This is a genomic window from Planctomonas deserti (assembly GCF_003067705.1).
Taxonomy (GTDB): domain Bacteria; phylum Actinomycetota; class Actinomycetes; order Actinomycetales; family Microbacteriaceae; genus Planctomonas; species Planctomonas deserti.
In genome coordinates this window covers 1-55,906 of record NZ_QANL01000003.1, presented here as the reverse complement: position 1 = coordinate 55,906, position 55,906 = coordinate 1, and the positions used below count along the sequence as shown (strand labels likewise).

The following is a 55,906-nucleotide window of genomic DNA, read 5'->3' as shown; positions in this document are numbered from 1 at the left end:
CACTCGAGCAGCAGGCGGGCGCGGCTCGCCTTCTGCGTTCCGTCGAGGCGAGCCGATCGCGAGCCGAAGAAGTCCGCGTAGCCGGGGATGTCGGCGACGACGTCGTCCGTCATCGCGCGGAAGCCCATGGTCCACTCGGGGAACTGCCGCTCAGTGATCTGGCTCTCCAGCAGCTTGTGGACGCTGCTGTGCCGGCCGTCCGCCGCGATCACCTCGTAGCGCTCGCGCACGACCTCGTCCGGACCCTCCAGCACCTGCAGGAACTGACCATCCCGGTACAGGAGCATGCCGGTCAGGCCGAGCCGCCCGTTGTTCGCGCGGCTGCGCAGCAGCAGGTCGGCGAGGTCCTCGTCTGAGTAGGGGACGCTCGCCGAGCTCAGGTAGGCCATCGAAAGCATGCGGGTTCCCCTCAATCGGTATCCCTCACAACGATCGTCGATTGCGGCCGACAGGGGCAGTCCCCGTTCTGGGTGCACGAGCTGCCGGCGCTCATCGCCCGCACCCAGCACCGTCAGGGGCCCCCACGACCGCGACCGCGCCGCGCGTCAGGCATGCGGATGAGAGGCGTCGAGGGCCGCATCGAGGGCACGCAGGTGAAGGGCGACCGGCCCGACCGTCAGCATTCCGCTGCCCGCACCCGCGATCTCGCCGGACGCCGGCTCGAGGGCCGCTCGGGCCCGTCGCATCATCGGCTGGTCGTTCAGGTCGATGGCCGCGCGGGCGAGCAGACACCACAGCGCCTCGAGCAGCAGGTCGGGCGGCGGCTCCGGGGCACGGCGCAGCGCGACGGCGGCCTCCGTTCGCCGCCCGGCTTCGATCAGGAGGAGCGGCCGCACCCACGGCTCGTACGGTCCCCACTCGGTGTCGGCGGCAAACGACAGCGGCCGTCCCCGCCACACCCGGAGGCACAGAATCGCGAGCGGAAGGATCCCGCGCTCCAGGCCCGGCATCCCGGCGCCCTCAAGCCCTCGGGCCGCGGCCCGGTAAGCCGCCTCCGCGTCCTGACCCGCATCCTCAGGACTCGCACCCGCGTCCCCACTCGCCGCATCCGCGCCCGTCGCGGTGAGCCGCATCGCCCGGTACCACGAGGTGAAGACGTGCACCAACGGCCGCTCGTGTCGCTCGGCGAGCGTGTCCGCGGCGAGCGCGTGCTCGTCCGCCGCGGCGAAGTCGCCGAGGGCGCCCCGCGCCTGCATCCGCACCAGGCGGCCGAGGATCTCGGACGTGGCCAGGCCGTGCCTCTGGGACAGGGCGATCAGCTCGGCGCCGACGGCTTCCCGTCGTTCGGCCAGTCCGGCGCGGGAGAAGTTCTGCAGGAACACGCCCCCGAGCGCGAAGGCGAGCAGCGCCGGATCGTCCAGCCGCCGGGCCAGGCGCTCCGCCTCGACCGCCGCCTCTCCCCCTCGGGCGTCGGCCACACCGCGGGACTCCACCGCGATGGTCGCGAGCAACCGCGCCCGCAGCGCCAGGTGCCCCTGGCCCGGGGTGCCGGCCAGGCCCGCCAGCGCGCGTTCGGCCGCCGTGACCACCTCGCCGGCCTGCCGCTGTTCGTCCGACCGGGTCCACACGCCGGGTACGTCGAAGCTCCCGACGACCCGTGCCGTCAGCTCGGGGTCGCCCACCTGCTCGGCCGCGTGGATGGTGCCAAGCCGCTGTTCGCGCGCCGCCTCGAGGCCGGCGCCGCCGGTCACGGCGAGAGTGCGCAGCAGGCCGACCGTGGACTCCAGGCGCGCCCGCGCCCCCAAGCCCAGGGTGCGGTCGTAGGCGGCGGTCGCCCGCGCCCACACGTCGTCCGGTCCGCTCGGTGCGGGAGGGAGGGCGAGGTGCGCGGCCTGGCGCAGGATGTCCGTCTCGAGCTCGGCGAGCGCCGGGCCCGGGTCGATGCCCAACTCCCTCGCGAGCCGGTCCCGGGCGCGCCGGAGCACGGCGAGCGCGTCGCCCTGCCGCCCCGCGCGATAGAGGACGAGGGCGAGGAGTCGCCAGGCGTCCTCCCGCCACGGGTGGTCGGTCACGTGCGCGTCCAGGTCGGGTACGGCATCCGCCGCCCGCCCCATCGCCATTCGCGCCTCGGCGAGCCGCTCCACGGCTGTCAGCCGCAGCTCGAGGAGCCGCGACCGCTCGGCGCGCGCCCACGGCTCGTCCGCGAAGTCCGCGTACGCGGGACCCCGCCACCAGGAGAGCGCGTCCTCGATTGCAGCAGCGGTGACTGCGGGGAGACCCGCCGGCCGGCTCAGCACGCGCTCGAAGCGCCACGCGTCGACATCCTCGGGTTCGGGCCGCAGGGCGTAGCCGGGACCGTCTGTGACGAGCAGGCGCGGAGCGGCGCGCGGCGGCCGCTCCGGCTCGAGGGCCCGACGGAGGTCGCCGACGAAGGTGCGGATGGCGCCCGCGGCGGACGCGGGCGGCTCCTCCCACAGGTCGTCGATCAGCAGGTCGAGCGGCACGACGCGGCCACGCGCAGCGAGGAGCCGGCCGAGCACCGCCCGATGCCGCGGGCCCTTCAACTCGAGGGGTGCGCCGGATCCGCTCCATGCCGCAACCGGGCCGAGCACGCCGAAGGTGGTGGTCACGCCGCAGTCCCGCTGTGCCTCATCCCGACCACTGTATAGCGCCGCCGACAGCATCTATCCGCGCGGACGACAGCACCGAGAGCACGACCGCCGTCGTCACTGATCGGCTGCTGATCGGCCCCGGGGAGAGTGGTGCCGTTCGCCACCCCGATTCGAAGGACACCACCGATGCAGACCCCCACCCTCCCCGGATTCACGTACCAGCAGGTTCCCGTCGCCGACGGCGTGCGGCTGAGCACCGCGGTCGGCGGCTCGGGCAGCCCGCTCGTGCTGCTGCACGGCTTCCCGCAGACGAACCTGATGTGGCGCCACGTCGCCGCGGAGCTCGCGGCGGACCACACGGTCATCTGCCCGGACCTCCGCGGATACGGCGCCAGCGACAAGCCCGTGGCGACCGGCCCGGAGACCTACTCGAAGCGGACCATGGCCGCGGACGTCGTGGCGCTGGCCGCGCACCTCGGGCACGACCGGTTCGCCCTGGCCGGCCACGACCGCGGAGCCCTCGTGGCGGTGCGGGCCGGGCTGGACCACCCCGATGTCGTCACCCACCTCGCGGCCTTCGACGTGCTGCCGACACTCGACATGTGGCAGATCCTGCAGGGCAGGAACGCCGCCGTCGCGTGGCACCTCTACCTCATGGCGCAGCCGGAGGGGCTCCCCGAGCGGATGATCGAGGGGGTTGCGGACGAGTTCTTCGGCCACTTCCTGGACGCCTGGACCCGACACCCCGACGCGATCCCGGCCGACGTGCGGGCGGAGTACCTGCGCGCGTCCCGAGCGGCGATCCCCTCGATCGTCGCGGACTACCGCGCCTCCGCCGGCATCGACGTCGACCACGACGAGGCGGACCGTGCGGCCGGGCGACGGCTCGGCATGCCCGTGACCGTGGTCCAGCAGGACTGGGGCGCCGCCCTCGGCTACGACGCCGCGGCGCTGTGGGGCGCCTGGGCGGACGACCTCGTGCACCGCACGCTCGACGCCGGACACTTCATGGCGGAGGAGGCCCCGGGAGAGATCGTCGCGACGCTCCGAGCGCTGCTCGCGCGCTGAGGAACGCGGGGTGACGATCGCGCGGTGACGATCGCGCGGAATGCCCCGGTCAGTGCCCGAGCACGGCTCGTTCCGCGTTGATGAGACCGTAGCCGTCGAGCGGCGTCCAGCCCGAGCCGAGCCGGTTGGTCATGGCGCCCCAGAGCGGATACCCGCCCGGACGCTCCGCCGTGAAGGCCATGCCGAACGGAACGGGGATGCCGGAGGGCAGGAACGTCGCACCGCCCAGCTCGTCCGCGCCGTTGCCCTCCTCCGCGCCGCCGAGGCCCGACACGGCGAGGTCCCGGTCGACGCCGAAGGACACGCTTTGCCCGGGCTGCAGACCGTCCGCGAAGGACACCGTCATCCGCCGGTACTGCCCCTCGACGGCGGGCGCCGCAGCGGGCTCCGAGAACGACGCGGTGACGGAGTCCGCCGCGAGACCGCCCGAGGTCGAACCGACCGTGAAGGGGAAGCCGTCGTTGCGGAACGGGGCCACACCGTCGAAGGGGCGCGGGTCGAACACCATCCCGTCGGTGAGGAACCCGAACCGCTCGCCGAGGGCGGTCGGGCTGCCGCTCTCGCCGTAGAAGGTGATGGAGGAGAGCGGCTCCGTCCCCGTGTTGGTGGCGGTGAAGAAGTTCGGGTCCGTCATCGAGCCCGGGACCGGGCTGTTCTCGTTGCCCTGCGGCCCGCCCGCCGTGATGGTCAGGCCGTGCGCGGTTCCCTCGGAGTGATGCGGGTCGAGGTCGTGCGCGAACGCGCTCCGCTCGAGCCGGCGGCGCAGGTCGTCCGGGCTCAGCGACCCGGGGCCGCCCGACCGCTGCAGGGCGAGCGCCGCGATGGCGGCGGCGTGCGGCGCGGCAGCGCTCGTGCCGAAGAAGTTCGGCTGGGTGTCCTCGTCCCTCACGGTGTCCTGCGCGAAGAACGTCGTGTTTCCGCCGTCCGCGGCGGTCACCTGGGGCACCCGCCTCGTCTCCGGGGTGGGCAGGCGGTTGCCCGCCGAGTCGAAGAGGATCTGCAGGTCGCCGCCCGGGGAGGTGAAGTACTCCGGGAGGTAGGGGCGGAACGGGTCGAACGCGCCGACCGCCGTGGCACCGCGAGCCGTGGCGTGGCCGAACACGGCAGGTGCGAGCGATACCGAGTACTCCGTGAAGTAGGCGTCGTTGAAGAGCACGTTGCGGAGCCTCGTGGCGCCGAGCGGCCCCGTCCCGGCACGGGAGATGGCGAGCTGGAACTCCGGCAGGCCCGCGAGGGAGACGAGCTCCGAGGGGCGTCCCGTGACCGTGTTGATGTCCGCCACCGCGCCCAGGAAGTTCCCCTCCATGTCGAACAGGAGGAGATTGAAGTCGGTGCTCACCTGCGAGGGCGCGACCACCGGCAGCACCTCGACGGTGAAGTCGCCCTGAGCACCCATGAAGCCGCTTATCGTGATCGTGTAGTCGCCGGCCTGGGGCAGGACGGTCGAGTACAGCTCCGGGGAGGATCCGGTGTCGATCTCGGCGAGCACCGTGCCGTCCGGCGCGGTCACGGTGAGGATCAGGTCCGTCGTGCCGGAGGGGATCGCGTCCGTGCGGAACAGCACCAGGTCGCCCACGTCCTCCGACGTCGCGGTGAAGGTGAAGCTGGGCTCCGGGTCCGCGGCGGTGATTTCGCCCGTCGCGGTGAAGAGCGGCTCGCCGAGCGTCGGCCCGTCCAGGTCGACGGGGTCGTCCCACTGCACGTTCAGCAGTCCGCCTGCTTCGGAGAGAGTGATCGTCTGGGCGGCGTCCGTGCCGTCCCCCGGGTCCATGTCCTGCAGCCCGCCCGAGTACAGGGCGGGGTCGACGTCGGCGAGGTCGAGGTTGGCCCCCGCCGCCGCCTCCTCGGCGGGCAGGAGGCGCACGGGCGCGTCCCAGGAGTGCTGATGGCCCTGGTTCCCGGCCGACGAGAAGTAGTGCACGCCCTCCGCCGCGACGTCGTCGATCGCGTCACTAAGGGCCGAGTCGGAGAAGAACGGCTCGGAGAAGTAGATGACGTCGTCGACGACCACGTCCGCCGCGCACGGGCCGGAGTCGTCCGCCAGATCCCGCACGTGCTGAGCGAAGGTCAGGAGCCCGCCGAACGCCGTCGCGAAGCAGAGCTTCGCGGCGGGTGCGACGTCATGGGCGATCTGCAGCATCGCCCGCCCCTCGTCGCTCCCCTCCTCCTCCTCGGTCGGCTCCGCGAGCACCACCACCGGCTCGGGATTCACCGGGTTCCCGGCGCCGGGCAGGTCACCGGACGCGACGTCATCGGCCGCGCGGATGCCGAGCGGCTCGCCCGTCACGGTCGTGGTCGCGATGTCGTAGGAGTCCGAGAGCGCGCCGATGGTGATGCCCTCGCCGTCGATGCCGGCCTGCTGAACGCGGTCGATCCTCTCGAGGGCGACGCCCTGCGAGGTCGCCGCGCCCACGGTCGCGTGCGGTCGCAGCGACTGGGCGATCGTGCCCGTGTCGCGCAGGGCGGCGACCTGCCGGACGGCGGCGAGCGGAAGGAAGCCCTCGAGGGTTCCGGCGTCGGGGTCGGACGCCTGCACGATGAACCCGAGCGCCTCGAGCTCCGCCCGATAGGCGGTGCGGTCGGCGCCCTCCCTCGGCGTGACCTCGACCAGCACGCGGCCTTCGCCGTCGCGGATCGCGAGCGCCTCCTGGTCGATGCGCAGCCCGGACGCCGAGCGCCGTTCGACGGAGCCCTCCGCCTCGGCGAGCAGCCGGCCGAGGCCGTTGCCGAGGGCACCGCCGCCCTCGGCGCGGCCCACTCCGGACGCGCCTCGCACGCCCGGGGCGGACGCCTGCGCCACCGAGATGCCGGCGGGCGTCAGCAGTGCGGTCACCAGTATCGCCGCGGTTGCGGCCCCCATCACACGACGATTCGACTTCACGATCAGCTCCGATCCTGAATCAGCGGATTCTCGGCACCGTAGTCGCGCGTCCTCCCCGGCCGTAAGTCCGGTGGAGGGAACTCGGCATTCCCGGCGCACGCCCCCGGTAGGGGGCGCGGGCCCGCGGCCTCAGACCGTGCCCGCCGGCTCGTCGCGATGCCAGCTCGGCAGCTCCTCGACGTCCCTCGTGCGCCGCAGCACCAGGATGAGGGGCAGCGGCGACAGCACGATGATGGCGCCCGCGACCCAGAGCGTCGACCGCGCGCCGATGAGCTCGCCGAGCACCCCGCCGAGTAGTGCACCGAGCGGGAACAGGCCCATGATGAGGAACCGCATGGTCGCCGTGACCCGGCCGAGCATCCGGTCGGGGCAGAGCCGCTGGCGCAGGCTCACGTTCGTGATGGCGTAGATGATCTGGCCGAACTCCCCCGCGGCCATGCCCACGAAGATCAGGACGACCGTCCAGCCGGGCTGCGCGAGGGGGCTGAGCAGGGTGAGGGGGCCGGTGATCGCGAGCGACAGCCAGATGATGCGGGCCGAGCCGAACCGCCGCGACAGGCGCGGGGTGAGGGCCGCGCCCAGCATCACGGTCACGGATCCGGCGGCCACGACGATCCCGATGACCGCGGGTGACAGGTCCAGGGTGCGAGCCAGGAAGATGAACGAGACCGCGGAGGCGACCGCGAACGAGAAGTTGCTCGCCGCGCTCGTGATGGCCGTCGCGCGGAGGATGCGGTTGCCGCCGACGAACACGAGGCCCTCGCGGATCTGCGACCGGAGCCGCTGCCGCACCGCGGGCCGCACGACGGGCGACTCCGTCCGCCGGATGCCGGCGAGGGACGCCGCGGAGACCGCGAAGGTGACCGCCTGGATCAGCACGACGCTCGCCGCGCCGACGAGGGTCACGAGCACGCCGCCGACGCCGGGACCCACCACGTGACCGGAGGCGCGGATCATCTCCATCGCGGAGTTGCCGGCCAGCACCCGGTCCCTGCCGATCACCGACGGCACGTAGCTCTGGTACGCGACGTCGAAGAAGACGCGGGCGAAGCCGGCGAGCAGGGAGACCACGACGAGCTGGGCGATCGAGAGCACCCCGAGCAGCGCGGCGAGCGGGATCGTCGCGAGCAGCACCATGCGGGCGAGGTCGCTCGAGATGAGGATCGGGCGACGGCGCCAGGTGTCGACCCAGGCGCCGGCGGGCAGCCCGATCACGGCGAACGCCACGGTCGACGACGCGCCGATGAGGCCGACCTCGAAGGCTGTCGCGTTCAGCTCGAGGACGGCGAGGAGCGGGATCGCGACGCCGCTGATCTGCGCACCGAGCTGGCTCGTGGTCTGGCCGACGAGGAGCAGGCGGAAGTCGCGGCTGCGGAGAAGGGACGTCTCGACTGGAGGAGGGCGCCGCCCGGGGTCCGGCGAGAGGTCCTGCTCGTCGGGATCCGGCACGCCCCCATTCTGTCCCACCGGGCCTCTGCCGCCGGGATCAGCCCCTTGGCGACTCCGCTTCAGCAGCGGATCGCGGGGCGCGGGTGGGGCTAGCGGCCGCGCCGCGCCCTCCGGCGCTCGCGCCACGACATCGCGGCGTACGCCGTCTCCTCCTGCTCGCGGGCCTCCCGCGCCTCCCGCAGCCGGACGGCCTGGCGTTCGCGCCAGCGGGCGACCTCCTCCTCGACGTCCCGGGTGGGCGTCACGACCGGCGGGCCGCCCTGCAGCTGCCGTCGCGCCTCCACGATGCGGGCGTTGAAGTCGTCGAGGATCTCGCGCACCACCCGTTCGGACCCGGTCGCGTCGAGGCGCGCGTCGAGCTCCCGGTTCTCCTGACGGAGGGTCAGCGCGGGCGGCCCGAGCCCGGTCAGGTTCTCCCGCTCGATCTTCTGCCGGATCCACCAGTTGGGGTCGTACGGCTGGCGGAGGCTCGCGAGCGGCTTGCCCGCGCCGGGGAGGTCGTCGAAGTCGCCCCGGCGCTGCGCCTGCTGGATGGCGATCTCCACGAACTGGGCCCGCTGGTCCATCGTCGCCTGACCCGCGTTGTCGCCCTCCTCCTCGGCGGCGGCGGCAGAGGCTTCACCAGAGGTCTCCTCCGTCAGCCGGTCCACCTGGTATCGGGCGACACTGAGTCGGGCGTCCCCTCGGTCCTTCCTGTGAGCCATACCGTCAAGCCTAGGTTTCTCCCTCGAGCCGCGTCGAGCGGCGCCGAGTCGGGGGCGTGGCGGGGGCGTGGCGGGGGCGAGGCGCGGCGTGATTGAGGCGCAGCGCTACGCAGCGGGCCCTACTCGTTGACGAGCACGGGCACACCGACGGCTGCGGACACGGCCTCGCCGGCGAACGACGGCGGCACGGGGACGGTGAACCCGTGCACCTCCTCGGGCGGACCCGAGTGCGTGTGGGCGTGGCCGCTCTCCTCCTCGTCCGCGTGGAGCACGAACGAGTTCTCACCGAGCAGGGCGCCGTCCGCCCCGTAGAACCCGGCGATCACCTCGAGTTCGATGACCTCGCTGACGTCGCTCGTGACCTCGACGGATCCGGTGACGCCGGACTCGCCGAACGCGAGATCCTGCAGCACGAACCGGTCGTCGAAGGGTCCGGCGGCCTGGATCACCGTGCCCGCTTGGGGCCCGGCCGAGGCGAGGCTCGCCAGGGTTGGCGTGTCGGAGTCGGCCGTGGCCAGGCCCGGGAAGGACGTCACCGCCGTCGGTGCGGGTGCGGGCTCGGCCGACGCCGACGCCGAGGCGGTGCCGGAGGCGGCGCCCGAACCGGAGGCGGCGCCCGAGGCCGCCCCGATGCCGGTGCCGACCGCGACGGCCACGACCACGGCCGAGACGGCGACCGCGGAGCCGATGAGCAGGGGACGGGAGGGGTGCTTCATGGTGATTTCCTTCACTGAGGATGGGCCGGGATCGCTCCCGGCCCATCCCCGTTGGTGTTCGGATCAATCAGTTCAGGCGCATCGCGTCGGCCATGACGCCGAAGAGATCCGTGTTGTCGATGGAGCCGTCCAGCTGTTCGGCACCGCGGCCGTAGGCGTAGATAGGGACATCGGCGCCGGTGTGGTTGCCCGAGAGGTAGGTCAGCCACAGGCTGGCCTCCGGCGACCCGTCGGAGACGCCTTCGGCGTCGTCCGGCGTGCGGAAGGTGGCGGGCGCGAAGTTCGTCGCGTCCGTGGATCCGGAGCCGTTCACGATCCCGCTGGAGCGCTCCGGGTCGAGGGTCGAGCTCGTCGCGCGGCTGGGGGTCGAGTTGTTGGCCGGGTTTCCGCTGTCCACGTTGCCGGGAGGCGTCGCCGCCTCGGCGTTCGTGAAGGTGCCCTTCTCGATGATGTTGAAGCCGGCGCACTCGTGGTCGGCGGTGACGATGACCAGAGTGTGCTTGTCCTTCTTCGCGAAGTCGAGGGCCACCTTCACCGCGTCGTCGAACGCCTTGATCTCCTCGAGCGTCTGGGCCGCGTCGTTGGCGTGCGAGCGCTTGTCGATGAGCGCACCCTCGACCTGCAGGTAGAACCCGCGTCCCGGCTTCTTCTTCACGTCGAGCAGGCTGATGGCCTTGCTCGTCATCTCGGGCAGGGTCGGCTCCTCAGCCTGCACCGACTGCGGGTTGTCCTGCTTCGCCTTCTCGATGGTCAGATTGCCCCGGTTGAACAGGCCGAAGACCTTCGAACCGGACGCGCTGGTGAGGTCGGCGCGCGTCGCGACGGTCTGGGTGGTCGGGGAGCCGAGCACCTGGTAGCCCTGGTCCTTCAGCGCCTGCTCGTCCGCCGCGTCGAAGCGGCTGAGGCCACCGCCGAGGATGACGTCCGCCGTGCCGTTGCGGGCGATCTGGTCCGCGATCGGCACGACGCGCACGTCGTCGGTCGGCAGCGGCGTGCCGGTGATGCTGGTGTCCTGGCAGGAGGCAGCCGAGTAGACCGGGCCCTGGCAGCCGCGGGCGAGCGCGTGGCTCATCTGGCCGGCCGGAGTGGCATCCGTGATCTCCGCGGTGGAGACGTTGCCGGTGAGGTACTTCGCCTGCTTGGCCATTTCCATGAGGGTGGGCGTGACGGCACCCTTCGCGTCGACGCCGAGCGCCGCGTTGTAGGTCTTGACGCCGGAGGCCCAGGCCGTGGCGGCCGACGCCGAGTCCGTGACGAGGTTCGGCACGAAGTCCGCCTCGCCCGGCTGGCCGGAGTTCTTCTGCACCGCGTAGGTGCTGACGTAACCCTGGGACGGCAGCGTCTCCATCGTCAGCTTGCCGTCGGCGCCGTAGAAGCGCTCGCGGCCGGCGGTCACGTGCGTGCGGCCCATGCCGTCGCCCACGAGGTAGATGACGTTCTTGATGCTGCCGCCATCTCTGCCGCTGTGCCGCGGCTCGGCCACGGCGGCGTTGGCGCCCAGCCCGGCGGCGGTCCCGCCCGCGGCGAGCATCAGCGCGAGCACCCCCGCCGCGAATCCCACTCTGGTTCGTTGCATTGCAGTCTCCTGACCCCTACCCGAAGGGCGCATACCCACGCCCCTCGGGACGTTAGGAGGGCGCCGTGGCCATCGCCCGGCGCTTCGGTGACCGGAGGTGAATGCGCAGGTGAACAACGGGCGTCGGACGGCCAGGTCGTGGCAAGGTTGCGGCGTGACCCCGCGGCCAGATCAAGGCGAGGTTACGGCCGGAGGAGATAGCCGTCCGCGCGATTGGCGCCGTCGGCCGCGCCGCCCCAGAGGAGCGCCGCGCCCTCGTTGGCGACCAGGGTGGCCTCGGTCCGGAACGGGCCGGGCAGGGCCGGCACGGGGAGCCAATCCTCGGTGACCGGATCCAGCAGGTGACCGGCCACGAGTGCCCGATCGCCGATCCGCAGGGACGTGCGCGTGTGGATCGCGTACCGCTCCAGGCCCGGACCGGTGGGCGGCTCCGGCAGCGGGCGCCAGGACAGCGTCGCCGGATCGAGGATGCCGCCGAAGTCGACGCTCCTCCCCCAGCCGTCGACCGCGCCGCCGTCGGCCGAGCCCACGTCGGGAAAGACCACGCGCCCGGCCACCGCCGTCGGGTCGAAGCCGATGATGTCGCTGTCGGGGAGGACCCGCCAGCGGAGCGATTCGGGCGAGGCCGGCGACCCCTCGAGCACGGCCAGCCGAGAGAGGGACGGTTCGGTCGTGCCCGGGTTCTCCACCAGATCCTTCGCCGTCAGCAGGAGGCGGTCGCCGAGCCAGACCGCCTGGCGGTCGTAGCTCGGCCCGAGCGGGTCGTCCGGGAGCTCGCGCCACGCCCGGGTGGACGGGTCGAAGACGGCGTCGATCGCGGGCATGTTCTCGTCGGAGGCCGCGATGGACAGGATGCGGTCCCCGGCCGTCACGAGCGCTCCCCACACCGGCGGAGCCGGACGCAGCTGCTCCCACGTGTCGTCCCGCGGGTCGTAGGCGAGGAACGACCGCGTCTCGGCGCCACCCGGCCCCGACACGACCGTCTGGACGAACATCCGGTCGCCGACGACGGAAACCTGCCCGGCGACCGGGGCCGGCGCGTCCGCGATCCGGGTCCAGACGCCGGACTTGGGATCGAACGCGGCCCCGTCGGAGCGCGGGAAGGCGGTGATCTCGCAGTCCGCGGTGTCCGCGCAGGGCTCGCTCGTCATGCCGCCGACGACCACGAAGCGGTGCCCCAGCCAGGCCCCGACCGCCGAGTGGCGTGCCGTCAGCGGCCCCTCGGGCACCGGCAGCCAGGCGGCCTCCGGGGTTCGCTCGATCCCGGGAGCGGTCGGGGAGGGCGCCGGCGCTGTCGCTGTCGCCGGGGCGCCCGGGGTGGCGCATCCGGCGAGCGCGGCCACGAACACGAGCACCGCGACCGACGCCCGCACCGCGCGGACCCGCATCGATCGGCGGGAGCACGGTGTATCGGTCATGCCCGAAGCCTGACCGCTCGCCGTCGCCATGTCGATCCCAACGAATCCGCGGCGCCGGACGTCACGCCCTGCCCCTCCACCCCACTCGCGGCCAGGATGGGGGCATGACCGAGAGGCCGTTGCTGAAGAAGGTGGACGCCGTCACGATCCCGGTGCCGGACATCGACGCCGGACTGCGCTTCTACTGTGACGCGCTCGGGCAGGAGCTCCTGTGGCGGAACGATGAGGTGGGGCAGGCGGGCCTCGCGCTGCCCGGCTCCGACACGGAACTCGTGCTCACGACCCGGCAGCCGTACGAGCCGAACTGGCTCGTCGACTCCGCCGACGCGGCCGCCGTGGCCGTCGAGCGCGCGGGCGGGCGGATCCTGTCGGGGCCGCTCGACATCCCGGTCGGCCGTCTCGCGGTGGTAGCGGATCCGTTCGGCACGGTGCTCGTGCTGCTCGACCTGTCGGCGGGCACCTACCGGGCGGCTGACGGCACAGTGACCGGCGTCGATCCGCCACTCGCGTCCGGGATCTGACGCTGTGCCCCTTGTGCCCGTGCTGACGCAGGCGTAATGTACAACCACATGGTTGTACATCTGAGCGAGACCGAGATCGACCGCATCTTCCACGCGCTGGCGGATGCGACCCGGCGCGACATCGTGGCCCGGGCGAATCAGCAGTCCCAGTCGGTGTCCGCGCTCGCTCAGCACTACGCCATGAGCTTCGCCGCCGTCCAGAAGCACGTCGCCGTGCTCGAACGGGCGTCGCTCGTGACGAAGGAGCGTTCCGGCCGGGAGCAGATCGTGCACAGCAATCTCGACACCCTCCGCACCGCGGCACGCCTGCTCGACCAGTTCGAGCGGGTCTGGCTGGAGCGCGCGCATCGCATCGAGGGTCTGCTCGCCGAGCAGCCCGACGCGGGACGAGCGCACCCGGACGACCTACACCGAGAGATCGACACCGAGACAGATAGAGACAAGGAGTAAGCAGATGACCGTAGTCAGCTCGGACAGAGACGTCGAAGCGCTGACCCTGACCTTCGTGACCGAGTTCGACGCACCCGTCGAGCGCGTGTGGCAGATCTGGGAGGACCCCCGGCTGCTGGAGCGCTGGTGGGGGCCGCCGACCTATCCGGCGACCTTCGAGCGGCACGACCTCACGCCGGGGGGTCAGTGCCGGTACTACATGACCGGCCCCGAGGGGGATAGAGCGCGCGGCTGGTGGACGATCGTCTCGGTCGACGCGCCGCGGCGGCTCGAGTTCGACGACGGCTTCGCCGGCGAGGACGGCGAGCCGGACCCGTCGATGGAGCCGACCCGGGCGGTCGTCACGCTCGAGCCGGTCGGCGACGGCACCCGCATGACGATCACCAGCACCTTCGTGAGCACGGAGCAGCTCGAGCAGATGCTCGAGATGGGCATGGAGGAGGGGATGCGCGAGGCCGTCGGGCAGATCGACGGCATCCTGGCCGACGCCCACTGAGGCAAGGCGCCGGGCAGCGTCGGGGCGTGCACCGATGGCTTGGCGCAGCGAAGGCGCGGCGCCGGGCGGTCGTGCATGAGTGCGTGCCGTCGTGACGTGAGTCGCGACGGCACGCACTCACTGGATCAGTACGAGTCCCACTCCTCGGCCGTGAACATGCTGCGCGTCCAGCTGCTCGCTTCAGGCTGCGCCGGGGCGTCCGGCCGCTCCTCGAAGTAGACCGGCAGCCCGGGCGACACGAGCACAGCGCACTCGGTCGTGCCGACCGTGGGGATGGCGACGACGTCGCCTCCGTGCCGCACAGCGTCCACGAGGCGGTCCTGGAGCTGCACTACGTCGGTGTCCGCCGGCAGATAGTAGGTGTGCCCGGCGACCGACAGGGTGAATAACGACATGCGGTGCCCCCCTCCGGTTGATTCCACCGTACGCGCGGCACGAAGTCGCGGTGCGGGGGTTGCTATCGGAGGAGCGGGGTGCTGCACTACGCCGCGCTCCCCCTCGGGGGCAGGTCGGTCACGCCGTCGAACCGCGATTTCGGCGACGCGGCACAGGGGCCGCGGCCGCAGGCGGGAGTTGCGGGCTCAGGAGTCCCCGTGACCGGATGCGCTGTCATCCTCGACGTCATCGGAGTCCGTGTTGGTCCCGGATCCGTCGGGGATGCCGTCGGCCGACGGTCCCGTGACCTCCGCGTTCTCCATGCCGTCGTCGGCCGAGGCCGTCTCGTCGTTCCGGGTGGGGTCGGTGTCGTTGCTCATGGGACGAACCTAACCCTGCCGCCTTCCCCGCGCGCCAACACCTCGTCGACCGTCTCGTGCCCGAGCCGGGCCATCTCCGGGTCGTCGAGACTGTTGCCGCACAGTGCCGTCGCCAGAACGACGGCCCATCCCCTCGCCCGGGCCCACAGCGAGGAGTCGTCGTCCCCGTACGCGGCGCGGAATGCGCGCCGGCCCGCGGGGTCGAAGCACAGCCACGCGGCGGCGAGGTCCGTTGCCGGGTCGCCCGCGGTGACGTCGCCGAAGTCGACGACGGCCGCGAGCGCCGGCCCGGGTGCACGATGCCCGGCGCCGTGCTCGGGTCCGGTTACGACGATGTTGCCCGGATGCAGGTCACCGTGGATCCAGACCGGCTCGCCGTCGAAGAGCGGTGCGGTGAGCGCCTCCTCCCAGACCGGTCGCAGCTCGTTGGAGCGCGGGACGAGGCCGCCGGCGAAGCGCTCCTCCACGGCGACGGAACGCGCGGCAAGCGGCACGCCTCGCACGGGGTTCGGGGGCGCATCCGAGGGGGCGGGTGCGTGGACGGCTCGGAGGAAGGCGGCCAGGGGCGCGGCCACGCCGCCGCGCGCCGATCGCGGCACGGCGAGGAGTGCACGGCCGGGGAACCAGGGCACGACGCTCCACGGCCACGGCATCGGTCCTCGCGGGGCGCCGACGTGGAGCGGAAGCGGCACGGCGACGGTCGTCCGCGCCGCAAGCAGGGGAAGGGCCCGCTGCTCGTGCCGGATGAGCTCCGCGGCCACCGCGCGACGGGGCAGCCGCACCGCGAGCTCGTCACCGAGGCGCCAGACGGCGTTGTCCCATCCCTCCGCCACGAGGCGCAACGGGAGGTGGGCGTATTCGCGGCAGTCGGCGACCAGCAGCTCGCGCACCTGGCTCTCGCTCAGCGAGATCTCGGCCGGTGGCTTCAGCACGCCATCACGGTAGCGGAGGGAAGCCTGCGCCGCTGCCCGTGGTGCCGGGGTGCGCTGCCGGTGCCGGTGTGCGGTGCCGGTGGGCTCTGCCTGTGCGCCCTCCGGTCTGCTGTCCCGCGGGGTGGCGCAGGGGGTCGCCGCCCGGTTCTGCGGGCGATCAGCGGTTGAGTCCCCAGCCGCGCCGCCACACGAGGACGCCGACGGCCATCAGGGCAGCCGCGAGGGCGGTCCAGGCGACCGCGTGGGCACCGAACAGCACCAGGAAGATGCACCCCTCCGCGGAGATCATGAGGACGGCACCGATGATGCGCAACGTCATCGACTCCCGCCTCCGCTTCCCCGTATCGGTCACGCGCACCTCCCTGTCGCCCTGCCGGGCCACGCTAGGGACGCGAGCTTGTAAGAACCTTGCTCGCACCCGTGCCGTTGGCAGGCGGCGCAGAGTGGGTCCCACCGCATGGCGCGACCGACGAGGGTACGCTCGTCGATCGTGCCCGCGCCCGTGCGGTGCACGGGCAACAGAACACCACAGGGAGACCCCACACATGATCGGATTCATCGTCGCCGGACTCGTCATCGGCGCGCTCGCCCGCCTGATCAAGCCGGGCCGTCAGAACCTCGGCGTGCTCGCCACGCTTCTGCTCGGACTCGCCGGTTCCGTGATCGGTGGCGTCATCGCGAACCTCCTCGGCACGGGAGACATCTTCGAGCTCAACGTGCTCGGCTTCATCGTCAGCGTCATCGCGGCCGTCCTGCTGATCGGCGTCGCGGAGGGCCTCGCCGGCCGCCGCAAGGTCAGCCGCCGCTAGATCCAGCCCAGCACCACCGCGGAAGCGGCGTCCCGAGGGGGGCGCCGCTTTCGTGTTTCAGTGAGGCCGGTCCCTGAGCGTGTCGATGGGACACGGCTGCCCGGCACAGGGAGCCCCACGGTCCCTGAGCTTGTCGAAGGGACAGTGGCGACTGCGCTCGTGGAAGTTCTTCACAGGACAAAAGTTCTTCGTCGAAGATACTTTCGACATGGTAGAATGTGTGCTATGAGAACCCCGGCAGCGACGCTCCTCCGCACAGCGAACGCGGTCGCGCGCTTGGGCTCCTCCCCCGCTGCTTTTGTCACGCTCCCCAAGCAGGATCTGCTCGACGCGCTGCACGCTATCGCCGACCTGCGACAGGCCTGCGACACCTTCTCCGCCTGGATCGCGGGCGAGCTGAACCGGCGTTCCAGCACCGACCTCGGTTCAGCAGGGTTGGCGCAGCAGGAGGGCTACCGGACGCCGCAGGCCATGGTCGAGGCCATCACCGGAACCACCAGGGGCGGCGCCGTCTCGATCGTCGAGGTCGGCAAGATGCTCGCCGAGACCGACGCCGTGGAGACCCTGCAACGCGAGCACCCGGAGCTTCCCGCGCCGCCCACCCCGTGGCAGGCGCCGATCGCGCATGCCGTCACCGACGGACGGGTTTCGATTGCGCAGGCGGACGCGATTCGTGCCGGGCTGGGACTGCCGACGGACGCGGTACCGGCCGAGGCCCTGTCGGAAGCAGCGCGGGAACTCCTAGAAGACGCGGCCACACTCACGGCGGCGCAGCTGCACCGCCGGGCACGCCAACTACGCGACGACCTCGGCGACACCGAGGTCGCGGATCGCGAGAAGGCGCAGCTGGAACAGCAGCACCTGAAGGCATGGAAGCGACCGGACGGGATGGTGGAGGGCAAGTTCCTCTACGCACCCGAACCGGGCGCCTTCCTCCTCTCGGTCCTCGACGAGCTGACCAACCCCCGTCGAGGCGGGCCGCGGTTCGTCAAGGAGGAGGACCGGGCCCGGATTGATGCGATCGTCAATGACCCGCGGCCGACCGAGCGCCTCGCCGCTGACGGGTTCCTCGAGCTGTTGCGCATCGGCGCGGACGCAGACCCAGGCCAGGTGTACGGATCGCGGCGGCCTGCGGTGAGGGTGATCGTGACGAAGGAGTCGCTCGACTCCGGCGACGGCCACGGCTCGATACAAGACACGGGTGAGGCCGTGAGCATCGGCACCATCCGCCGCGAGGTGTGCTCGACGGGAACGGTGGCCGTGGTGCTCGATGACGACGGGCAGTGCGTGAACGTGGGTCGCGAGCAGCGCCTGTTCACCGCGCGTCAGCGCATCGGGCTCGCGGTAAGGGATGGCGGGTGCATGTGGCCTGGGTGCGACCGGCCACCCTCGTGGTGCGAGGCGCATCACATCAACCAGTGGAAACGCGACCACGGCAAGACGGACATCGCCGACGGGATCCTGCTCTGCAAGCACCACCACTTGCTCCTCCACAACAACGGCTGGGATATTCGCAGAACCGGCGGGCAGTACCTGTTGCTTCCACCGAGGTCGATCAGCCCGACCCGGGAAGCGCGCCACCTGGCGACGAAGAGCAGAGCGGTCCAGGACTGGAACGCCCGCCGGCACCGCCTCCGGCCCCGCGACTCTGTTCCCCCATCCGGGCCGGCATCACCGAAAGATTGATCGTGGTCGCGGCGGTGACCACTCAGCGGACTGCTGACCATACGGTCCCTGAGCCCGTCGAAGGGACGCAACAGTCGCGACGCGCCTTGCGTCGCTTCGACAAGCTCAGCGACCGTGTACGGAACGCAGGTACGCCTCAATGGCCGCACCACCCGCATGCCGTCGCTGCCCGCGAAGCTCTCGGGAACAACCAGGGCAGACCGACGGCACCACCTCGGTCCCTAAACCTGCCAAAGAGACGCACCCGTGTGAGCGCACCTTGCGTCGCTTCGACAAGCTCAGCGACCGTGTACGGAACGCACGTACGCCTCAGTGGCCGCACCGCCTGCATTCCGTCGCTGCCCGCGAAGCTCTCGGGAACAACCAGCGCAGACCGGCGGAACCACGTCGGTCCCTGAGCCCATCGAAGGGACGCACCCGTGTCAGCGCACCTTGCGTCGCTTCGACAAGCTCAGCGACCGTGTACGGAACGCTCCCCGATACCGACGGCGACACCGTCCATGTGCCGTCCTTGCTGGCGAAGCTCTCGAAAACGACCAGGGCCCGCTGACGGCACCACCTCGGCCCCTGAGCCCGTCGAAGGGACGGGACCCGACACACCGCGGCACCTTCAGGGGCTGTGCGGTGTCTGTGTCGGGCGCGCGAAGCGGGCATCACGGGCGCGGCTTCAATACGCTGGCCATGACGGCGGCAATCGCGCCGGTTTCTCACGGGAGGTTGACACATGGGCAGAGCGATCGCGTTCATGATGGGGGTGCTGCTCGGCAGCCACGGATTCCTCGGGCTGTTCGTCGAAGGCGAGCATCTGCTCGGACTCTTCAACGTCGACATCCTCCTCGACATCGTGTACCTGTTCTGCGCCCTCGTCCTGCTCGTCGTCGGCGGCACCCGCAGCCCGGCCGGCCTCCTGCGCGGCGGCCTGCTGTTCGTCGCGGCCGTCTTCCTCCTGATCGCCGTGCTCGGCCTCCTGGACGACTCGCTCGCCGGCCTCCTGCCGACCACCCTCACCAAGGTCGACATCGGCTTCCTGTTCGTGGTGGGCGGCATCGCCGCCGTCACGGCGCTGCTCCCGCGCGTGTCAGAGCCGCTCCAGACCGGCGGCGTGGCGCTTAACTGACGCAATTCCTCCGCGGACGGGCGCGACCGAGTGCGGATCAGCACGGACCGGCCGGCCCGAGCGACACGCCCACCGCACCGCTAAACTTGACTCGTTCAAGTTCTCCCGGTTGAGTGGACACATGACCGCACACGTGCACGAGGCCGCTCCGGCAGCCGAGAGCGCCTCCGCCGGTCGTCTCCGTTCGGCGGGCATCCGCGTCACCAAGCCGCGCATCGCCGTGCTCGACGTGCTCGAGGAGGCGCGCCCGCGCCACGAGCACCTGAGCGCCGCAACCGTCGAGGAGCGCGTGCGCGCCCGCATCGGCGCGATCTCCACCCAGGGCGTCTACGACTGCCTCGAGGCGCTCGAGGCGGCGCATCTGCTGCGCACCCTCGAGCCGGCCGGTCAGCCCGCGCTCTACGAGTCGCGGGTGAACGACAACCACCACCACCTGGTCTGCCGCTCGTGCAACCTGGTCACCGACATCGACTGCGTCGTGGGCGAGTCCGCCTGCCTCACGCCGTCGAGCACCAACGGCTTCGTCGTCGACGAGGCCGAAGTCACGTTCTGGGGGCTGTGCCCGTCGTGCGCGGCATCGTCCGCGCCGGTCGCGCGCCCCTGATCCCGCGGTCGCCGCACACCGCGGCGCCCGCACCTGCCCCACGAAAGGACATCCATGACCGACGTCGCGTCACAGAGCCCGGACGAGGGTGACACCCGCGAGGTGCTCACCAACCGCCAGGGTCACCCGGTCTACGACAACCAGAACCAGCGCACCGTCGGCGCGCGGGGACCCGCAACGCTCGAGAACTACCAGTTCCTCGAGAAGATCAGCCACTTCGACCGCGAGCGCATCCCGGAGCGGGTCGTGCACGCGCGCGGCGCCGTTGCCTTCGGCTACTTCGAGGCCACCGGCACCTGGGGCGACGAGCCCATCGCGAAGTACACCCGCGCGAAGCTCTTCCAGGAGGCCGGCAAGCGCACCGACCTGGCGATCCGCTTCTCCACCGTCATCGGCGGCCGCGACTCCTCCGAGGCCGCGCGCGACCCCCGCGGATTCGCGGTCAAGTTCTACACCGAGGACGGCAACTGGGACCTTGTCGGCAACAACCTCGGCGTGTTCTTCATCCGTGACGCGATCAAGTTCCCTGACGTCATCCACTCGCTGAAGCCGGACCCCATCACCTTCCGCCAGGAGCCCGGGCGGATCTTCGACTTCATGTCGCAGACCCCCGAGTCGATGCACATGCTGATGAACCTCTTCAGCCCCCGTGGCATCCCCGCGAACTACCGCACCCAGCAGGGCTTCGGCGTCAACACCTACAAGTGGGTCAACGCCGAGGGCCTCACGCACCTCGTGAAGTACCACTGGATCCCGAAGGCCGGCGTGCAGAGCCTCACCGAGGCCGACGCCGCCGCCCTCCAGGCCGGCGACCTCGGCCACGCCTCGAAGGACCTCTACGAGGCCATCGAGCGCGGCGACTTCCCCGAGTGGGAGCTTCGCGTGCAGCTCATGAGCGACGACGAGCACCTCGAGCTCGACTTCGACCCGCTGGACGACACGAAGGTGTGGCCGGAGAACGAGTTTTCACCGAAGAAGGTCGGCACGATGGTGCTGACCAGCAACGTGCGCAACTTCTTCGCCGAGAACGAGCAGCTCTCCTTCGGCACCGGCGTGCTCGTCGACGGGCTGGACTTCTCCGACGACAAGATGCTCGTCGGCCGTACGTTCTCCTACAGCGACGCCCAGCGCTACCGCGTGGGGCCGAACTACCTGCAGCTGCCGGTCAACTCGGCCAAGAACGCGAAGGTCCGCACCAACCAGCAGGGCGGCCAGATGACCTACCACGTGGACCAGGTCGGCGAGAACCCGCACGTCAACTACGAGCCGTCCATCACCGGCGGGCTCCGTGAGGCGACGTACCCGACCCACGACGACCAGGGCCCGGAGATCGTCGGCCGGCTCACGCGCAAGCGCATCCCCCGCACCAACGACTACACGCAGGCCGGCCAGCGCTACCTGCTGCTCGAGAAGTGGGAGCAGGACGACCTCGTCGCGAACTTCGTGACGCTCATCGGCCAGGCCGCCCGCGAGGTGCAGGAGCGCATGGTGTGGCACTTCTACATGGTCGAGGATGAGCTGGGCGCGCGAGTCGGCGCGGGCCTCGGCATCACGCTCGACGAGATCAAGGACCTCCCGCCGCTGCAGAGCCAGACCCTCAACGAGGACGAGCTGGCGCGTCTCGCGAACCTCGGGCACAACGGCCCGCGGAACGTCGAGGGCCTGATGATGACCCACTGCGTGCCGAACGAGCGCGTGGTGCTCGCCAAGTAGCACCCGGTCTCACCGCGGCGGCCCCGCCACTCCCCCTCGGGTGGAGCGGCGGGGCCGTCGCCGCGTTGCAGCCGGGCTTCGGTCAGCCCGGCTCCGTCGAGGTGAATCGCGGCGCGAGCGCGAGCGAGAAGGTGCCCGCCGGAGCGCCCTGCCAGAACATCAGGCGCTCGTGCCTCCCCCAGCCGAGCGCGCGCACCGCGTTGATGATCTGCGAGATGTTCTCCGCCGCGTAAGGCGGTCCGCCGAGACCGACCGCGGCATCGAACTCCTGCCTGCGCTCCTCGTAAAAGCGCTGGGACGCCTCGCGGCGCTGCTCCTCCTCCTCGCGGTCCAGGCGCCGCTGCATCGACGACGCCCGCACCCGGCCGGTCGCCCCGCCGGCGTCGAGCTCCAGCACGCGACGCACGGGCAGACGCCCGACCTCGTCGATGATTGCACCGCGCAGGGAGAGCGCCGGAACGTCGAGCATGAGGGCCTCGCCGAAGTCCTCGACGAGCGGATCGAGGGACCCGGGCAGCAGCTGCGGGTCCCCGCCGACTGTGCGCTCCGCCCACGTCACCAGGTCGGCCGCGTGGCGGTGGCTCACCATCTGCTCGACGACCCACCACATCCACTGGCGCCCGCGGTCGAGGTCCAGGTGCTGCCCGAGCTCGGTGTCGAAGAGGTTGACGGCGGACTCGCCGGTGGAGGCGACGACCGTGCCCTCCAGGGTGACCCGGTCGAGCGGCCCCCGGGCGTGCAGATGGTCGGCGACGTAGGCGACGGCGTCGGTGAACAGGCGGGCCCGGACCGCCTTGACCGACCAGTCCCACAACTCGTACGCGATTCCGGTGGCCGACTCGAGCAGTTCGTCGTCGGGCGGGTAGCTGTCCGTCATTCGCGGGCCTTTCCACGCATGTTGGGACTCACCGTAGTCGGGGAAGTCTCAGTTATGCGCGGGACAGAAAGCCCCAATCGCTCACGCCATGCGCAGCACGTTTCCCGTGACCCGCCGCCCGGCGTCCGACACGAGGAACGCCACGAGCTCGGCGACCTCGTCCGGCTCGGCGACGCTGAAGAAGTGGTCGTCCTTCTCGATCGCCTCGCGCACCGCATCCGTGACCCAGCCGGTGTCGGTGATCGGCGGATGCACGGCGTTCGCGGTCACCCCGAAGCGGCCGAGCTCCAGGCTCGCGGACTTCGTGTAGTTGACCAGGGCCGCCTTCGCTGCCCCGTACGACACCTCCTCGGGGAAGCCGTCCTCCCCGCCCGAGGTCATCGACACGATGCGTCCCCAGGACCCCTGCCGCGCCTGCAGCCGGGCGGCGAACTCCGCGATGAGCAGCGCCCCCGCGCGGGCGTCGACCGCGAACTGGCGATCGAATGTCTCGGCCGTCACCCGGGCGAGCGGGCGGCCCATCCAGTCCCGTCCGCCGCTCCGGAAGGTGTCGCCCAGGGATGCGGTCGCGTTGTTCACCAGCACGTCGACCGGACCGAAGCGCTCCTCCGCCGCGTCGAAGAGCAGCGGGATGCTCGCGGCGTCGGACAGGTCCGCCGAGACCGCGGCGGCCGTGCCGCCCGCCCGCTCGATGCGCTCGAGCACGGCCGATGCGTCGCTGCGGTGGTTCTGCCGCTGCCGCTCCGGTGTGCCCTCGTCCTCGGGATCCTCGATCGACAGGTAGCCGATCAGGACAGCCATTCCCTCCGCGGCGAGCCGCTCGGCGACCGCGGCGCCGATGCCGTGGTTCGCTCCGGTGATCAGGGCGACGTGCTGAATCCTCATTCCGCCCATCCTGGCAGGTGCGCTCCTGGCGGTTCGGCTCGGTGGGTCCGCTCGGGTGGTTCCGCTCGGGCGGGACGGGCGAGAGGATGGCCGGCGCGGGCGACGGGGCACAGGTAAGCAAGGAGCACCGCTGGCTGCCGTACCTCGCGCCGCGGCTGCCGTTTCCCGTGCCGACGCCGCTCGCGATCGGGGCGCCGGCCCATCGTCCGCGCGGTCCTGGGCGTTTACTCAGCGAAGGAATAGCACCGCGGCTCAGGCGTTCTCCTCCGTATGACAACTATCGGAATCATCGGAGCAGGACACATCGGCAGCCAGGTCGCACGCGCGGCGATCGGCGTCGGCTACGACGTGGTCATCAGCAACTCTCGCGAACCCGAGACCCTGGCGGAGCTCGTCGCGGAGCTCGGACCGAAGGCGCGTGCCGCGACGGCCGCCGAGGCGGCTGAGGCGGGCGACTTCGCCGTCGTGACGGTGCCCCTCAAGAACGTGTACGACGTGCCCGTCGAGCCCCTCGCCGGCAAGATCGTGATCGACACGAACAACTACTACTTCGAGCGCGACGGGCAGATCCCCGCCCTCGACAACGGGGTCGACACCGTCTCCGCGATGCTGCAGCGCCACCTGCCCACGAGCAAGGTGGCCAAGGGCTTCAACCACATCATGGCGAAGGACATCACGACCGACGGCACCCCCGCCGGCACCGAGAACCGCCGTGCGCTCGCCACCGCCAGCGACTTCGAGGAGGCGGCCGAGCTCGTCCAGCGCCTCTACGACGAGCTCGGCTTCGACACGGTGAACGTCGGCTCGCTGGCCGAGAGCTGGCGCGTCGAGCGCGACCAGCCCGCCTACGTCGTGCGCCAGAACCGCCACGAGCTGCTCGAGAACCTCGGGCTCGCCAAGCGGGTCAACGCCGCCGCGTAGCACTCCAGGCGTCCGGTCCGGGTTTCCCGGGCCGGACGCCTTTCTCATGCCCGCCGCTTCACCGCGAACCGTTCGGGCGGTGCCGGACCCCTCATCGCGGCGGCCCGAGTGCAAGGCTTGCGGAGTTGGCTATCTCCCGCCTCTGACTCGTTAGGACGCACAATGAAGTTCCGCTACCTCGGCAACTCCGGCCTCAAGATCTCCGAGATCACCTACGGCAACTGGCTCACCCACGGCTCCCAGATCGAGAACGACGCGGCCACCGCGTGCGTGTCCGCCGCTCTCGACGCCGGCATCAGCACCTTCGACACCGCGGACGTCTACGCGAACACCGCGGCCGAGACCGTGCTCGGCGAGGCGCTGAAGGGTCAGCGCCGCGAGTCGATCGAGATTTTCACCAAGGTCTTCGGCCCGACCGGGCCGAAGGGCCACAACGACACCGGCCTCTCCCGCAAGCACATTCTGGAGTCCATCAACGGCTCGCTCACCCGTCTGCAGACGGACTACGTCGACCTGTACCAGGCGCACCGCTACGACTACGAGACCCCGCTTGAGGAGACGATGCAGGCGTTCGCCGACATCGTGCGCCAGGGCAAGGTGCTGTACATCGGCGTCAGCGAGTGGACCGCGGAGCAGCTGCGCGACGGCGCCGCCCTCGCGAAGGAGCTCGGCGTACAGCTGATCTCGAACCAGCCCCAGTACTCGGCGCTCTGGCGGGTCATCGAGGCGGAGGTCGTGCCGACCTCGAAGGAGCTCGGCATCTCCCAGATCGTCTGGTCCCCCATCGCGCAGGGCGTGCTCACCGGCAAGTACAAGCCGGGCGCCCCGCTGCCCGAGGGCAGCCGCGCCACGGACGAGAAGGGCGGCGCAAACATGGTGAAGCGCTTCCTCAACGACGACACGCTCGAGCGCGTGCAGCGCCTCTCCCCCATCGCCGACGAGGTCGGGCTCTCGCTCGCCCAGCTCGCCGTTGCGTGGGTGCTGCAGAACGACAACGTGGCGTCGGCCATCATCGGCGCCTCCCGGCCCGAGCAGGTGCACGAGAACGTGAAGGCGTCCGGCGTCGAGATCCCCGCCGAGCTCCTGGGTCAGATCGACGAGGTCCTCGGTGACATCGTCGAGCGCGACCCCGAAAAGACGAAGGACAGCTCGCCCAAGACCCGCGAGGTCTGACCGGAACGGTCCCCGAGTCGCCCGCACGCGGCTCGGGGACCGTTTCGTTGTCCGTGTGCCCGTTCCTAGGCGGACGACGACGTGGGACGCCGGGCAGCGTTGGGCGGCTAGGGAAGCGTCCCTTCGACAAGCTCAGGGACCGGACCCCCGCCCCTCCGGCTACGACCGGCACCCAGCCGGGTGCCCCGGCGTCCGCTCGTACGGTCCCTGAGCCCGTCGACAGGGACGCGACTGCCCGGTCGCTTCGCACGGATCGCGGGCGTTGTCGAGCCCCAGATTTTTCGGTGGGCTCGTGATGGGCTGGGTTCGAGTGATGGCGCTCCCTCCCGTCCCCTTCGAACGAAGGAACCGTCATGAGCACCTCCTCCGCATCCGCCGGCCGCAGCATCCCCGAGCTCGTGCTCGAGGCGGAGCTCGCCGTGATCCGCTGCCTGTACGCCGCGGTGATGCACGACCCGTTCTGGGAGAGCATCACGGTCCGGTACGACGAACCGGAGCCGACCATCGCGGTCGTGAACCTGATCGAGTACGAGCCGCACACCCGATCGGGCGGCGACTTCGGCGTGGAGCTCCTGCACGCGGTGCACCGTGAGATCGAGCTGCTCCGGGAGTGGCGGCCGGCCACGGGCGACGTGGTGTCCGCGGTGTCCGCGCGCGTCGGTCGCCCGGGCATCCTCACGGTCTTCCGGGACAGCGTCTCGGCGACGGGCGAACCGACCCGGCTGCCCTCCGCGCACGCCGCGTAGAGCCGCGGCTCTGACCGGCACCGGCACCCCGGCACCGGCCTGCCCGAGCCCCGCTCGCACGGCGGCGGGAGTTGGATGGAGGTACGCGGGAACGACGAGATCGGGAGGACGCCATGGCGGACGAGAGACGGGGACCGACGCTGCTGAAAGCCGCCGCCGTCGGCGCGCTGAGCGGCCTCGCGGGAGTGGCGGCCATGACCGCGGGCGAGAAGGTGGAGCAGCGCTTCACCCACCGGCCGAACTCGTACGTGCCCGCCCGCACGCTCCTGACCCTGCTCGGCCGCCGCCCCGGCGAGAGCGAGAAACCGCCGGTCTGGAACCACCTGATGCACTGGGGCACGGGCGCCGTCCTCGGCGCGCTCCGCGGGGTGTGGGCCGTCACCGGCATCCGGGGCCCGCTCGCGAACACGAAGCACACGGTCGTGCGTCTCGGTTTCGATCAGACGCTGGAGAACACGACGGGCGCCGGAGCGCCGCCGTCGAGCTGGCCCGCGAAGGAGTTCGTCGTCGACGTGGTGCACAAGGCCGTGTACGCGGTCGTCACCGGCGTGGTCGCCGATCGGCTGATCCGCCCCTCGCTCGAGTCGCGGCGCGGCACCCGGAGCCACTGACCCCGACTCACCGGTCTGACGCGTCACTCTCCGCCAGCCCCGGAACGCGAAAGGGGCCGTGCCGACGTCCGCCGGCACGGCCCCCCCTATCGCTGGTACTACTGCGACAGCGGTACTACTGCTGCACCGGGCCTACTGCACGGCCTCGAGCGCGTCGACGAGACCCTCGCCGAAGTACCCGTTGACGTCCGGCGTCCCGACGCAGGTGCTCGCTACGGCGGGGCACGGCACGTCGTTGGCCTGCTCGGTGAGCAGCGTCACCAGGGCGGTTCCCGAGGTGGTCGGGTGGGTGGACTTCAGCAGCGCGGCGACGCCCGCGACGTGCGGCGACGCCATCGAGGTGCCGGACTTGAGGCCGTAGCCGCTGTTCACGACGGTCGACAGGATGCGCGATCCGGGGGCCGCGACGTCGATGACGCCGAGCCCGTAGTTCGAGAAGCTGGACCGCTCGCCCGCCTGCGTCGTGGACGAGACGGTCACGACGCCGTCGAGCTCCGCCGGGATGTCCTCGCAGCCGCCGGTGCCGATCGCCCGCAGCACGGGCGTCGTGTCGTTCGGGCTCGACGAGTCCACGGTCTTGTTGGCGAGGTCGATGTTCGAGTTGCCTGCGGCCGCGACGTTCACGAGCCCCTTCTGCTGCGAGTACTGCACCGCGCGATCGACGGCCGTCTTCACGGCGGCCTGGTCCGCGTCGTTATCGCACCAGAACTGCCACGGGTCGATGTAGTAGCTGTTGTTGGTGACGTCGGCGCCCGTCGCGGTCGCGTACATGAAGCCGCAGATCGCCGCCTCCGGGTAGATGAACCCGTCGTCGTTCACGACCTTGACGGAGGAGAGGCGCACATTCGGCGCGACGCCGACGATGCCGACGCCGTTCCGGGCGGCGGCGATCGTGCCGGCCACGTGAGTGCCGTGGTCGCTCGTCGTCGGCTGCCACGCCGCGTAGCTCGTGTCCGGCACGCCGCTGTTGCAGTCCGCCGACGCGCTCGCATTGATGTTTGCGGCCAGGTCGGGGTGGTCGCCCTGGATACCCGAGTCCAGCACCGCGACGAGCACGTCCCGGCTGCCGTCGGTGATCTGGTGCGCCTGGGTCGCCCCGATCGCTGCCATGTCCCACTGCTCGCCCTCGCGGGGGTCCGCGGTGACGCTCGTCGGCGTCTCGACGCTCGGCGCGGCCGTGCGCTTCGGCGTCTTGCCGCCCTTGCCGGACTCGCCGTTCGCCAGCGGATCGTGCACCCCGAAGGTCGGGTCGGTCGCGGCGACCGGTGCGGTGCGGGTGGCACCGACCGACGCGATGGACTTCTCCACACGAAGAGCGGCAGCGAAGTTCGCGTTGTCGGACTGGGCGATGACGACGCCGATCTCGGCGTAGGACTCGATGACCGAGCCGCCGGCGGCCTCGATGGCGCGCTCCGCCTTGAGCGTCTGACCCCGGTTGGCCTGTACGACGTTCACGGCGTAGTTCATGAGCGGCCCGGGTGCGGCCTGGACGACGCGCGCCCCCGCCGACGCTCCGGGCGCGGCGGTGGCGGAGAGGCCCGGCGTGAGCACTGCGGCGCCGGCGACGGCGAGAACAGCGCACGTGGAGGCGAGGCCGCGTCGGCGCGTCCCTGCCCGAACTGTGGATTGAAACATGAGTTCCCCTTACTTATTTCCCCAACCCCGAAATGGGGGCGAGAACGACCCTCGCAGGCGCCTCCGACATTCGGGAACCGTCCTCGCCGGGAAGGCCGCCGCCGTAACGCATTGTTTACAGACCGTCTGTAGCGTCGACCCGTTCGGACGCCCCCACTGACAGGAGCCTGATGCGACTTCGTCGAACAGCAGCAACATTCACCCTGGCCGCGCTCGGCGTGGCCCTGACGGCACCCACGGCGGTAGCCGCCGCGGAGGTGACCCCCGACGCGCTCGAGCTGACCCTCCTGTCCACGACGGACACCCACGGCAACGTCACCAACTGGGACTACTTCGCCAACAGGGCGAACGAGGGCACCAACGTGCGCGGTCTCACCCGCGTCGGCACGGTCGTCGACGAGGTCCGCGCCGCGAAGGGCGACGACTCGGTGCTCGTCGTGGACAACGGCGACGCCATCCAGGGCACGCCGCTGACCTACTACTACGGCATGGGCGCCGGGGCGGCGGGCGTGCTGGACGGCACGACCACCCACCCCATGGCCCAGGCGTTCAACGCCATCGGGTACGACGCGCAGGTCGTGGGCAACCACGAGTACAACTACGGGCTCGACATGCTCGGCGCCTACGAGGGCGACCTCGACGCGCCCCTGCTCGGCGCGAACGTCCTCGACGTCGCGACGGGCGAGCCGTACCACGAGCCGTACACGCTCGTGCACCGCACCATCGACGGCGAGGACGTCACGATCGGCGTGCTCGGCCTCGTCACCCCCGGTGTGCGCATCTGGGACAAGGCGAATGTCGAGGGCGTGCTCGAGTTTGAGGACATGGTCGAGGCCGCCAAGCAGTGGGTGCCGATCGTGGACGAGCAGGCCGACGTCGTGGTCGTGCTCGCGCACACCGGCGTCGGGACCGTGTCGGACGCCGACTACGACCCCGTCGACCTGAACGAGAACACCGTCAACAACATCGCGACGCAGGTGCCCGGGATCGACGTGATGGTCGCCGGTCACACGCACCAGGATGCGCCCGAGACCATCTACACCAACGTCGCCGGCGAGCTCGTGCTCGTGACGCAGCCCTACCGCTGGGCGCAGGGCGTGACCGAGGTCACCATGAACCTCGTGCCGGACGCCGAGGCGGGCGGATACCGGGTCGACTGGTCGGACGGCAACGAGCCGAGCACGGTCGCCCACTACGGCAGCGAGGTCGCCGAGGAGGACCCTGACGTCGTCGCCGCCCTCGCGGACGAGCACCGGACGACGGTCGACTACGTCAACACGCCGGTGGCCCGGTCGGTGACCGAGCTTCCCGCCGCCACCTCGCGGTACGAGGACACCGCGATCATCGACTTCATCAACAACGTCCAGGCCGAGACGGTGGACGAGGCTCTCGACGCCGGGGACCTCGCGGACGTGCCGGTGCTGTCGCAGGCCTCGCCGTTCTCCCGCACCGCCCTCTTCCCTGAGGGTGAGGTGACCATCCGCGACATCGCAGGTCTCTACATCTACGAGAACACCCTGCGCGGCGTCGAGATGACGGGCGCGCAGGTCAAGGACTACCTCGAGTACTCGGCGCGCTACTTCGCGCAGGTCGCTCCGGGGAGCACCTTCGACCCGGAGACGGGCACCAACGCGGTGTACCCGGAGACTCCGAACGGCATCCCCGACTACAACTACGACATCCTGTCGGGCGTCGACTACACGATCGACATCAGCCAGCCGGTCGGCTCGCGCATCGTCGGGCTGGCCATGCCCGACGGCACGCCCGTCGCGGCGGACGCCCGCTTCGTGGTCGCGGTCAACAACTACCGCGCGAGCGGTGGCGGGGGCTTCCCGCACATCGCCACGGCGCCCGTTGTCTACGACGAGCTGCAGGAGATCCGCCAGCTCCTCATCGACTGGGCAGGCGAGCAGGGCACGATCGACCCGGCAGACTTCTTCGACCCGAACTGGACGCTGGTCACGTCGGCCGCCGAGCCGACGCCGACCCCGGTTCCCACGGACCCCACCCCGACGCCCACCGAGCCGACGGTGCCCACGGTGCCGGGCGACCCGACCGGTCCGACGGACGCGCCCACGCCGGCTCCCGCGCCGGGCAGCGGCTCGGGCAGTGGCGCAGGGGGTGCCGGCGACGGATCCGGGAACGGAACGGCGGCTCCGGGCACGAATGTCGGTGCGCATCGCGACACTGATTCCGGGGTTCTCGCTTGGACGGGTACCGGGTCCGCTCTCCCGCTCGGGGGGCTGGCCGCGGTGCTGCTGGCGCTGGGCACCGGCTTCTGGCTGGTCTCGCGTCGCCGGACGGCGTAGCGGGACACGCGCCCCGGAGCGATCCGGGGCGCATCCCGAGCCGGGCCGATCGGGCCCGGCTCGACCTTCATCACACCTAAGAGGGGTCTATCTGTGAGAAGAAATTCCATTCCCGTGGCGGGAGGGGTGGCGATCGCCGCCCTGCTCACCACAATGATCAGCATGCCCGCCGCCGCGGCACCGTCGGCGTTCGGCGCGACGGGCGCAGCAGGGGCGGACAGCGCGTCGGCGGCCCGGGTGGACGACCGCCCGGACGCCGCCGAGGCCGAGCGCCGCGAGCTCAACCAGAAGGCGACGGAGCTTGTCGTCCAGGGGAAGGCCGCGGTCCAGAACCGCGGCGGATCGCAGGCCGTGCGCGTCGCGCCCGGCCAGTGGGCGCAGTACGGGGTCCAGTCGAGCGACAACATCCTGTCGTTCCTCATCGACTTCGGAACCAAGACCGACCCGCGATTCCCGGCCGCTCCGGCCGGACCGGTGCACAACGAGATTCCGGCCCCCGACCGCACGAAGGACAACTCGACGTACTGGACGGCCGACTTCGACCGCGAGCACTACCTCGACATGTTCTTCGGCGAGGAGGGCGAGTCCCTGAAGGGCCTCTACGAGGAGATGTCGAGCGGCCGCTACACGGTCGACGGCGACGTCAGCGACTGGGTGACCGTTCCCTACGCCTCCGCCAGCTACGGCGAGACGGAGAGCCAGGAGGACATGACCCGGTTCGTGCAGGACGCGGCGAACGCCTGGTACGACGCCCAGATCGCGTCGGGCAAGACCGCCGCGGAGATCGACGAGTACCTGGCGTCGTTCGACAAATGGGACCGCTACGACTACGACGGCGACGGCGACTTCGCGGAGGCCGACGGCTACATCGACCACTTCCAGGCGATCCACGCCGGGGAGGGCGAGGAGGCCGGCGCGTCGACCGACACCATCTGGTCGCACCGCTGGGCGGTCAACCAGGCCGGGCGCGGCACCGACGGTCCCTCCGCGAACCCGTTCGGCGGTGTCAAGATCGGCGACTCCGACGTCTGGATCCGCGACTACACGACCGAGCCGGAGAACGGCGGGCTCGGCGTCTTCGCGCACGAGTACGGCCATGACCTCGGTCTGCCGGACCTGTACGACACCAGCGGCGGCGAGAACGGCACGGGCTTCTGGACGCTCATGAGCTCCGGATCCTGGCTGAGCCACGGGGACGGCGCCATCGGCACCACCCCCAACCACATGGGCGCCTGGGAGAAGCTTCAGCTCGGCTGGCTCGATTACGACGTGGCCACCGCCGGCGAGCGCTCGACCCACAAGCTGGGCCCGGCGTTCCACTCGACCAAGCAGCAGCAGGCGCTCGTCGTCGTTCTGCCCGAGGACGAGCAGGGCAACGGCCGCTTCTACATCGCCGAGAACCGGCAGTACCTGGGCTACGACGCGACCCTCGCCCAGGGTCCGTACAACTTCGGCTGGCTGACCAGCTCGCCGGACCGGGTGGAGCACTTCCCCTACCAGGACGGGCTGAGCATCACGTACTGGAACACGGCCCAGCGCAACAACAACACGAGGCAGCACCCGGGCGCGGGCCTGGCTCTGCCCGTCGACGCCCACCCGAAGGCCCTCACCTGGTCCGACGGAACGGTCGCCCGTAACCGCATCCAGACCTTCGACGCCACCTTCGGCCGGCAGGCGACGGATCCGATCAGCCTGCACCGTGAGACGGCGGCGGGGATGACCACGCTGACCGTCGGGTCGCAGCCCGCCGTGCCGGTGTTCGACGACACCGACCCCAACCGGTACTACGACGCGGCCAACCCGCAGGGCAGCGTGCGCGTGGCCGGAACGGGCACGACGATCAAGGTCGTCTCCAGCAACTCGCAGGGGATGATGACGGTAGCCGTCGACTGACGCACCACCACCGGGCCAACCGCCCGGGGAACGGGAGCCGGGGTTCTTTCCCCGGCTCCCGTTCCGCTTTTCCCCCTCCGTGATCCTGCGGCCTGCTCCACCCCGCCGATACGGTTGCCTCCATGGATGACAGCGAGGCGAAGGCGCACCTGCAGCACTACCTTCAGAGCGGCAGGGACGCGCTGCTGTGGAAGCTCGAGGGGCTGGACGAGTACGACATCCGGCGGCCGGTCGTGCCCACCGGGACGAATCTGCTGGGGCTCGTCAAGCACGTCGCGAGCGTGGAGGCCGGCTACCTCGGGGACACGTTCGGCCGGCCGTTCCCCGAGCCGCTGCCCTGGATGGCCGACGACGCCGAGCCGAACGCCGACATGTGGGCGACGGCGGAGGAGTCCCGCGAGTCCGTGGTGGGCCTCTACCGTCGGGTCTGGGCGCACTCCGACGCCACCATCGCCGCGCTCGACCTCGACTCCCCCGGCACGGTGGCGTGGTGGGCGGCGGACCGGCGTTCGGTGACGCTGCACCGCATCCTCGTGCACATGATCGCCGAGAATCAGCGCCACGCGGGCCACGCCGACATCGCGCGCGAGCTCATCGACGGCGCGGCGGGTCTCCGGCAGGGGGTGAGCAACCTGCCCGAGATGGACGAGGCGTGGTGGAACGACTACCGGGAGCGGCTCGAACGGACCGCCCGGTCGGCAGGCGGCCGCTGACGCCCGCCGCAGCGAAGTCGCCGGCCAGATGAGGATGCACGCGGGCGAGGCCGCCATCGACGCCGACCTCGTGGCGCGGCTCGTCGCCGAGCAGTTCCCCGCCCTCGCGCGGCTGCCCGTCGCCGAGGTGCGATCGACGGGAACGGTGAACGCGGTGTACCGGATCGGCGGGGATCTCTACGCTCGGCTCCCTCGGATGGCCGCCTGGGCCGCCGACCTGGAACGCGAGCAGCGCTGGCTGCCCTGGCTCGCCCCGCAGCTTCCCCTCGACATCCCGCGGCCCGTTGCGGCGGGGCAGGCCACCGCCGCCTACCCGTTCGGATGGGCGATCTACCGCTGGATCGAGGGCGAGCCGTACGCCGACGCTCCCCCGGGTGACGAGCCGCGGGCGGCGCGCGACCTCGCCCGCTTCGTGCGCGCGCTGCGTCGCCTCGACCCCGCGGGCGCCCCGCCCGCCGGTCGCCGACCGCTCCGCGAACTCGATGAGGGGACCCGTGCCGCCATCGAACAGGCGCGGTCCGCCATTGATGCCGATGCCGCCCACCGCGCGTGGGACGACGCGCTGAGAACCGACCCGTGGCGGGGCGACGCGGTGTGGATTCACACCGACCTCCTCCGCCCCAACCTCCTGACCCGCTCCGGCCGGCTGACCGCCGTGCTCGACTTCGGCGGCGCCGGCGTGGGCGATCCGGCGGCGGACGTGATCGCCGCCTGGGCCGTCTTCGGCCCCGCCGGCCGATCGGTCTACCGCGAGGAGCTCGACATGGACGAGCAGATGTGGCGCCGCGCCCGCGGATACGCCCTTCATCAGGCGGCCATGATCATCCCCTACTACGCCGAGACGAATCCCGGATTCGTCGCTCTCGCCCGGCGGACCGTCGAGCAGGTGCTGCTCGACGGTCCGTGACCGCGACGGTCGGACTGCCGGGCCGCGGGAACCGGCACAGCCCGTGTCCGAAGCCGGATTCCGCGTAACCAGCATGTTTCGGAATGTTCACTTCCCTGGCACCGGGCCCCGGACGGGTAGAGACTGCTGCCAGGCGTTCACCGACTCATTCCGAGGCCGTGCAGCCTCCGTATCGAGAGGATCCGATCGACATGGCACTTGCGGAGAAGACCGAGCAGCCGGAACTGAAGCGGGTCCTCGGCCCGAAACTGCTGCTCCTGTTCGTGGTGGGCGACATCCTCGGCACGGGCATCTACGCCCTCACCGGGCAGGTCGCGGCCGAGGTGGGCGGGGCGGCGTGGCTGCCGTTCATCGTCGCGTTCACGGTGGCGGCGATCACGGCCTGCTCCTACCTGGAGCTCGTCACGAAGTACCCGCAGGCGGCGGGCGCCGCCCTGTACGTGCACAAGGCGTTCGGCATCCACTTCGTCACCTTCCTGGTCTGCTTCACGGTCATGGCGTCGGGCATCACGTCCGCGTCGGCCGCGTCCGGCGCCTTCGCCGCCAACTTCGTCACCGGGTTCGGGCTCGAGGGCGGCCCGGGCACGCTGCTGCTCATCGCGCTCTGCTTCATGCTGCTCGTGACCGCCGTGAACTTCCGCGGGGTCGCGGAGAGCGTCGGCCTCAACGTCGTGCTCACGATGGTGGAGCTCTCCGGCCTCCTGCTCGTCATCCTCATCAGCTTCTGGGCCATCGCCGGCGGCGCCGCCGACTTCTCCCGCGTCGTGGCCTTCGACACCCCCGACGACAAGAACGTCTTCCTGGCCGTGACGACGGCGACCTCGCTCGCGTTCTTCGCCATGGTCGGCTTCGAGGACTCGGTGAACATGGCCGAGGAGACGAAGGATCCGAGCCGCATCTTCCCGCGAATCATGTTCACCGGACTCGGCATCACGGCCGTCATCTACGTGCTCGTTTCCATCTGCGCGGTCGCGATCGTGCCGATCGGCGAGCTGGCCGGCAACGCCACCCCGCTCGTCACGGTCGTGCAGACCGCGGCGCCCGACTTCCCCATCACCGCGGTCCTGCCGTTCATCTCGCTCTTCGCGGTAGGCAACAGCGCGCTGATCAACATGATGATGGCGAGCCGCCTGATCTACGGCATCAGCAAGCACGGCATCCTGCCCCGCTTCCTGTCGAAGGTGCACCCGACGCGTCGCACCCCGTACGCGGCGATCCTCTTCACCACGGCCATCGCGATCGGCCTGATCACATTCCTCTCCCTCGACTCCGACAACCCCGTCGTCGCCCTCCTCGGCGGCACGACGTCGCTGCTGCTGCTCGCGGTGTTCGCGGTGGTCAACTGCACCGTGCTCGTGCTGCGGAAGGATCCCGTGGAGCACAAGCATTTCCGGGCGCCGACCCCCCTGCCGGTCATCGGCGCCGTCGCCTGCGCCTACCTCGTGCTGCCCTGGTCGGGTCGCCCGGTGGAGCAGTACCAGATCGCCGGCGTCCTGCTCGCGATCGGCGTCGTGCTCTGGGCGGCGACCTACTTCACCGGCGGCCGGAACAAGAAGAAGTTCGACGACGCCGCGATCCCCGGCAAGAAGTAGGGCAGGGGCAGGGCGGGCGAGCGCTCAGCTCGCGGGCGCTGTAGCCACGACGACGGTCGCGTCGAGGTCGTCGTCCATCACGACCCGGGCCGCCATCCCGCGGCGCTCGAACAGCGCCGCCGTCACGGGTGCCTGCGGCCTGCTCGCCTCGATCACCACCGATCCGCCAGCGGCCAGCCAGGAGCGGGCGTCCGCCGCCACCCTGCGGTGCACGTCGAGCCCGTCGTCGCCGCCGTCCAGGGCGAGGAGCGGCTCGTGCTCGCGGGCCTCAGGCGGCATGCGGCCGATCTCCCCCGTCGGCACGTAGGGAGCGTTGACGGCCAGCACCCGCACCCGCCCGCGGATCGCGGGCGGCAGCGCCGCGTAGAGATCGCCCTCGTGCACGTGGCCGCCCAGCGGCTCGAGGTTGCGGCGGGCGGAACGCACGGCCGCCGGCTCCAGGTCGGCCGCGTGCAGGTGGATGCCCAGGACGGCCGCGGCGACGGCCGCCCCGACCGCGCCTGACCCGCAGCAGAGGTCGACGACGACGTCCCCGGCGGCGGCGAGGGCGGCGGCCTCTCTCGCCAGCAGCCTCGTGCGCTGCCGCGGCACGAAGACGCCGCGGTCGACGAGGATGCGCAGGCCGGCGAACTCCGTCCAGCCCAGCACGTGCTCCAGGGGCGTGCCCGAGACGCGTTCGGCGAGCATCCGCCCGAGGTGCGGGGCGTCCTCGGCCTCGGCGAGCAGCAGGTCGGCCTCCTCCTCCGCGAAGACGCAGCCGGCCCTCCGCAGCTCGAGCACGACCCGGTCGCGATCGGCGGAGGGCGGATGCCGCCCGTCGTTGCGCTCCACGGTCACCCGCGGACGACGCCCGCGTCGCGCAGCGCGAGGTCGGCGAGCCGCCGCACCACGACGGCGTTCCCGCTTCGCCAGTCGGCGACGGGGTCCGGACTGACGGCGAGAAGGTCCCGATCGCTGCCGCCGGACAGGGCACGGAGGGCGAGCAGCTCGACGCCGCCCCGCGAGCCGGCGAGCACGCGCACGGCGGACGCCCGCCGGGCGAACGCGACGCGTCGCACGAGCCAGTGCCGCGCGATCAGCGCGATCGGCACCAGGGCCACGATCAGGCCGGCCAGCACGGCCAGGGTGTGCACGAGCTGCTGCTGATCGCGGCCGGCTGCGGCGAGCGCGGCCGCCGCCTCGCTGGCGTCCCGGAAGGGCGTGCCCGCGCCCCGGCCGACGAGCGGAATGTCGCCGATCGTCGAGGCGGCGTCGGACATCGTCGTCTGGAAGCCGCGCCCCGCATCCTCGATGCCCCGCCCGAGGTCGGCGAGGGCGGAGATGAGCGTCGAGGTGAGGATGCCCAGCGTCGCGAACAGCACGATCGCGGCGACGGCCAGGACGTCCGAGGTCACCTGCCGGGCGCGGGCGAGCGGGGAGGCCGAATAGATCTGCATCCCTCCACTATGCGGCGTCGATGCTGAAGCGGCGCGAAGAACCGTTCCCTGTCGAGCCGAGAACGGCCGGCACGTCAGAGCGAGGAGACGCGCTCCACGAGGTGCGCGATGAACTCGTCGCCGCGAACGTCCACCGCCACGGACGCGTTCGCCGGCGGGGCATCCCGGGAGTCGAGGAAGTCGGCGATCGCGACCCCGCGGGCGATGCTCGTGCCCGTGACGACCTCGACGTGCGCGTCGCGCCAGTCGAGCAGATCCGGCCGGGTCAGCGCGGCGACGGCGAGGGGGTCGTGCATGGCGCAGGACCGCGCTGCCTCCGGGTCGCCCGGGGACTCCTCGGCCAGGTAGTCGATCCAGTGCAGCGTGTGCTCCCCGGCGAATGGGGCGAAGCTGCCCGAGGCGGCCTGCAGTTCCTCCGCGTGCTCGCGGGTCAGGCGGGCCTTCAGCGTGACGTCGAGCCCGACGAGGCGGATGCGTGCGCCCGAGCGGAGCACGGCATCCGCGGCCTCGGGGTCGACCCAGAAGTTGAACTCGCCGGGCATCCCTGCCTGGTTGGTTTGGCCGAGGTAGACGCCGCCCATGATGACGATCTCGCGCACATTGCTCGCGAAGTCGGGGTCGAGGTTGATCGCCGTGGCGATGTTCGTCAGCGGCCCGATGGCGACGACGGTCAGCGCGCCGGGCTCGGCGGCGGCCCGGGAGGCGAGCTCGGCGGCGGCGTAGCCGGGTGAGGGCGTGTGCCGTCCGAATTGGGCGCGGATGTCGTCGGGTGCGCCGCGCCGCCTGTCCGGAAAGGACAGCGGCGCCGCTGCGCCCTGCACGACGGGGATCTCGGGCACGCCCAGCCGCTCGAGCAGCTCGCCGCTGAGGAAGGATCCGCTCTCCACGTCTGCGTTGCCGTTCACGCTGGTGACCAGCTCGACGACGATGCCGGGGTCGGCCAGGGCCAGCGCGAGGGCGAAGCCGTCGTCCACGTCCGCCCCGGGCACGCCCATGGCCATGTCGGTGTCGAGGAGGATGCGGATCGGAAGCGCGGGTGCGTCTGAGGTCATGCCTCATTCTGTCCCGTCGCCACCGTCGCGTGCGCGGCAGCGCGCCTGCGGGCGTGGAGGTCGGGACGCGAGGGCGGGTGTGGGAGCGAGGGGGGCGGGGGCGAGGGGGTCGATCGGTCCGCCCTTCCTCCGTCAGGCCGTCAGCCCGGGAAGCGGGTGGACGGATCCTCGCCCCGGCGCATGATCGGCAGGCGCTCGACGGCGTGGGCCGCGCGGGCGAGCCCTCGACCGGCCGTGCCCGCCGCGGGCGCCACGCGGGCGGGACCCCGCTGGACGAGAAGGTCGGCGAGGTCGCGCAGGCGGTCGAGCACCGAGAGGGGTAGGGCGGCCACGACGTTCCCCGGGGGCCTGCGGGCGACGATGGGGTGCGCGCGCGTCGGCGCGACCCGGCGCACGACCTCCCAGAGCAGGCCGAGGCGGCGCAGCTCCCGGCGGTCCACGCGCGACTGCAGGCGCGGGAACAGCTCGTCCTCCTCGTCCCGCACGTCCTCGCGCAGCACCTCGGTGAGCCGGTTCAGGATCGGGCCGCGCTCCGGCGAGTCCCGCGGAATCCCCTCGAGCCGGGTCACCAGCTCGTTGACCTCCTGATGCTCCCGCTCGATCTCGAGCGTGAGTTCCTGCCCGTCGGCAAGGGTCCGGCGCATCACGGGCCAGAGCACCGACTCCTCCGCGAAGGCGTGCGGGAAGACGAGGCGGTAGATGCGCAGGAGCACGCGCTCCTGATCCCGGCCCGTTGTGCGGTGCAGCTCCTCGAGGAGGCGGTTGAGCTTGACGTGATCGCGCTTCTGGCGGGCGAGGACGCTGATGCGGCCCCCGAGTTCCTCGACGCTCTGCTCAGCAACCGACTTCATCGCAGTCTCCTCCCTGAGGGGGTCGCCACGACCCCGCACGAAACGGTGGATCGAGACTACGCAGGGGAGGCGGTGCTCGCTTGCTGTTGCCGGGAGGTGTCGTCAGGGTCGCCGGGGTCAGCCGGCGGTCGCCGGTTCGGTCGCCGGCGGAGCGAGCTGAGGCCGACCCCCGCGAAGACGAGCAGGCCGCCGACGATGTCGGTCCCGGTGAGGCGGGATCCCATCAGCACGGAGATGAGGACCGTGAACACGGTGATGAGGTTGAGGAAGAGTCCTGCGCGACCGGGCGGGATGCGGGTGAGGGCGAGGTTCCAGAGCGCGTATGCGCCGATCGAGGGGAAGACGGCGATGAACAGCAGTGCGGCGACAGTGTCGCCGCGATCCGGCCACTGGGCGCCGGTCCCGAGGGCCACGGGCGCGAGCAACACGACGGTGAGCACGGCCTGCACCGCCGTCGCCGTGATGGGCGGCGCGCTGAGGCCGCGGCCGAGGATCGTGTACAGGCTCCAGACGAGGATGGCGCCGATCATCAGCAGGTCGCCCGGGTTCAGCCCGGCCGAGAACACCGTCGACACCGCCCCGTCCGTGATCAGGAGGATCACGCCGACGAGCCCGAGGAGGAGCCCCAGTGCGCCGCGCCAGTCGATCCGTTCGCGCAGCAGGATCGCGGCCAGCACGGCCATGACGGCGGGATTCGCGGCGTTGATGAGCGACGCCGACAGCGGCGTCGTGAACTGGAGCGCCGAGTAGAGCAGGAGGGTGTAGCCGAGGACGCCGAGGACGGCGAGGATCAGGAGGCGGGGCCACTCCGCGAGCACGGCCCGCCACCGCGGCCGCTCGATGACCTGCGCGAGCACGAGCAGCGGGACCGCGGCCAGCAGCCAGCGGAACCAGGTGAGTTCGACCGGTGTCATGGACTGCACAGCGATGCCACCCACCACGTAGTTGCCCGCCCACATGAGCGTGGCGAGCACGAGCGCGACGACCGCCTTCATGACCCTCCCCCGTCCGCCGCCCACGCTACCGGGCGTGTGCCCGTGCGGTGGGTGCGGTGGGAGTGGGTGAGGTTCGTGGGGCGCCGGCACGGACCCGGCGACACTGTCCCTGAGCTTGTCGAAGGGACGCTGGTCGGTACGACCCCGGACCCAGCGGGCAAGCGAGTTCTCCACAGGAGCGAAAGTTCCTCATCGAAGAAACTTTCGACATGCTAGAATGTGTGCTATGGGAACCCCGGCAGCGACGCTCCTCCGCACAGCGGATGCGGTCGCGCGCCTGGGCTCCTCCCCCGCTGCTTATGTCACGCTCGCCAAGCAGGATCTGCTCGACGCGTTGCACGCTATCGCCGACCTCAAGCAGTGCTGCGACACCTTCTCCGCCTGGATCGCCGGCGAATTGAATCGCCGCTCGAGCACCGACCTCGGATCCGCCGGCCTCGCCCAAGAGGAGGGCTACCGCACCCCGCAAGCGATGGTGGAGGCGATCACCGGGACCACCAAGGGTGGCGCCGTCTCGATCGTGGAGGTGGGCAAGATGCTCGCCGAAACGGACGCGGTGGAGACCCTCCAGCGCGAGCACCCCGAACTCCCGGCGCCGCCCACCCCTTGGCAGGCGCCGATCGCACACGCCGTCACCGACGGGAAGTTGTCGATCGCGCAGGCCGACGCGATCCGGGCCGGGCTGGGACTGCCGACGGACGCGGTACTGGCCAAAGCGCTGTCCGAGGCCGCGGTCGAGTTAGTCGAAGACGCGGCGACCCTTACCGCGGGTCAACTGCACCGCCGCGCGCGGCAGTTGCGCGACGACCTGGACGACACCGAGGTCGCGGATCGCGAGAAGGCGCAGCTGGAGCAGCAGCACCTGAAGGCATGGAAGCGACCGGACGGGATGGTGGAGGGCAAGTTCCTCTACGCCCCTGAACCCGGCGCCTTCCTCCTGTCTGTACTCGACGAGCTGACCAACCCCCGCCGTGGCGGACCACGGTTCGTGAAGGAAGAGGACCGAGAGCGGATCGACGCGATCCTCAACGACCCTCGGCCGACCGAGCGGCTCGCGGCCGACGGGTTCCTTGAACTGCTGCGCATCGGCGCGGACGCCGACCCAGGACAGGTGTACGGGTCCAGGCGACCCGCGGTCCGGGTGATCGTGACCAAGGAGAGCCTCGACTCCGGCGAAGGCCACGGCTCGATCCAGGACACCGGCGAAGCGGTCTCGATCACCACCATCCGGCGCGAGGTGTGCAGCACGGGAACGGTCGCGGTGGTCCTCGACGACGACGGCCAGTGCGTCAATGTCGGACGGGAACAGCGCCTTTTCACCACCCGCCAGCGCATCGGACTAGCCGTGAGGGATGGCGGCTGCATGTGGCCCGGCTGCGATAGGCCGCCGTCCTGGTGCGAAGCCCACCACATCAACCAGTGGAAGAGAGACCACGGCAAAACCGACATCGCCGACGGAGTCCTGCTCTGCAAGCACCACCACCTGCTCCTCCACAACAACGGCTGCGACATCACCCGAATTGGCGGGAAGTACCTGCTGCTCCCGCCGCAGTCGATCGGCCCGACCCGTGAAGCGCGGCACCTGGCGACGAAGAGCAGGGCGGTCCAGGACTGGAACGCCCGCCGACACCGCCTCCGACCCCCTGTCCACCCGCTCGAGCCCACCCCAACCGGTGGGTGATCATGCTCACGATGTTGCCTGGCGCCGCTTCCTCACGGTCCCTGAGCCTGTCGAAGGGACACGACGCGCCCCACTCCGACAAGCTCAGCGACCGTGTGCGGAGCGCCCGCGGGTCCCGGCGGCCGCACCGCCCGCATCCCATCGCTGCTTGCGAAGCTCTCAAAAACCAACTCCGCGGCCCTGTGCGGGACGCAACTCGGACTCGGCAGCCGCACCACCCGGACTCCATCGCTGCTCGCGAAGCTCTCGAGGACGACCAAGACCGCGCAACGGCACCAACTCCGGTCCCTGAGCCTGTCGAAGGGACGCGACGCACCTCACGTCGCTTCGACAAGCTCAGCGACCGTACGGGCGCTGCGACCGTCGTGGCTCAGCGACCGTACGGGCTCAGAGGCGGCACGGATAGGGTTTTCGCATGGCTGACGAGACTTACACCGCCTTCCTCGCCAAGAAGGGACGGGAGGCGGAGGGACGCATCACCGGCCCGCACCCCTTCCTCGACGGGAAGCCCGCCCCAGCCATCCGCGAGTCGTACGTCGCCACCGACGGCCAGCGCCGGGTCGCCACGTACGAGCTGAGCGAGACGGTCGGCGGACCGTCGCTGTACGAGTACACGTGGATCTCGGACGAGGCGGTCGGCGACGACGCCTAGTCGCCGGGCGCGCTAGGCGCGCACCCCGAAGCCGCCGAGACGCACTCGCCCCGGAAAGTGGGGCGCGGCGGGGGCAGAAACTGGGGCGCGCGCGACCCGCGTATTGGGGGGTTCAATAACCGGCGGACCGGGAAAACCCGTGTTTGAATCGGATCCGATGACTATCCGCCGGATCCCCCACACGCGATGACGCCCACGCAGCTCACCGCCGCGCGGGCGGTCACAACGGTACGTCGCCGGTCGACCGACGCGGTCACCCTGCGGGGCTACCTCGTGCCCATGTGGGCACTGGTCCTCGCCGCCTACGCCGCATCCCGCCTGCTGACGACGGCGTTCCTCGCAGCGGTGCACGGGCTCGCCCGGGCACTCGGCTGGGACTTCGCTAGCTTCGACTGGGTGCCCAGCTTCGCCCGGTTCCTCGCCTCCTGGGACGGCGTGCACTACGGCACCATCGCCGTCGACGGGTACCCGACTGAGCTCCCCCGTGGTGACGACGGCAACGTCCAGAAGAACCCCTGGGCCTTCCTGCCGCTCTTCCCGTTGATGGTGCGGCCGGTGTCGGCCCTCACCGGCTGGGACTTCGCGCTCAGCGGTGCGGTCATCTCCACGATCTTCGGCGCGGCCGCGACGGTCGCGCTCTACCGACTGCTCCTGCCGAGCGTCGGGCGCACCAGCGCCTTCTGGGGCGCCATGTTCTTCTGCTTCGGCCCGATGTCGTTCGTGCTGCAGATCGCCTACGCCGAGAGCGTCTTCCTGTTCTTCATGTTCTGCAGCGTCGCCGCGATGTCCGCGCGCCGGTACTGGCTCATGATCCCGCTCGGCGTCGGCGCCGCCTTCGCCCACCCCGGCGCGCTTGCGGTGTCCGCCGCGCTCGGCCTGCACTTCCTGTTCCGCCTCGCGGGGCGCGACAAAGCGCCGTTCCCGCACGCGGAGCGCGTCGCCGCGATCGCGGCGGGCATCGTCATCACGATCGCCGGCTTCGCCTGGCCCCTGGTGGCCACGGCGGTGACCGGCAGCCGGAGCGCGTACTTCGACACGGAGATGGCGTGGTGGCGCGACTACGTCGGCGACGTGGGCTTCGTGCCCTTCACGCCGTGGTTCCTCATGGCCGGCCACTACCTCGGGGCGTTCGGCGTCGTGATGGTGACCGCGGTGCTCTTCGGCGCCATCCTGTGGCTGTCCGGCCGCCAGGTGCGCCTCCTCGGCCTCGACCTGCACCTGTACACGATCAGCTACGTCGCCTACCTCGTGGCGGTCTTCCTGCCGCAGCAGAGCCTCTTCCGCATGCTCCTGCCGCTCTCCCCCCTGCTCGGGCTGCCCGCGCTGTCGGCCACCCCGCAGCGCCGGCGCCGGATGCTGACCGCCTGCATCGCGCTCCAGCCGGTCGCGATCCTGCTCTTCTGGTTCGTCTGGCCCGCCTAGCGCTGGACCGACGACCGGTCCGCCGCGTCGAGCATGCGGCTCGCGGTCTCCCGCAGAGCCGCAACGAGCTCGGGCGAGCCCTCGACCTCGTAGCGCACCCCCTCGGGCACCCAGACGAGGGCATCGAGCAGCTCCTGGGTGCTGCGACCGCCGATCGGCCATCGCGTGCGCCCCTCCCCGTCCGCCTGGGCTCCGGCCGCCCACGGCCCGAACCGCTCCCGCATGCGATCCAGGGGTAGGTCCATCACCACCCAGGCGGTGTGCGTCCTGCTGAGCTCCGCGGTCGCGGCGGCGAGGAACTGCGCGGCGTCGGCCGCGGGCAGCGCGCGCGGCTCGAACCGCAGTCGCGTGCCGGTCAGGTCGTGGATGCGGTCGACCCGGAACGTGCGCCAGTCCTCCCGGTGCAGGTCCCAGCACACCAGACACCAGTCGCGCTGGGCGGCCACCAGCGCGTGCGGCTCGACGAGCCGGCGCGTCTCCTCCCCCGTCGCCGCGAGATAGTGGAAGCGGATCCGCTCGTGGTCGCGGCACGCGAGGGCGAGCGCGCCGAGCAGGTCTGGCGACACGGGCGCCCGACGGCCGGGTTGCGCCGTGACCGCGCCCGCGAGGGCGTTCACCCGCTCCCGCAACGCGGCGGGCAGCACCTGCTCGAACTTCGCGAGCGCCGACATCGTGGTCTGCTCGTCATCGGCGAGGCCCTGGGCCGCCGCCAGCCGCAGGCCGACCGCGACGGCCACCGCCTCCTGCGCGGTGAACAGCAGCGGGGGCAGGGCGGATGCCGCCTCGAGCCGGTAACCCCCGGCCGCTCCCCGCGTCGCCTCCACCCGGTAGCCCAGCCCGCGCAGGCGCTCGACGTCCCGTCGTAGGGTCCGCTCGGTGACGCCGAGCCGCCGCGCCAGTTCCGGGCCTGTCCACTGCCGGTGGGTCTGCAGCACGCCGAGCAGCGCGAGCACCCGCGACGTCGTCTCGGCCATGGTCGAGAATACGACGGAAAACAGGACGAGAACCGTCCTGAATCGTTCCTATCGTGATGGCGGTGGCGGCCGGAGCCGCCGGTGCGCGGCGCATCGGCACGACCCCACCGGGAAGGGACGGAAAAAGCATGGACTGGAAGCTCGAGCTCATCGCGGTGCCCGTGGCGGACATCGACAGGGCGAAGGAGTTCTACGTGAAGATCGGCTTCACCGCTGACCACGACGTCCGGGTCAACGAGGACCTGCGCTTCGTGCAGCTGACGCCTCCGGGCTCGGCCTGTTCCATAGTGCTGGACACCAACATGAGCCAGATGACACCCGGGTCCGTCGAGGGGCTGCAGTGCGTCGTCGCCGACGCCGACCGCGCGCTGGCGGAGCTGCGGGAGCTCGGCGTCGAGGCTCGCGGCGTGGAGGAGTATCCGTGGGGCCGCTTCGTGTTCTTCACCGACCCGGACGGCAACGGCTGGGCGCTGCAGCAGATGGTGCCGCAGCAGGCGGTGCCGCAGCAGGCGTGATCCGCCCGCGATGACGCACGCTGGATGAAGACGATGGGTCCGGAGCGGGTCAGCCGCTGATCCGCGCCTCGACCCGCTCGATGAAGTCGCGGATGAGGTCGACGGACTGCGGCGCGTCCGGCAGGTCGTGGCCGTAGCCCTCGATCTCGGCGCGCTCGCCCCCGAGCGACGCGATCCGGTCGACGACGACGTCGTACGCGTCGCTCGAGTGTCCGGTGACGGCGAGGGTGGCGACGTCGGCGAAGATGTCCGGGCTCAGGCCCGCCTCCCACGGCGGCCGGAGCAGGCGGAAGCGCTCGTTCGACCGGATCTCCTGCTCGGTGCCGAAGGACGCGATGAAGTGCTCCACCCGCGGCTCCCCGCGCACGAGCGAGAACGCCGACGGCTCGAACAGCACGAGCGACACCACGGTCGCGGGTGAGAGGTGGGCCGCCCGGATCGCGGCGAGCGCGCCGTAGGAGTGCGCGACCACGTGTGCGCCCTCCCCCGCGGCCTCGACGACGGCTGATGCATCCGCCTCGAAGTCGGTGGGGATGCGCTCCTCGCCCTCGCCGTACCCCGGGAGGGCGAGGAAGTGCGTCTCGCGTCCGAAGTCGGCGGCCGCCTGAACCGGCCAGGCAGCCCTTCCGCCGAGGTTCGAGCCATGGACGAAGACGATCGGCAGCGACATAGGGCCAACCCTAATCAGTCGGCCGCGCCGCGTCGCCCCGCTGGGTCGCGTCGCCCGCGCCACCCCGCCTTTAGAGAGGGGGTGGTGGATCGCGGCGACGGCGCTAGCCTGGCCAGCATGCCGATCGACCCGCCGCTGCTGGACTGGTTACTGGACTCGGACCCCGCCCTCCGCTGGCAGGTCGAGCGCGACCTGGTGGGAGCACCCGAGGCGGTCTGGAGCGCGACGCGCGCCCGGGTCGCCACCGAGGGCTTCGGCGCCCGGCTGCTCGCGGCCCAGGATCCCGACGGGCAGTGGGCGGGGGGCGCGTACTTCCCCGGCGACTTCCGTGGCCCTGACCCGGCCGACGAGGACGGGCAGCCCTACACGGCGACGACGTGGACGCTCAACACCCTGCGCGACTTCGGGCTGGATCCGGCGGCGCTCGCCGGGACCGCGGAGCTGCTCGCGGCGAACAGCCGCTGGGAGTACGAGGGCCTGCCCTACTGGGGCGGCGAGGTCGACTGCTGTATCAACGCCTTCACACTCGCCAACGGTGCGTGGCTCGGTACGGACGTCTCGGCGCTGGCGGGCTGGTTCGTCGAGCACCGGCTGGCGGACGGCGGCTGGAACTGCGAGTGGGTCGAGGGCTCGACCCGGTCCTCCTTCCACTCGACCCTCAACAGCCTGAAGGGGATGCTGTACTACGAGGCCGCGACCGGGGGCACGGACGCGCTGAGGGAGGCCAGGCGGGCGGGCGAGGAGTACCTGCTGGAGCGCGGGCTGCTGCGTCGGCGCAGCACGGGCGAGCTCGTCGGATCGTGGGCGACACACTTCGCCTATCCGTTCCGCTGGGTCTACAGCGCGCTCAACGCGGCCGACCACTTCCGCTCAGCGGCGCTGCACGACGGCACCGCCCCCGACCCGCGCCTGGCGGACGCCATCGAGGTGATCCGCGCCGCGCGCCGCCCGGACGGGACCTGGCTGCAGGAGCGCCGGCACCCCGGGCGCACCTGGTTCCAGATCGACGTGCCGCCGGGCGAGCCCTCGCCGTGGCTCACCTTCCACGCCACCCGCGTCCTCGACTGGTGGGACGAGGCGACCGCGTCGGAAGCGGCGGGCTCCCGGTAGCCGGACCCGCCGGATGCGGCTGGACTCGGCCGCGCGGTCGGGTCGCGGCTAGGCCAGGATGCGGCGCACGCGCTCCACGTCGTGGCGTATCTGCTCGATGAGGGGCCCGATGCCCTCGTAGGCGACCTGGCCGCGGATGCGGGACACGAACGCCACGTCGACCACGTGGTCGTAGAGGTCGAGGTCCTCGTCGAGCACGTACGCCTCGACCTGCTTGGGCGGGACGCCCTCGAAGGTCGGGTTGCTGCCCACGGAGATCGCCGCGGGATACCGCTTGCCGTCGTCGGTGAGCCAGCCGGCGTACACGCCGTCGGCGGGGATGAGGCCCTCGGACTCGGGAGAGAGGTTCGCGGTCGGGAAGCCGAGCTCCCGGCCGCGCTTGGCGCCGTGCACCACGACGCCGCGCACGGACGGCGCGCGGCCGAGCAGGGTCGCCGCCGCGCCGACCTCCCCCGCGGTGAGCAGGTCGCGGATCCAGGTGGAGGAGGCCCGTCTGTGGTGGTCCGGGCGCACGTCGCCGACCGTCTGCACCCGAAATCCGTGCTCCTCGCCGAGCTGCGCGAGGGTCTCGACCGTTCCGGCCCCGCGCGCGCCGAAGCGGAAGTCCTCCCCGACGAGCACGAGCCGCGCCGAGAGGGCGTCGACGAGGATCTTCTCGACGAACTCGCGCGGGGTGAGCGAGGAGAGCGCCTCGTCGAACGGCAGCAGCACGGTCGTGTCGACGCCGACCTCGGCCAGCAGCGCGACCTTCTGCGGGTTGCTCACGAGCGGCGGCGGGCAGGATCCGGGCGAGAGCAGGGCGAGCGGATGCCGGTCGAACGTCACGACCGTGGACACGAGGCCCTCGGCCTGGGCGAGCTCGACGAGCCGGCCGAGCACGGCGCGGTGGCCGGCGTGCACGCCGTCGAACTTACCGATGCTCACCGCGGACGGGCCGTAGCCCGCCGGGATGTCCTCCAGCGTCTCGTACAGGCGCACCCGTCAGGCCGTCCTCTGGGCCGCCGACGCGGCGGCGGGCGAGGTGGACCGCGGGCGGTGCTTCGCCAGCCAGACCATGCCGAGCACGGGCAGGATCAGGGGCACGAACACGTAGCCACGGCCGAAGACCGACCACACGGTGTCGTGGGGGAACAGCTCGGGGTCGGCCAGGCTGAGCACGCCGATGACGATCACGCCGAGCAGCTCGAACGTGATCGTGCCCCAGGCGACGCGGTACCAGGCGGTGTGGGACGCGGCGCTGCGGCCGGGCGCGACGAGGGCGACCGTCGCGACGATGTAGACGACCGCCGCGAGGGCGGAGAGCGAGTAGGCCAGCGGGGCCTCGTCGAACTTCGTGAGGATCTGCACCGCCGAGCGACCGGTGGCCGCGAGGGCGAGAAAGCCGTAGACCACGATCAGGACTCGACCGATCCCGGTCACGCGCGCGCTGTTAGCCATGTCCCATCCATTATCGCCTACCCGGCTGGGCACCGCCGCCGCGTCAGGTCAGCTGCACGTTCCAGATGATGTGCATGCGGTAGAGCATCACGGCAATCGCCAGGCAGGCGACGCCGAGGATGACGGTGCTCCATCTCGTCCGTTCCACGAGCGCCCAGAAGGCGGCGAGCGGAGGCACGATGACGGCGCTGATCAGGTACGCGTAGAACTCCGCGACGTTGCCCGTGGGAAGGTTCCCGAAGATCGGCGCGACGATCGCGGTGACCAGCTGCGCGACGAGCAGCACCTCGACGAGGGCGGCCGCGCCCATGCTGAGGTCGTTGGGCTTCCGGCCCGCGAAGCCGAGGACGAGGCACAGCAGTCCGGCCGCGACCGCGATGGCGATCTGCGCCGTGGTGAACCACTCGATCACGGCGCTCCCGTCGGGTCGGCTGCGGCGGGGGGCACCGGGTCGTCCGGCGGGAAGTTGACGACCGACCTGCCGACCCGGCCGGAGAACTCCACGAGGCCCACGAGCCGGCCGTCGGGGGCGACGGCGGCGAGGGGTCCGCCACCGGGCGCCTCCTCCGCGGCAGAGATGCGCTTGCCGTGTCCGAGGTCCACCGCCTGCTCGTGGGTGAGGTGCAGGGTCTCGAAGATCGCGCCCGCCGCCGTGGCGGGCGGCAGCAGCCGGGTGGCCACGTCGAGCTCGTCGATGGTCACGGCGTCCCGCACGGCGAAGGGGCCCACCCGAGTGCGCCGCAGCTCGGTGAGGTGCCCGCCGACGCCGAGAGAGGCGCCGAGGTCACGGGCCAGCGCGCGGATGTAGGTTCCGGACGAGCACTCGACGCGCACCAGGAGGTCGAGGTGGTCGCCCTGTCCGGGGTCCTCGGACGGCTGCGGCTCGTATCCGCGCAGCTCGAAGGCGGAGACGGTGACCGCGCGGGCCGCGAGCTCGACCTCCTCGCCCTCGCGCGCCAGGGCGTAGGCGCGCTTGCCGTCCACCTTGATCGCGCTGACGGTGCTCGGCACCTGGCGGATGTCGCCGCGGAGCTGCGCCATCGCCTGCTCGACCTGATCGACGCCGAGGGTGGCTACGGCGCCGGGCGGGGCGGTCGACACGACGTCGCCCTCGCGGTCGTCGGTGACGGTGGCCGAACCCAGCCGGATGGTGGCGACGTACTCCTTGTCGAGCCCGACGAGGTAGGTGAGCAGCCGGGTGGAGCTGTTGATGCCGAGGATCATGAGCCCGGTGGCCATCGGATCGAGCGTGCCCGCGTGACCCACCTTCCGGGTTCCGGCGAGGCGCCGGGTGCGGGCGACGAGGTCGTGGCTCGTCCAGCCGCCCTGCTTGTCGAGGAGCAGGATGCCGCTCGCCCGCGGGCCGGGCTCCCCGGCGGATGTTCGTGTCATGACTCCCCCATCATCCGGCATGCCGCCGGGGGGAGCCAAAACGGTTCACCTAGGCTGGAGCGGGTGCGCGGGGACCAGGATCGGAAGCCGCGCCCACGGGGTGTACGGAGGCGCGGGAGACCGCGGGAAGCGGGGGACGCATGCGGGTAGCGGTGATCGGCGCGGGTGCCGTCGGCGGCACGCTCGCCGCGCTGCTGCACCGCGCCGGACACGAGGTCGACGTGACCGCGCGCGGCGAGAACCTGCGGACGCTCCAGGAGGACGGCCTGCTCCTCACCGGCGCGTGGGGCACGCACACCGCTCGGGTCGCCGCCGCCGAGCGCCTCGGCCGCCCGCCGGAGCTCGCCCTCGTCACGGCCAAGATCGCGGACGCCGCGGACGCGATGTCGGCCAACGCGGGCTACCTGCGGGGCATCCCCGTCGTGGTCGTGCAGAACGGCCTGGAGGGCGTGCGCGGCGGCAGGAGGGCCCTCCCCCACTCCGACGTCGTCGGAGGGCTCGCGCTGTTCGCGGCCTCCCTCGTGGCGCCCGGGCGGGTCTCGGTGACGGCGGCAGCGGAGACGATCCTCGGCGTGCCCGGTGCCGCGCCCACCCTGCCGGTGCTGTCCGCGGTCGAGCTGCTCGACCCGATCCTGCCGGTCCGCGCGACCGCCAACTTCGAGGGCGCGCAGTGGACGAAGCTCGTGATCAACGGCGTGAACGCCGTGCCCGCCATCACCGGGCTGAGCGTCCAGGCCACGCTGGCCGACCCTGCCCTGCGTGCCGTGGTGACGCGGGGCATGCAGGAGACCGTCCGCGTCGGGGTGGCCGCGGGAATCCGCTTCGATCCGATCTCGGGCCTCGGCGACCGGACCCTGCGCGCATTCGCCCGACTGCCCGTCCGGCTCGCGCAGGCGGTTCCCGCCCGCATGGGCAGGCGCATGGGTGCGACGCCGAATCCGGGGTCGACGCTGCAGAGCATCCGGCGAGGCAGGCCGACGGAGGTCGACGGACTGAACGGTGCCGTCGTGGCGCAGGCCGCCCGACTGCGGCTGGACAGCCCGGTCAACGCGGCGCTCGTCGCCATGGTGCACGAGGTCGAGGCCTCGCGGGCGCACCTGCCCGTCGCCGAGGTCGTGCGCCGCGTGGCCGGCTAGCGGGTAGCGGGTAGCCGGTAGCGATTAACGCCTAGCAGCTGTCGGCGAAGATCCGGCGGGGGTGCTCGAGGTCGCCGTTCGCGATGATCGCGGACGCCTTCGTGCGCGGGTCGACGACGGAGCGGTAGAGGCGCTGCGCGTCCGCGTACCGCCGGTTGCTCTCCGCCTCCGGGTCGGGGTCCGTGCCGTCCCGCTCGGCCACGCGGGCGAACGCGATCTCCGCGGGCACGTCGAGCCAGACCGAGTAGTTCCAGATGCCGCTGAGCTCGGGGCGGTTGAGGAAGACGCCGTCGACGATCAGCACGGCATCGGCCGGCGCGGTGACCCACTTCGGCTCGACGGGCGCGTCGCGGCGGCCGTCGAACGCCTCGAGCACGAAGCCGGCGCTGCCGCCCAGGCGGAACGGCTCGACCAGCACGCGGCGGAAGGTCGAGTAGTCGTACGAGTCGTGGAAGCAGGTCTCGCCCGTGCGTCCGCGGCCGTGGCGCTCCGACCGCGGCCGGAGGAACGAGTCGATGGAGGCGCGGAAAACGGCGACGCCGCGCTTGCGCATCGTCGCTGCGAGCTCGTCCGCGAAGCGGGTCTTCCCCGCCCCGTCGGCGCCGTCGACGGCGAGGATGGTGCGGCCGCGGCCGTAGTTGTGCAGGAACTCGTCGGCGATCCCGCCGACGACCTCGGAACGCGTTGCCTGGTACAGGGGCATGCCGCGAGCCTACGCGCGTGGACCGTCCCGGTCCTCGCCTAGGCTGAACGGGTGACACCGGCAAGCGACACCGCGCTCGCCGTGAACGCCTGGTTCCGCGCGAACGCGCGCGACCTGCCGTGGCGCAGGCCGGGCTTCGGCCCGTGGGGCATCCTCGTCAGCGAGTTCATGCTGCAGCAGACCCCGGTGGTGCGGGTCATCCCCCGGCTCGAGGAGTGGCTCGAGCGCTGGCCGACGCCGCACGCGCTCGCGTCGACGCCGCAGAGCGAGGCTGTGCGGGCCTGGGGCAGGCTCGGCTACCCGCGCCGGGCGCTGTACCTGCACGGCTGCGCGGTCGCGATCACGGAGCGGCACGGCGGGATCGTGCCCGAGACCGTCTCGGAACTGCTCGCCCTGCCGGGCGTCGGCGAGTACACGGCGCGGGCCGTGGCGGCGTTCGCGTTCGGTCACCGGCACCCGGTCGTGGACACGAACGTGCGCCGCGTGCTCGCCCGGGCGGTCGGCGGAGTCGCCGACCCCGGCCCGCCGTCGACCCGGCGCGACCTTGCGGCGATGGCCGCGGAGCTGCCCGAGGACCGGGACGAGGCGCGAGTCTTCAACGCCGGCGTGATGGAGCTGGGCGCCGTCGTGTGCACGGCGCGTTCGCCGCGCTGCGACGCGTGCCCGCTGCGGGAGACCTGCCGCTGGCGCGCCGCGGGCTATCCGGAATACACCGGGCCGGCCAGGGTCGTGCAGAAGCGGTTCGAGGGGTCGGACCGCCAGGTGCGCGGCCTCATCCTCGCCGAGCTGCGCGCGTCGCACCGGCCCGTGACTGCGGCGGAAATCGCGGCGCTGTGGCCGGACGCGGTGCAGCTCGAACGCGCTCTCGCGGCGCTCGTGGCGGACGGCCTCGCGGTGCCCGCCGAACCCGGGTCCTACGCGCTACCCGAGTAACGGCGCCCGCCACGGTCCCTGAGCCGCCGACGGTCCTCAACGACGACGGTCCCCAACGACGACGGTCCCTGACCCTGTCGAAGGGACGCAACGGATGTCGCGTCCCTTCGACGAGCTCAGGAACCGTACGGGCTCAGGGACTGGGATCGCTCGCGGACCACGTCGGGTCAGCGGGTGGCGTCGTCCTCCTCGTCGTCGTCCTCGTCGGTTCGGGGCTTGACGTAGGGGTCCTCGTCGCCGGCGTACGTGGCGTTCGCCGCGAGCGTCTGCGTCTCGTTGTCCCGCTCGCGGGCCTCCTGCAGCAGGCGCTCGATCGACGCGGCCGTCTCGGGCAAGGCGTCGAGGATGAACTCGAGCGACGGCGTGACGCGGGCCGTGATGTTGCGGCCGACCTCGCTGCGCAGCATCCCGGTCGCCGACTTGAGGGCGGCGGCACTGTCCGCGCGCTCCCCCTCCGTGCCGTAGACGGTGTAGAAGATGCTGGCGTGCTGCAGGTCGCCGGTCATGCGGACGTCGGTGATGGTGACGAAGCCGAGCCGCGGGTCCTTGATGCCACGGTCGAGCTTCTTGGCGACGATCTCCTTGATGCGATCGGCCATCTTGCGTGCGCGTGCTTCATCGACCATGTTCGTTCCTCTTTCTGACGTGCCGCCGGGGCAGGTGTTGCCCCGGCGAAAAGCCGGGTGCCGGCGTCCGGCGGGGCGAACTCGCCCCCAACCGTACGCCGGCACCCGATGTGCCGCGTGCTACGCGCGCGGCTTCTCCTTCATCTCGATCGTCTCGATCTCGTCGCCGATCTGGATGTCGTTGAACTTGCCCAGGCCGATACCGGCCTCGAAGTCCGTGCGGACCTCGGTGACGTCGTCCTTGAACCGGCGCAGCGACTCGATGGCGAGGTTGTCCCCCACCACGATGCCCTCGCGGATGACGCGCGCCTTGGCGTTGCGCGTGATCGTGCCGGACCGGACGATGACACCGGCGATGTTGCCGAACTTGCTGGAGCGGAACACCTCGCGGATCTCCGCCACGCCGGACTGGACCTCTTCGAACTCGGGCTTGAGCATGCCCTTGAGCGAGTTCTCGATGTCCTCGAGCGCAGCGTAGATGACGGAGTAGAACCGCACGTCGACGCCCTCACGAGCGGCCCGCTCGCGCGCCTTGTTGTCAGGACGCACGTTGAAGCCGATGATGATGGCGTTGTCGACCGTTGCGAGGTTGACGTCGGACTCGGTGACCGCACCCACACCGCGGTGGATGATGCGCAGCTGAACGCTGTCGTCCACCTCGATCTTGAGCAGCGACTCCTCGAGCGCCTCGACGGCACCGGAGACGTCACCCTTGATGATGAGGTTGAGCGCCTCGACCTTGCCCTCTTCGAGTGCACGGGTGAAGTCCTCGAGGCTGATGCGCTTGCGAGCCTTGGCCAACTGAGCGTTGCGCTCGACGGCCTCGCGCTTCTCGGCGATCTGCCGCGCGGTGCGGTCCTCCTCGGTGACGAGGAAGGTGTCGCCGGCGCGGGGCACGCTCGACAGACCCTGAACGAGCACCGGACGCGAGGGGTAGGCCTCGTGCACGACGTCGCCGTTCTCGTCCATCATCGCCCGCACTCGCCCGTAGGCGGTGCCCGCGACGATGGCGTCTCCGACGCGCAGCGTTCCGGACTGGATAAGCACGGTCGCCACGGCGCCGCGGCCCTTGTCGAGTCGCGCCTCGATGGCGACACCGCGCGCGTCCTTGTTCGGGTTCGCGCGGAGGTCGAGTCCCGCATCCGCGGTGAGCAGAACGGCCTCGAGCAGGTCGTCGATACCCGTCTTGTTCAGCGCGGACACGTCGACGAACATCACGTCGCCGCCGTACTCCTCGGCCACGAGGCCGTACTCGGTGAGCTGCTGGCGCACCTTCGCCGGGTTGGCGCCGGGCTTGTCGATCTTGTTGACCGCGACCACGATCGGCACGTTCGCCGCCTGGGCGTGGTTCAGCGCCTCGACCGTCTGCGGCATGATGCCGTCGTCGGCCGCGACCACCAGGATCGCGATGTCCGTCACCTGCGCACCACGGGCGCGCATGGCGGTGAACGCCTCGTGGCCCGGGGTGTCGATGAAGGTGATGGCGCGCTCGACGTCCTCGTGCGGAGCCCACACCTGGTAGGCGCCGATGTGCTGCGTGATGCCGCCGGCCTCGCCCGCGATGACGTTGGCGCTGCGGATGGCGTCGAGCAGTCGGGTCTTACCGTGGTCGACGTGACCCATGACGGTGACGACGGGGGGCCGGATCTCCAGCACGTCGTCGTCCTCGTCCTCGAGCTCCTGCTCGAGGTCGATGTCGAAGCCCTCGAGCAGCTCGCGGTCCTCGTCCTCGGGCGAGACGACCTGGATCTTGTAGCCCAGCTCCTCACCGAGCACCGAGAAGGTGGCCTCGTCGAGCGACTCCGTCGCCGTGGCCATCTCACCGAGGTGGAACAGCACGGTGACGAGGTTTCCGGGGCTCGCGTCGATCTTGTCGGCGAAGTCCGAGATGGAGGCGCCGCGGCGCAGTCGGATGACCGTGCTGCCGTTGCCGCGGGGAACGCTCACGCCGCCGAGCGACGGGGCTTCCCTCAGCTCGAACTCTGCCCTCTTCGTCCGCTTCGACTTGCGCGCCTTGCTCTTGCCGCCACCGCGACCGAACGCACCGGCCGTGCCGCCGCCGGGGCCGCGACCACGGCCGCCACCACCGGCGGGACGGAAGCCACCACCGGCACCGGGGGCGCCGCCGGGTCGGAAACCACCGGCAGCACCAGGGGCGCCACCGGGACGGAAGCCGCTACCGGCGTTGCCGGGACGCTGGCCGCTACCGGCGGGACGCTGACCGAAGCCGCCCGGACGGGCACCCTGGCCGGGTCCACCCGGACGCGGGGCGCCGGGGCGGGGAGCACCGGGACGCGGCGCGGTGGGACGGGGTCCGCCCGCACCGGCGGCGGGGCGCTGGCCCATGCCCTGGTTGCTCGCGAAGGGGTTGTTGCCGGGACGCGGCTTCTGGCCCATGCCCTGGTTGCTGGCGAAGGGGTTGTTGCCGGGGCGGGGCATGCCCGGACGGGGGATGCCCGGGCGCGGGATGGAGGCGCCCGGCTTCACCGCGTCGCTCGGCGCGGCGGGGGCGGCGGGGGCCTCCGGCGTGCTCGTGGACGCGGCTGCGGCTGCCTCCGCCTTTGCGGCGGCGGCAGCCTTGGCGGCGGCCTCGGCCTGGGCCTGGCGCTCGG

At 71.5% G+C, this 55,906-nt stretch carries 53 protein-coding genes and 1 pseudogene (1 of these 54 cut by a window edge); 25 read left to right on the top strand and 29 right to left on the bottom strand.

The window, feature by feature from the left end; genetic code table 11:
* A protein-coding gene (locus DAI20_RS11010) for a BLUF domain-containing protein (RefSeq protein ID WP_108250768.1) crosses the window boundary here: on the bottom strand, window positions 1–398 show its 5' portion. The gene continues 34 nt to the left of window position 1, outside the view; the window shows 398 of its 432 coding nt (coding positions 1–398); the start codon lies at window positions 396–398; the stop codon falls past the left edge of the window.
* A gap of 147 nt (window positions 399–545) precedes the next feature.
* On the bottom strand, window positions 546–2,570 hold the full coding sequence (locus tag DAI20_RS11005) for an AfsR/SARP family transcriptional regulator (RefSeq protein WP_108250766.1): 2,025 nt from the start codon (window positions 2,568–2,570) through the stop codon (window positions 546–548).
* 168 nt (window positions 2,571–2,738) lie between these two features.
* Between DAI20_RS11005 and DAI20_RS11000 the strand changes: the two genes are divergently transcribed.
* Window positions 2,739–3,620 carry an alpha/beta fold hydrolase gene (locus tag DAI20_RS11000; protein WP_108250764.1) on the top strand — a complete coding sequence of 294 codons (882 nt, stop codon included), beginning with the start codon at window positions 2,739–2,741 and terminating at the stop codon, window positions 3,618–3,620.
* Between the two features lie 49 nt (window positions 3,621–3,669).
* Here the strand turns inward: DAI20_RS11000 and DAI20_RS10995 are convergent, their stop codons facing one another.
* The 6 genes from DAI20_RS10995 to DAI20_RS10970 form a co-directional block, all read right to left on the bottom strand.
* On the bottom strand, window positions 3,670–6,453 hold the full coding sequence (locus tag DAI20_RS10995; protein WP_240606037.1) for a S8 family serine peptidase: 2,784 nt from the start codon (window positions 6,451–6,453) through the stop codon (window positions 3,670–3,672).
* Between the two features lie 177 nt (window positions 6,454–6,630).
* Entirely contained in the window at window positions 6,631–7,950 is a 1,320-nt protein-coding gene (locus tag DAI20_RS10990) for an MFS transporter (RefSeq protein WP_108250762.1), read from the bottom strand.
* A gap of 89 nt (window positions 7,951–8,039) precedes the next feature.
* Window positions 8,040–8,654: a DnaJ family domain-containing protein gene (locus DAI20_RS10985; RefSeq protein WP_108250760.1), complete on the bottom strand. Its 615-nt coding sequence runs from the start codon at window positions 8,652–8,654 to the stop codon at window positions 8,040–8,042.
* A gap of 119 nt (window positions 8,655–8,773) precedes the next feature.
* A complete protein-coding gene (locus DAI20_RS10980; protein WP_159085005.1) occupies window positions 8,774–9,370 on the bottom strand; it encodes a hypothetical protein in 597 nt (198 codons plus the stop codon).
* Between the two features lie 67 nt (window positions 9,371–9,437).
* Window positions 9,438–10,946 (bottom strand): alkaline phosphatase, encoded by a 1,509-nt coding sequence (locus DAI20_RS10975; protein ID WP_240606036.1) that lies wholly within the window; start codon window positions 10,944–10,946, stop codon window positions 9,438–9,440.
* Window positions 10,947–11,128: 182 nt separating this feature from the next.
* Window positions 11,129–12,364: a Kelch repeat-containing protein gene (locus tag DAI20_RS10970; RefSeq protein WP_159085004.1), complete on the bottom strand. Its 1,236-nt coding sequence runs from the start codon at window positions 12,362–12,364 to the stop codon at window positions 11,129–11,131.
* Between the two features lie 104 nt (window positions 12,365–12,468).
* Here DAI20_RS10970 and DAI20_RS10965 point away from each other — a divergent pair, with 104 nt between their 5' ends.
* The 3 genes from DAI20_RS10965 to DAI20_RS10955 are packed head-to-tail and all read left to right on the top strand — an operon-like array spanning window position 12,469 to window position 13,831.
* Complete coding sequence (locus DAI20_RS10965) at window positions 12,469–12,885, top strand: VOC family protein (protein WP_108250754.1); 417 nt, start codon at window positions 12,469–12,471, stop codon at window positions 12,883–12,885.
* A gap of 48 nt (window positions 12,886–12,933) precedes the next feature.
* Window positions 12,934–13,335, top strand: a complete 402-nt coding sequence (locus DAI20_RS10960; RefSeq protein WP_108251657.1) for an ArsR/SmtB family transcription factor — start codon at window positions 12,934–12,936, stop codon at window positions 13,333–13,335.
* 4 nt (window positions 13,336–13,339) lie between these two features.
* Entirely contained in the window at window positions 13,340–13,831 is a 492-nt protein-coding gene (locus DAI20_RS10955; RefSeq protein ID WP_108250752.1) for an SRPBCC family protein, read from the top strand.
* A 125-nt stretch (window positions 13,832–13,956) separates the two neighbouring features.
* On the opposite strand, the gene DAI20_RS10950 is transcribed toward DAI20_RS10955, so the two are convergent.
* From DAI20_RS10950 to DAI20_RS18505, 4 genes are all read right to left on the bottom strand, one after another.
* Window positions 13,957–14,226, bottom strand: coding sequence for a hypothetical protein (locus DAI20_RS10950; RefSeq protein WP_108250750.1), 270 nt, complete (start codon window positions 14,224–14,226; stop codon window positions 13,957–13,959).
* A gap of 186 nt (window positions 14,227–14,412) precedes the next feature.
* The gene (locus tag DAI20_RS18510) at window positions 14,413–14,586 is read right to left on the bottom strand and encodes a hypothetical protein (protein ID WP_159085003.1); all 174 of its coding nucleotides are present in this window, start codon (window positions 14,584–14,586) and stop codon (window positions 14,413–14,415) included.
* Window positions 14,583–15,518, bottom strand: coding sequence for an aminoglycoside phosphotransferase family protein (locus tag DAI20_RS10945; RefSeq protein ID WP_108250748.1), 936 nt, complete (start codon window positions 15,516–15,518; stop codon window positions 14,583–14,585). The genes DAI20_RS18510 and DAI20_RS10945 overlap by 4 nt, the downstream gene beginning before the upstream one ends.
* A 157-nt stretch (window positions 15,519–15,675) precedes the next feature.
* On the bottom strand, window positions 15,676–15,870 hold the full coding sequence (locus tag DAI20_RS18505; RefSeq protein ID WP_159085002.1) for a hypothetical protein: 195 nt from the start codon (window positions 15,868–15,870) through the stop codon (window positions 15,676–15,678).
* Window positions 15,871–16,063: 193 nt separating this feature from the next.
* Here DAI20_RS18505 and DAI20_RS10940 point away from each other — a divergent pair, with 193 nt between their 5' ends.
* The 5 genes from DAI20_RS10940 to DAI20_RS10920 all read left to right on the top strand — a co-directional run bounded on the left by DAI20_RS10940 (window position 16,064) and on the right by DAI20_RS10920 (window position 21,447).
* The gene (locus DAI20_RS10940; RefSeq protein ID WP_108250747.1) at window positions 16,064–16,327 is read left to right on the top strand and encodes a GlsB/YeaQ/YmgE family stress response membrane protein; all 264 of its coding nucleotides are present in this window, start codon (window positions 16,064–16,066) and stop codon (window positions 16,325–16,327) included.
* A 225-nt stretch (window positions 16,328–16,552) separates the two neighbouring features.
* Entirely contained in the window at window positions 16,553–18,013 is a 1,461-nt protein-coding gene (locus tag DAI20_RS10935; RefSeq protein ID WP_159085001.1) for an HNH endonuclease signature motif containing protein, read from the top strand.
* 724 nt (window positions 18,014–18,737) lie between these two features.
* The gene (locus DAI20_RS10930; RefSeq protein ID WP_108250742.1) at window positions 18,738–19,130 is read left to right on the top strand and encodes a hypothetical protein; all 393 of its coding nucleotides are present in this window, start codon (window positions 18,738–18,740) and stop codon (window positions 19,128–19,130) included.
* Window positions 19,131–19,251: 121 nt separating this feature from the next.
* Window positions 19,252–19,734: a Fur family transcriptional regulator gene (locus tag DAI20_RS10925; RefSeq protein WP_108250740.1), complete on the top strand. Its 483-nt coding sequence runs from the start codon at window positions 19,252–19,254 to the stop codon at window positions 19,732–19,734.
* 54 nt (window positions 19,735–19,788) lie between these two features.
* Window positions 19,789–21,447, top strand: a complete 1,659-nt coding sequence (locus DAI20_RS10920; RefSeq protein WP_108250738.1) for a catalase — start codon at window positions 19,789–19,791, stop codon at window positions 21,445–21,447.
* 82 nt (window positions 21,448–21,529) lie between these two features.
* On the opposite strand, the gene DAI20_RS10915 is transcribed toward DAI20_RS10920, so the two are convergent.
* A complete protein-coding gene (locus DAI20_RS10915) occupies window positions 21,530–22,324 on the bottom strand; it encodes a hypothetical protein (RefSeq protein WP_108250736.1) in 795 nt (264 codons plus the stop codon).
* Between the two features lie 81 nt (window positions 22,325–22,405).
* Window positions 22,406–23,209 (bottom strand): SDR family NAD(P)-dependent oxidoreductase, encoded by an 804-nt coding sequence (locus tag DAI20_RS10910; protein WP_108250734.1) that lies wholly within the window; start codon window positions 23,207–23,209, stop codon window positions 22,406–22,408.
* 252 nt (window positions 23,210–23,461) lie between these two features.
* On the opposite strand from DAI20_RS10910, the pseudogene DAI20_RS10905 reads away from it, so the two are divergent.
* The 4 genes and pseudogenes from DAI20_RS10905 to DAI20_RS10890 all read left to right on the top strand — a co-directional run.
* Window positions 23,462–24,130 (top strand): annotated as a pseudogene (locus DAI20_RS10905) (NADPH-dependent F420 reductase); the annotation flags it as partial.
* 162 nt (window positions 24,131–24,292) lie between these two features.
* Window positions 24,293–25,303: an aldo/keto reductase family protein gene (locus tag DAI20_RS10900; RefSeq protein WP_108250729.1), complete on the top strand. Its 1,011-nt coding sequence runs from the start codon at window positions 24,293–24,295 to the stop codon at window positions 25,301–25,303.
* A gap of 353 nt (window positions 25,304–25,656) precedes the next feature.
* A complete protein-coding gene (locus DAI20_RS10895) occupies window positions 25,657–26,049 on the top strand; it encodes a hypothetical protein (protein ID WP_108250727.1) in 393 nt (130 codons plus the stop codon).
* 113 nt (window positions 26,050–26,162) lie between these two features.
* The gene (locus tag DAI20_RS10890) at window positions 26,163–26,660 is read left to right on the top strand and encodes a hypothetical protein (RefSeq protein ID WP_205781425.1); all 498 of its coding nucleotides are present in this window, start codon (window positions 26,163–26,165) and stop codon (window positions 26,658–26,660) included.
* 132 nt (window positions 26,661–26,792) lie between these two features.
* Here the strand turns inward: DAI20_RS10890 and DAI20_RS10885 are convergent, their stop codons facing one another.
* Window positions 26,793–28,295 (bottom strand): S8 family serine peptidase, encoded by a 1,503-nt coding sequence (locus DAI20_RS10885; protein ID WP_108250725.1) that lies wholly within the window; start codon window positions 28,293–28,295, stop codon window positions 26,793–26,795.
* 170 nt (window positions 28,296–28,465) lie between these two features.
* Between DAI20_RS10885 and DAI20_RS10880 the strand changes: the two genes are divergently transcribed.
* The 5 genes from DAI20_RS10880 (at window position 28,466) to DAI20_RS10860 (ending at window position 35,709) form a co-directional block, all read left to right on the top strand.
* On the top strand, window positions 28,466–30,604 hold the full coding sequence (locus DAI20_RS10880; RefSeq protein ID WP_108250723.1) for a bifunctional metallophosphatase/5'-nucleotidase: 2,139 nt from the start codon (window positions 28,466–28,468) through the stop codon (window positions 30,602–30,604).
* 153 nt (window positions 30,605–30,757) lie between these two features.
* Window positions 30,758–32,497 (top strand): immune inhibitor A domain-containing protein, encoded by a 1,740-nt coding sequence (locus DAI20_RS10875; RefSeq protein WP_108251653.1) that lies wholly within the window; start codon window positions 30,758–30,760, stop codon window positions 32,495–32,497.
* A gap of 122 nt (window positions 32,498–32,619) precedes the next feature.
* The gene (locus DAI20_RS10870) at window positions 32,620–33,210 is read left to right on the top strand and encodes a DinB family protein (RefSeq protein WP_108250721.1); all 591 of its coding nucleotides are present in this window, start codon (window positions 32,620–32,622) and stop codon (window positions 33,208–33,210) included.
* A 28-nt stretch (window positions 33,211–33,238) separates the two neighbouring features.
* Window positions 33,239–34,117, top strand: coding sequence for an aminoglycoside phosphotransferase family protein (locus DAI20_RS10865; protein ID WP_205781424.1), 879 nt, complete (start codon window positions 33,239–33,241; stop codon window positions 34,115–34,117).
* 191 nt (window positions 34,118–34,308) lie between these two features.
* Entirely contained in the window at window positions 34,309–35,709 is a 1,401-nt protein-coding gene (locus tag DAI20_RS10860; RefSeq protein ID WP_108250717.1) for an APC family permease, read from the top strand.
* Window positions 35,710–35,733: 24 nt separating this feature from the next.
* Here the strand turns inward: DAI20_RS10860 and DAI20_RS10855 are convergent, their stop codons facing one another.
* The 5 genes from DAI20_RS10855 to DAI20_RS10835 form a co-directional block, all read right to left on the bottom strand.
* Window positions 35,734–36,540 (bottom strand): putative protein N(5)-glutamine methyltransferase, encoded by an 807-nt coding sequence (locus DAI20_RS10855; RefSeq protein ID WP_108251651.1) that lies wholly within the window; start codon window positions 36,538–36,540, stop codon window positions 35,734–35,736.
* A 2-nt stretch (window positions 36,541–36,542) separates the two neighbouring features.
* A complete protein-coding gene (locus DAI20_RS10850; RefSeq protein WP_108250715.1) occupies window positions 36,543–37,145 on the bottom strand; it encodes a hypothetical protein in 603 nt (200 codons plus the stop codon).
* Window positions 37,146–37,219: 74 nt separating this feature from the next.
* Window positions 37,220–38,197, bottom strand: coding sequence for a nucleoside hydrolase (locus tag DAI20_RS10845; RefSeq protein ID WP_108250713.1), 978 nt, complete (start codon window positions 38,195–38,197; stop codon window positions 37,220–37,222).
* A gap of 140 nt (window positions 38,198–38,337) precedes the next feature.
* Entirely contained in the window at window positions 38,338–39,048 is a 711-nt protein-coding gene (locus DAI20_RS10840) for a hemerythrin domain-containing protein (RefSeq protein ID WP_108250711.1), read from the bottom strand.
* A 56-nt stretch (window positions 39,049–39,104) separates the two neighbouring features.
* Window positions 39,105–40,043 (bottom strand): DMT family transporter, encoded by a 939-nt coding sequence (locus DAI20_RS10835; protein WP_108250710.1) that lies wholly within the window; start codon window positions 40,041–40,043, stop codon window positions 39,105–39,107.
* A gap of 226 nt (window positions 40,044–40,269) precedes the next feature.
* On the opposite strand from DAI20_RS10835, the gene DAI20_RS10830 reads away from it, so the two are divergent.
* The 3 genes from DAI20_RS10830 (at window position 40,270) to DAI20_RS10820 (ending at window position 43,798) form a co-directional block, all read left to right on the top strand.
* Window positions 40,270–41,724, top strand: a complete 1,455-nt coding sequence (locus DAI20_RS10830; protein WP_159085000.1) for an HNH endonuclease signature motif containing protein — start codon at window positions 40,270–40,272, stop codon at window positions 41,722–41,724.
* 415 nt (window positions 41,725–42,139) lie between these two features.
* Window positions 42,140–42,376 (top strand): hypothetical protein, encoded by a 237-nt coding sequence (locus tag DAI20_RS10825; protein WP_108250706.1) that lies wholly within the window; start codon window positions 42,140–42,142, stop codon window positions 42,374–42,376.
* 186 nt (window positions 42,377–42,562) lie between these two features.
* Window positions 42,563–43,798, top strand: a complete 1,236-nt coding sequence (locus tag DAI20_RS10820; protein ID WP_108250704.1) for a mannosyltransferase family protein — start codon at window positions 42,563–42,565, stop codon at window positions 43,796–43,798.
* On the opposite strand, the gene DAI20_RS10815 is transcribed toward DAI20_RS10820, so the two are convergent.
* Window positions 43,795–44,772, bottom strand: a complete 978-nt coding sequence (locus tag DAI20_RS10815; RefSeq protein ID WP_108250702.1) for a helix-turn-helix transcriptional regulator — start codon at window positions 44,770–44,772, stop codon at window positions 43,795–43,797. The genes DAI20_RS10820 and DAI20_RS10815 overlap by 4 nt on opposite strands.
* Before the next feature lie 128 nt (window positions 44,773–44,900).
* Between DAI20_RS10815 and DAI20_RS10810 the strand changes: the two genes are divergently transcribed.
* Window positions 44,901–45,287, top strand: a complete 387-nt coding sequence (locus DAI20_RS10810; protein ID WP_108250700.1) for a VOC family protein — start codon at window positions 44,901–44,903, stop codon at window positions 45,285–45,287.
* Between the two features lie 49 nt (window positions 45,288–45,336).
* Here DAI20_RS10810 and DAI20_RS10805 read toward each other — a convergent pair whose 3' ends face one another.
* Complete coding sequence (locus DAI20_RS10805; protein WP_108250698.1) at window positions 45,337–45,957, bottom strand: alpha/beta fold hydrolase; 621 nt, start codon at window positions 45,955–45,957, stop codon at window positions 45,337–45,339.
* Window positions 45,958–46,074: 117 nt separating this feature from the next.
* Between DAI20_RS10805 and DAI20_RS10800 the strand changes: the two genes are divergently transcribed.
* The gene (locus tag DAI20_RS10800; protein WP_108250696.1) at window positions 46,075–47,067 is read left to right on the top strand and encodes a squalene cyclase; all 993 of its coding nucleotides are present in this window, start codon (window positions 46,075–46,077) and stop codon (window positions 47,065–47,067) included.
* A 48-nt stretch (window positions 47,068–47,115) separates the two neighbouring features.
* Here the strand turns inward: DAI20_RS10800 and DAI20_RS10795 are convergent, their stop codons facing one another.
* From DAI20_RS10795 to truB, 4 genes are read right to left on the bottom strand one after another with little or no spacing between them, the layout of a single operon-like run.
* A complete protein-coding gene (locus tag DAI20_RS10795) occupies window positions 47,116–48,045 on the bottom strand; it encodes a bifunctional riboflavin kinase/FAD synthetase (protein ID WP_108250694.1) in 930 nt (309 codons plus the stop codon).
* Window positions 48,046–48,048: 3 nt separating this feature from the next.
* On the bottom strand, window positions 48,049–48,504 hold the full coding sequence (locus DAI20_RS10790) for a hypothetical protein (protein WP_108250692.1): 456 nt from the start codon (window positions 48,502–48,504) through the stop codon (window positions 48,049–48,051).
* Window positions 48,505–48,547: 43 nt separating this feature from the next.
* Window positions 48,548–48,916 (bottom strand): hypothetical protein, encoded by a 369-nt coding sequence (locus DAI20_RS10785; protein WP_108250690.1) that lies wholly within the window; start codon window positions 48,914–48,916, stop codon window positions 48,548–48,550.
* Complete coding sequence (truB, locus tag DAI20_RS10780; RefSeq protein WP_108250688.1) at window positions 48,913–49,896, bottom strand: tRNA pseudouridine(55) synthase TruB; 984 nt, start codon at window positions 49,894–49,896, stop codon at window positions 48,913–48,915. The genes DAI20_RS10785 and truB overlap by 4 nt, the downstream gene beginning before the upstream one ends.
* 140 nt (window positions 49,897–50,036) lie before the next feature.
* On the opposite strand from truB, the gene DAI20_RS10775 reads away from it, so the two are divergent.
* Window positions 50,037–51,032 carry a ketopantoate reductase family protein gene (locus tag DAI20_RS10775; RefSeq protein ID WP_108250686.1) on the top strand — a complete coding sequence of 332 codons (996 nt, stop codon included), beginning with the start codon at window positions 50,037–50,039 and terminating at the stop codon, window positions 51,030–51,032.
* Window positions 51,033–51,063: 31 nt separating this feature from the next.
* On the opposite strand, the gene DAI20_RS10770 is transcribed toward DAI20_RS10775, so the two are convergent.
* Window positions 51,064–51,735, bottom strand: coding sequence for a nucleoside/nucleotide kinase family protein (locus DAI20_RS10770; RefSeq protein ID WP_108250684.1), 672 nt, complete (start codon window positions 51,733–51,735; stop codon window positions 51,064–51,066).
* Window positions 51,736–51,786: 51 nt separating this feature from the next.
* Here DAI20_RS10770 and DAI20_RS10765 point away from each other — a divergent pair, with 51 nt between their 5' ends.
* Window positions 51,787–52,668, top strand: coding sequence for an iron-sulfur binding domain-containing protein (locus tag DAI20_RS10765; RefSeq protein ID WP_240606034.1), 882 nt, complete (start codon window positions 51,787–51,789; stop codon window positions 52,666–52,668).
* Between the two features lie 167 nt (window positions 52,669–52,835).
* Here DAI20_RS10765 and rbfA read toward each other — a convergent pair whose 3' ends face one another.
* Window positions 52,836–53,294: a 30S ribosome-binding factor RbfA gene (gene rbfA, locus DAI20_RS10760; protein WP_108250683.1), complete on the bottom strand. Its 459-nt coding sequence runs from the start codon at window positions 53,292–53,294 to the stop codon at window positions 52,836–52,838.
* A gap of 120 nt (window positions 53,295–53,414) precedes the next feature.
* Window positions 53,415–55,906 (bottom strand): translation initiation factor IF-2 (gene infB / locus DAI20_RS10755; protein WP_108250681.1); only part of this gene is annotated, 2,492 nt, incomplete at its 5' end.

Excerpts from the sequence above, each read along its gene's own strand:
- DAI20_RS10770 (WP_108250684.1), bottom strand. The coding sequence starts at position 51,735 with ATGCCCCTGTACCAGGCAACGCGTTCCGAGGTCGTCGGCGGGATCGCC.
- DAI20_RS10915 (WP_108250736.1), bottom strand. The coding sequence starts at position 22,324 with ATGACGGACAGCTACCCGCCCGACGACGAACTGCTCGAGTCGGCCACC.
- DAI20_RS10775 (WP_108250686.1), top strand. The coding sequence starts at position 50,037 with ATGCGGGTAGCGGTGATCGGCGCGGGTGCCGTCGGCGGCACGCTCGCC.
- DAI20_RS10810 (WP_108250700.1), top strand. The coding sequence starts at position 44,901 with ATGGACTGGAAGCTCGAGCTCATCGCGGTGCCCGTGGCGGACATCGAC.
- rbfA (WP_108250683.1), bottom strand. The coding sequence starts at position 53,294 with ATGGTCGATGAAGCACGCGCACGCAAGATGGCCGATCGCATCAAGGAG.
- truB (WP_108250688.1), bottom strand. The coding sequence starts at position 49,896 with ATGACACGAACATCCGCCGGGGAGCCCGGCCCGCGGGCGAGCGGCATC.
- DAI20_RS10815 (WP_108250702.1), bottom strand. The coding sequence starts at position 44,772 with ATGGCCGAGACGACGTCGCGGGTGCTCGCGCTGCTCGGCGTGCTGCAG.
- DAI20_RS18510 (WP_159085003.1), bottom strand. The coding sequence starts at position 14,586 with ATGAGCAACGACACCGACCCCACCCGGAACGACGAGACGGCCTCGGCC.
- DAI20_RS10825 (WP_108250706.1), top strand. The coding sequence starts at position 42,140 with ATGGCTGACGAGACTTACACCGCCTTCCTCGCCAAGAAGGGACGGGAG.
- DAI20_RS10920 (WP_108250738.1), top strand. The coding sequence starts at position 19,789 with ATGACCGACGTCGCGTCACAGAGCCCGGACGAGGGTGACACCCGCGAG.
- DAI20_RS10900 (WP_108250729.1), top strand. The coding sequence starts at position 24,293 with ATGAAGTTCCGCTACCTCGGCAACTCCGGCCTCAAGATCTCCGAGATC.
- DAI20_RS10880 (WP_108250723.1), top strand. The coding sequence starts at position 28,466 with ATGCGACTTCGTCGAACAGCAGCAACATTCACCCTGGCCGCGCTCGGC.
- DAI20_RS10970 (WP_159085004.1), bottom strand. The coding sequence starts at position 12,364 with ATGACCGATACACCGTGCTCCCGCCGATCGATGCGGGTCCGCGCGGTG.
- DAI20_RS10965 (WP_108250754.1), top strand. The coding sequence starts at position 12,469 with ATGACCGAGAGGCCGTTGCTGAAGAAGGTGGACGCCGTCACGATCCCG.
- DAI20_RS11000 (WP_108250764.1), top strand. The coding sequence starts at position 2,739 with ATGCAGACCCCCACCCTCCCCGGATTCACGTACCAGCAGGTTCCCGTC.
- DAI20_RS10820 (WP_108250704.1), top strand. The coding sequence starts at position 42,563 with ATGACGCCCACGCAGCTCACCGCCGCGCGGGCGGTCACAACGGTACGT.
- DAI20_RS10850 (WP_108250715.1), bottom strand. The coding sequence starts at position 37,145 with ATGCAGATCTATTCGGCCTCCCCGCTCGCCCGCGCCCGGCAGGTGACC.
- DAI20_RS10950 (WP_108250750.1), bottom strand. The coding sequence starts at position 14,226 with ATGTCGTTATTCACCCTGTCGGTCGCCGGGCACACCTACTATCTGCCG.
- DAI20_RS10830 (WP_159085000.1), top strand. The coding sequence starts at position 40,270 with ATGGGAACCCCGGCAGCGACGCTCCTCCGCACAGCGGATGCGGTCGCG.
- DAI20_RS10875 (WP_108251653.1), top strand. The coding sequence starts at position 30,758 with ATGATCAGCATGCCCGCCGCCGCGGCACCGTCGGCGTTCGGCGCGACG.
- DAI20_RS10865 (WP_205781424.1), top strand. The coding sequence starts at position 33,239 with ATGAGGATGCACGCGGGCGAGGCCGCCATCGACGCCGACCTCGTGGCG.
- DAI20_RS10960 (WP_108251657.1), top strand. The coding sequence starts at position 12,934 with ATGGTTGTACATCTGAGCGAGACCGAGATCGACCGCATCTTCCACGCG.
- DAI20_RS10870 (WP_108250721.1), top strand. The coding sequence starts at position 32,620 with ATGGATGACAGCGAGGCGAAGGCGCACCTGCAGCACTACCTTCAGAGC.
- DAI20_RS10910 (WP_108250734.1), bottom strand. The coding sequence starts at position 23,209 with ATGAGGATTCAGCACGTCGCCCTGATCACCGGAGCGAACCACGGCATC.
- DAI20_RS10930 (WP_108250742.1), top strand. The coding sequence starts at position 18,738 with ATGGGCAGAGCGATCGCGTTCATGATGGGGGTGCTGCTCGGCAGCCAC.
- DAI20_RS10895 (WP_108250727.1), top strand. The coding sequence starts at position 25,657 with ATGAGCACCTCCTCCGCATCCGCCGGCCGCAGCATCCCCGAGCTCGTG.
- DAI20_RS10975 (WP_240606036.1), bottom strand. The coding sequence starts at position 10,946 with ATGCAACGAACCAGAGTGGGATTCGCGGCGGGGGTGCTCGCGCTGATG.
- DAI20_RS10935 (WP_159085001.1), top strand. The coding sequence starts at position 16,553 with ATGAGAACCCCGGCAGCGACGCTCCTCCGCACAGCGAACGCGGTCGCG.
- DAI20_RS10890 (WP_205781425.1), top strand. The coding sequence starts at position 26,163 with ATGGCGGACGAGAGACGGGGACCGACGCTGCTGAAAGCCGCCGCCGTC.
- DAI20_RS10940 (WP_108250747.1), top strand. The coding sequence starts at position 16,064 with ATGATCGGATTCATCGTCGCCGGACTCGTCATCGGCGCGCTCGCCCGC.
- DAI20_RS10985 (WP_108250760.1), bottom strand. The coding sequence starts at position 8,654 with ATGGCTCACAGGAAGGACCGAGGGGACGCCCGACTCAGTGTCGCCCGA.
- DAI20_RS10860 (WP_108250717.1), top strand. The coding sequence starts at position 34,309 with ATGGCACTTGCGGAGAAGACCGAGCAGCCGGAACTGAAGCGGGTCCTC.
- DAI20_RS10980 (WP_159085005.1), bottom strand. The coding sequence starts at position 9,370 with ATGAAGCACCCCTCCCGTCCCCTGCTCATCGGCTCCGCGGTCGCCGTC.
- DAI20_RS10925 (WP_108250740.1), top strand. The coding sequence starts at position 19,252 with ATGACCGCACACGTGCACGAGGCCGCTCCGGCAGCCGAGAGCGCCTCC.
- DAI20_RS10800 (WP_108250696.1), top strand. The coding sequence starts at position 46,075 with ATGCCGATCGACCCGCCGCTGCTGGACTGGTTACTGGACTCGGACCCC.
- DAI20_RS10840 (WP_108250711.1), bottom strand. The coding sequence starts at position 39,048 with ATGAAGTCGGTTGCTGAGCAGAGCGTCGAGGAACTCGGGGGCCGCATC.
- DAI20_RS10835 (WP_108250710.1), bottom strand. The coding sequence starts at position 40,043 with ATGAAGGCGGTCGTCGCGCTCGTGCTCGCCACGCTCATGTGGGCGGGC.
- DAI20_RS10845 (WP_108250713.1), bottom strand. The coding sequence starts at position 38,197 with ATGACCTCAGACGCACCCGCGCTTCCGATCCGCATCCTCCTCGACACC.
- DAI20_RS10885 (WP_108250725.1), bottom strand. The coding sequence starts at position 28,295 with ATGTTTCAATCCACAGTTCGGGCAGGGACGCGCCGACGCGGCCTCGCC.
- DAI20_RS10805 (WP_108250698.1), bottom strand. The coding sequence starts at position 45,957 with ATGTCGCTGCCGATCGTCTTCGTCCATGGCTCGAACCTCGGCGGAAGG.
- DAI20_RS10790 (WP_108250692.1), bottom strand. The coding sequence starts at position 48,504 with ATGGCTAACAGCGCGCGCGTGACCGGGATCGGTCGAGTCCTGATCGTG.
- DAI20_RS10955 (WP_108250752.1), top strand. The coding sequence starts at position 13,340 with ATGACCGTAGTCAGCTCGGACAGAGACGTCGAAGCGCTGACCCTGACC.